This window comes from Tenacibaculum sp. TB-53, from assembly GCF_059716285.2.
This window is the reverse complement of record NZ_CM202790.1, coordinates 2,250,927-2,308,597: the sequence shown is the minus strand read 5'-3', so window position 1 is coordinate 2,308,597 and position 57,671 is coordinate 2,250,927. Positions and strand designations below refer to the sequence as shown.

The window sequence follows — 57,671 nt, the reverse complement described above, 5'->3', positions numbered from 1 at the left end:
GCTTAAAACCTTGGAAACTTTTTTTGTTTCTGAAGTTTCCTGTTGTACATTTGCATCCGATTATGAGAAATAAAATAATTAATAAAGCAGGAGAAATGTTTTTAACCTTAGGGTTTAAAAGCACAACGATGGATGATATAGCGAAAGAACTTGGCATGTCTAAAAAAACATTATACAAGTACTTTTCAAATAAAACAGCTTTGGTAGATGCTAGCACAGAATCGGTTCATAATACAATAAGTGAAACGATTGAGATGGTCAAAAGCCAAAATTACAATGCTGTAGAAGAGGAGTTTGCTGTGAAGGCAATTTTTAAAGAAATGTTTAAAAATGCAAAAACTTCCCCTATGTACCAACTAAAAAAATACTATCCAGAAACCTATACAAAACTAATAGAACGAGAAGTTTGTATGTTTAGAGATTGTAACGTAGATAATTTAAAAAAGGGAGTTGAACAAGGTTTGTACCGAACAAACATAAAAGGAGACCTTTTAGTAAATTTTTACTTTACATTAGTTTTTGGTGTGTTTGAAAGTGAATTGTACAGCAACGATATGCAAGAGGTTATGGAAATTGAATATGAAATTTTAGAATATCATATTAGAGCGATAGCGACTCCAAAAGGAGTAAAAGAATTAGAGAAACAATTAAAAAACATAAACAAAAACTAAAAATAATGAGGAAATACATATATAGTGTATTTGTGTTCTTTTTTACAGGGTATATAATTGCTCAAGAAAAAGAAATGAGTTTATCAATGCAAGAGGCAATTGATTATGCTATAAAGAACAGTTACGATAATAAAGTATCTTTAAACGATATTGAAGCAGCTAAGAAGAAAAAATGGGAAACTACTACTATTGGTTTACCACAAATAAACGGAAAAGTAGAATATCAAAATTGGCTAAAACAACAGGTGTCTTTATTACCAGTAGCAGCTTTTGATAATACTCAAAGCACAATAGATGTGGTAGAGGAATATTTTGATGGAGTAATTAGAAACGGAAAACAAGTTGTAACTCCAACAGGATTCGTTCCTTTAAGGTTTGGAACAAAACAAACAATGAATGCTTCAGTAACGTTAACACAGCTGTTATTTGACGGGTCATATTTAGTAGGGCTGCAATCAGCAAAAACATACTTGAAAATTTCAGAACAAGCAAAGGTAAAAACAGAGTTAGCAACACGCGAAGCTGTTATTAATGCTTATGGAAATGTATTAGTTACAGAAAAGTCAATTGAAATCTTAGAAAATAACAAAAAGATATTAGAGAAAAACTTGAATGAAACCCAAAAAACCTATGACAATGGGTTAACAGAATTAGAAAACGTAGAGCAATTACAAATTACTTTAGGTAATGTTGAGAGTAACTTAAGAAACGCTGAACGATTAAAAGAAATAGCATACCAAATGCTGAATGTTTCTTTAGGAAACTCGATTGAAACAAAATTAACACTAACTTCTTCCTTAGATAATCTGGTTATTGATAATACCGATTTAAGTTTATTAGCTACTCAATTTAATATTGATAATCATATAGATTTTAAAATTGCTCAAAATGATAGAGAAAGTAAGCGTTTGCTAATGAAGTTGGAGCAGAGTAAAGCTTTACCAAGCTTATCAGCGTTTATAAACTATGGAGCTAATGCCAATTCAGACGATTTTAATTTCTTAGAGAGTAATCAAAAGTGGTTTGACTATTCGTTATTTGGAGTAACCTTGAATGTGCCTATTTTTAGTAGTTTGGGAAGAAGTTCAAGAACAGCGCAAGCAAAAATAGCATTGGAAAATGCAGACATTCGATTAGAAGAAGCAAAGCAAAAGTTAAACTTACAAGTACAAAGAGCTAAAAGCGAGTATCAATTAGGAATTGAAAATTACGAAACAGCGAAGAAAAACTTAGCATTAGCTGAACGAATAGAAAAAAAGCAACAAGTAAAGTTTTTTGAAGGGATTTCTTCAAGCTTCGATTTACTGCAAGCACAAAATCAGTTATACACACAACAGAACAATTATGTACAATCAATGTTGAACGTAATTGCTAAGAAAGCACAATTAGAAAACGCATTAAACATACCACTAAAATAAAATCAACTATAATGAGAAAAATATATTCACTATTCGCAATTACATTGCTTTTAGCCTCATGTGGAGGTAAAAAAGAGCAATCTGTACAAGACGTAATAGCATCTAACGATTTAGCTAAAATTAGAGAGAAAAAAGCGTCGTTAGATACACAAATGCAAACACTATCTGATGAAATTAAGGTTTTAAATGATAAAATTTCAGAGTTAGACACGAATAAAAAAGTTCCATTAATTACAGTTCTTTCAGCAAAAGAAGAGGTTTTTGATCATTATTTAGAATTGCAAGGAGCTGTACAAACAAAACAAAATGTGTTAATTTATCCAGAAATGCCTGGACTTCTAGTACGCATTTATGTGAAAGAAGGACAGTATGTTAAAAAAGGACAAGCTTTAGCAAAAATTGACGATGGAGGTTTGGCTAATCAATTAGCGCAAGTTGAAGCACAAGCAGCATTAGCGGAAACAACATATAAACGCCAAAAGCGTTTGTGGGATCAAAAAATAGGATCTGAAATTCAGTTTTTACAGGCAAAAACTAATTATGAAGCACAAACCAATGCGGTTAGTCAATTAAGAAGACAATTAGCAAAATCGGTAATTACTGCACCTTTTTCAGGAGTAATTGATGATGTAATTAAAGAGCAAGGAACAGTAGTTGCTCCAGGAATGGGGTCAGAAGTCTTTAGAATTGTAAACTTAAAAAACATGTATATCGAAACAGATGTACCTGAAAGTTATATTACTTCTATTAAAAAAGGAAAAAATGTAGAGGTTGAATTCCCAGTATTAGGAGAAAAGTTAACATCTAAAATTCGTCAAGCAGGTAACTTTATTAATCCAGCAAATAGAACATTCAAGGTAGAAGTAGGTGTACCTAATCATGAGGGTAAGATTAAACCTAACTTAACAGCAAAGTTAAAAATCAACGATTACTCTAATGAGAAAGCAATTTTAATTCCTCAAAGTATTATTTCAGAAAATGCTAATGGAGAACAGTATGTGTATGTGGTAGAAAATATCAAAGATGAGGTAGGAACAGCTAAGCAAACAATTATAACTACAGGGAAAACGCAAGGAGATATTATTGAAGTTTTAAGCGGAATTGAAAGCGGAACAAAAATTATTGAAGAGGGAGCTCGTAGTGTAAAAAACGGACAAGAGGTTAAGATATTAACTCTTTCAGAAGAAGCAAAATAAGACACCAAAAATTATTCGTCTAATGACTGATAAAAAACAAAAAAAGCAAGTAGATAAAGAGTTTGGTTTATCTTCTTGGGCAATAAATAATAAAACAACTATCTATGTAATGATGGTTATGATACTTATAACAGGTATTTCTGCCTTTTTAAGTATGCCAAGAGAAAATTTCCCAGAAATTAGAGAAACCAAAATTTATATAAGTTCTCTCTATCCAGGAAATACAGCAGAAGACATTGAGAAGTTGATAACTGATCCGTTAGAAGATAGACTTAAAACGGTAAGTAATGTAGTAGAAATTACATCTACATCGCAGGAAGATTACTCAATGGTAATTGTTGAGTTTGATGAAAACATATCAGTAGATCAAGCTAAACAAAAGGTAAAAGATGAAATAGATCAAGAAACTTCAGGTGAAGATTGGCCTACATTTAACGGAGCTAAAGTAGAGCCAAATGTTTTTGAGCTAAGTATCTCTGAAGAAATGCCAATTTTAAACATTAATATATCGGGAGATTATCCAGTAGATAAATTAAAAGAATTTGGTGAGTATTTAGAAGATGAAATTGAAGATTTACAAGAGATTAAAAAAGTAGATATCCGTGGTGCAGAAGAAAAAGAAGTTGAGGTAGCTGTTGATATTTACAAAATGATGGCAGCACAAGTAAGTTTCCAAGATGTTATCAATTCGATAAACGGAGGTAACTTAACAATGTCGGCCGGTAATTTAATTGCTAGTGGACAGCGACGTACTGTTAGAATTTTAGGAGAGATTGAAGATCCACAAGAATTACAAGACTTTGTCGTAAAATCAGAAAAAGGAAACTCAATTTACCTTAAAGACATAGCAAAAGTTTCTTTTAAAGATAAAGATAAAACTACCTATGCACGTGAGTTTGGAGAAGCAGTAGTGATGCTGGATGTTAAAAAACGTTCAGGAAAAAACATGGTGGAGGCTGCTGAGAAAATTCAAAGAATAGTAGAAGATACCAAAGCCAATGTATTTCCGAGTAATTTAAAAGTAACTATCGCTAATGATCAATCTTCAAAAACTATTGGTCAGGTAGATGATTTGGTAAATAATATCATCTTTGGGGTTATCCTAGTAGTTTTAGTATTAATGTTCTTCTTAGGGTTCAAAAATGCCCTATTTGTTGGATTTGCAATACCAATGTCAATGTTTATGTCATTAATGATATTGAGTTGGCTGGGATATACCATGAATACCATGATTCTTTTTGGATTAATTATGGGACTTGGAATGTTAGTAGATAACGGAATTGTTGTTGTTGAAAACGTATACCGTTTAATGGATGAAGGCATGCCTAGAATTGAGGCAGCTAAGAAAGGTATTGGTGAAATTGCTTTTCCAATTATTATCTCAACCTTAACTACAGTGGCAGCCTTTGTTCCATTAGGAATGTGGCCAGGAACTATGGGGCAGTTTATGATTTATTTCCCTGTAACATTATCTGTAGTATTAGGTTCGTCATTATTTGTGGCAATATTTTTTAACTCAGTGTTAGTATCACAATTTATGAGTGTTGAAGATAAAAATATGCCATTAAGACGTATCATAATCTTGTCATCAGTAATGGCAGTGATAGGGCTATTGATAGCACTTTTAGGAGGAACGTATAGGGCGTTAGGAACGGTAATGATATTTACAGCCATTATGTTGTGGGTGTATCGATTAGCTCTACGCCCTTGGGCAAATCGTTTTCAAAATACGGTGTTACCGCGTTGGGAACGTTTTTATGAAAAAATGTTAAGAGGAGCTCTAAGAGGTTGGAGGCCTTACATTATTTCGTTAGGTACGTTAGTTTTATTATTTATTGCTTTTGGAGGTTTTGGAGCTTCAATAGGAAGTCAACGTACTAAAGTTGAGTTTTTCCCTGATAATACACCAAACCAGATTATTGTGTATATCGAGTACCCTCAAGGAACTGACATTGAAAAGACAAATCTGATTATGAAAGATTTGGAAGAGCGTGTATATAAAGTTTTAAACTCACCAGAATATGTTGATAATGGTTATAATTTCTTAGTAGAAAGTGCTGTTTCTCAGGTAGGAGCGGGATCGGGAAATCCACAAACTGATGGAGGTTCAACCGCAGAAATGCCTCATAGAGGAAAAATTACGGCTTCTATGCGTGAATATAAATTCCGTAGAGGAGCCGATAGTAAAGAATTACAAAGAAAAGTAACCGAAGCACTAAGAGGAATTTACCCTGGATTAGAAATTTCTGTAGAAAAAGAAGCAGTAGGTCCACCAGCAGGATATCCTATTAATATCGAATTGGAAGGAGAAGATTACGCAGAATTAATCAACACTGCTGAAAAAATGCGAGACTTTATCAACTCAAAAAGTATTGCAGGTATTGATGAGTTAAAGATTGATGTAAACAAATCTAAACCATCAATGTTAGTAAACGTTGATCGTAAAAAGGCAGGAGAATTAGGGGTAAGTTCATCGCAAGTAGGAAACCAATTGCGTAATGCTATTTTTGGTTCTAAAGCGGGAATTTATAAAGAAGATGGTGATGATTTTGATATCTACGTTCGTTTTAATAAAGAAAACAGGTATAATAAAAGTGCAATTTTTAACCAAAAAATTACTTTTAGAGACATGTCTTCAGGGATGATTAAAGAAATTCCTGTATCTGCAGTAGCAGAACAAACAAATACTTCTGGGTTTAGCGCTATTAAACATAAAGATGTAAAAAGAGTAGTAACAGTATATTCAGCTTTAGCTCCAGGATATACAGATGCAGCTGCAATTGTATCACAAATCCGAAATGAAATGAAGACGTTTACTGAACAACCTGATTCAGTAAAAGTAGATTATACTGGGCAAATAGAAGAACAAGAAAAACAAATGGCTTTTTTGTTGAAAGCTTTTTTTGGAGGGCTAGGATTAATTTTCTTGATTTTAATTTTCCAGTTTAACTCAGTTTCTAAGCCAGCAATCATCATGCTAGCAATCTTCTTAAGTTTAATAGGTGTATTTGGAGGATTAATTATAACAGCTAAGCCGTTTGTAATTATGATGACCATGATGGGAATTATATCTTTAGCGGGTATTGTTGTAAACAACGGGGTAGTACTGCTCGACTATACTCAATTACTAATAGATAGAAAAAAAGTAGAGCATGGTTTATCTTCTGATGAATTTGTAGATGTAGATACTTTAGGGGAAGCTGTTATTAGGGGAGGTAAAGCACGTTTACGCCCAGTATTATTAACAGCAATAACAACTATTTTAGGACTAATTCCATTAGCAACAGGGTTGAATATTAATTTCTTTACTTTAGCTAGTGAATTAAATCCGCATATATATGTTGGAGGAGATAATGTGATTTTCTGGGGTCCATTAGCGTGGACAGTTATTTATGGATTATTCATAGCAACCTTCTTAACATTAATTGTTGTACCGATATTATTCTACTTAATCACTAAGTTTAAAATGTGGTTACGTAGCGTTTTATAATTGATTTTTTGTTAACTGTAAAAAGGGTTAAAAGTGAGTTGCTTTTAACCCTTTTTTATATTTTCGTGCTATGAATAAATCCGTTTTTACAGTTGAAGAAATAAAAAGAAAGATTGAGCAGTATTGTGTGTATCAAGACCGATGTCATAAAGAAGTAGAACAGAAATTAAAAGAGTACAAGTTAATTCCAGAAGCAAGAGAACATATTTTATTACACTTGCTAGAGCATAATTTTTTAAATGAAGAACGCTTTGCAAAAAGCTTTGCAAGAGGGAAATTTAGAATAAAAAAATGGGGGAAAGATCGAATAGTTAGAGAATTGAAGTTTAGAGATATTTCTACTTATAATATTAAATCAGCTCTGAAAGAAATCGACGAAGAGGAATATATCAAAACCTTGTATAATTTGGTCGAAAAAAAGAATGTATCAGTTTCTGAAACAAATCATTTCAAAAGAAAAAAGAAAATTGTTGACTACCTTTTATACAGAGGGTTTGAAAGTAGTTTAATATACGAAGCCTTAAAAACTATTGATTCTTAAATAGACTATCAAGATTTATTTCACTATCAAACTTTTTCTTAGTGTAAACTGTATTAATCTTATCGTTAACACTGCTAAAAAGCATCATAATTTTTTCAACCTGACTGTTAACCTGATTGGCAGAAATTGATGGAATAAAGGTCATATCTGCTAAACGTAAAGTTTCATTTTCAAAAACATTAATACGAGCTTTAAAGGCAGGTGTTTTTAGAGTTTCTATATTTAAACTGTCCTTTAGTTGTTTTGTAAGTGTTTTTAACTCTAAAGCATTGTTTAAAGCTTCAGTGGGAGTTGTGTTTTTCAACTCTTGCAAAAAATCTTCAACAATAAAATATTCTTTCCAAGGCTTAATTTCGTCAACGTACTTTTCATTTATTTTAGAGTAATCAGTATGCTCAATCGAAATGTTCATTTCAGTTTTGGTAGGTAACTCTTCTTTTTGCTCATTCTTTTTTTTACAAGAAGTAACTGAAATTAATAATGAAGTAATAACAAATAAAAAACGACTCATTTTAATAAAATAATTAAGCGATAAAAGTACATATTTTACTTGGTATTCTTTACAGAATTAAATTAGAAGTTTGAAATCAGTAAATTAGCTATCCCTTTTGTAGATAGTTAAAAAAGAGTAAATGCTTTTTGCGAAATCTTAAATTTAATAACTTTGCAAACATCTATTTTTGAATAATTTAAAATGAGTGAAACGATATTAATTTTAGGAGCTTGCGGGCAAATAGGAACAGAATTAACCCAAAAATTACGTGCTATTTATGGAGCAGATAATGTAATAGCTTCCGATATTAGAGAAGGAAATGCAGAAATGATGAGCTCAGGGCCTTTTGAAATCATCGATGCTACTAATCAAGAGCAAATTTTAAGTGTTGTTCAAAAACATAAAGTAACTCAAGTATACTTAATGGCTGCAATGTTATCAGCAACTGCTGAAAAGTACCCATTAAAAGGTTGGGATTTAAACATGACTTCCTTATTAGCGGTGTTAGAGTTAGCAAGAGAAAAATATATTCAAAAAATATACTGGCCTAGTTCAATGGCTGCTTTTGGACCAACATCACCAAAAATGAATACGCCACAGCAAACCATTATGGAACCTTCTACGGTTTATGGAATAAGTAAAGTAGCAGGAGAGCATTGGTGTAATTATTACCATGATAAATATGGGGTAGATGTACGAAGCATTCGTTATCCAGGAATTATAAGCTGGAAAACGTTACCAGGTGGAGGAACGACTGATTATGCTGTTGATATTTACTTTGATGCATTGAAAAAAGGAACTTTTGAGTGCTTTTTGTCAGAAAATACACGTTTACCAATGATGTACATGGAGGATGCTATCAATGCAACTATCCAGTTAATGCAAGCAGATGAAGAAAATATTAAAACAAGAACTTCATACAACTTAGCAGCAATTAGTTTTACACCAGCTGAAATAGCTGCAGAAATTAAAAAATACATTCCAGAGTTTACCATCACCTATAATCCAGACTTTAGACAAGCCATTGCTGATAGTTGGCCTCAAGTAATTGATGATTCAGCAGCAAGAAAAGATTGGGGATGGAGACATCAGTTTGACTTAGCTTCTATGACTAAAGATATTATTACCAATTTACAAGCTAAGACTGAAGAATCAGCAAAAGTGTAAGGTTGTATTTATGTTTTCGTCTATGTTATTCAAGTTTTATAATGAATTGTAACTTAGGTTACCTAAGATTTATTATAGATAAAATACTTTTGTAATAACAATACATTTACGATGAAAAAAATTATTCAAAATAGCTTAGAAAAGGCATTCTCTTATAGTGAATATAGAGATTTAGTAAGTGACTTAATAGCACAAGGAAAATCTACAGGACCTAATCAATCAGATGATTTATTAAACTATAGTAAGTTAAATGATAAACGTATGAAGCGTTTAGACAAAACGGTAAAATTAACTGAAGAAACACTTGCTAAAATTAAAGATGTAAAAGAGCCGCAAACTTGGTTAGTGTTAACAGAAGGATGGTGTGGTGATGCAGCGCAAAACCTACCGGTAATAAATAAAATAGCAGAAGAAAATCCAAACATTAATTTAAAACTAGTTTTACGAGATGAAAACTTAGAATTGATGGACGAATTTTTAACAAATGGAGGAAGATCAATTCCTAAATTGATTGCTTTAAATAAAGAGAACGAAGTAATCAATACTTGGGGACCAAGACCTACCGAAGCAACAAAAATGGTTGTTGATTATAAAGAAAAACATGGTAGTTTAGATGCTGATTTTAAAACAGATTTACAAGTTTGGTACAATAAAAATAAAGGAGAAAATACACAAGAAGATCTTATATCAATGCTTCAGTAATAAAGTGTATAATCAAGCTAGAAATTCCCCTTTTTGTTTTTCATCAAAAAGGGGAATTGTTTTCTGTATCTTTGCGCTCATAATGAATAAATATGTTTGTAGAATTCAGTAGTTTATCAGAAGAGGCAAAAGTTTGGGTATACCCATCAAGTCGAAAATTTTACCCACAAGAAATTGACGGGCTAAAAGAAAAATTACACCATTTTGTAGAAGAGTGGAAGCCTGAAGATACTGATTTTAAAGCTTCTTTTGAGTTAAAATACAATCGTTTCATTATTTTTTCTGTTGAAGAAGGTTTAGTATTAACGAATGAAGATATTGATAAACAAGTGGCATTTATTTTACAACTACAAAAGGAACATGAAGTGGAGTTGTTAGATAAAATGAATGTGTGTTTTAAGCAAGGAGAATTTATTCAGTACAAAGACGTCAAAGAGTTTAAAAAGCTGCTTAAAAAGAAGTCTGTATCAGCTAAAACAATAGTTTTTGATAATTTAGTGCAAACTAAAATAGAATTAGAAAATTATTGGGAAGTACCTATTACAGAAAGCTGGTATAGTAGATTTTTATAGGCTATTGATAAACTCATCAACACTTTGTGCGTTATCAACAGAAAAATCTCCAATTTTGGTTCTTCGTAATACAGATAAATGTGCTCCAGAATTTAACGCTTCCCCATAATCGTTGGCAATAGAGCGAATATAAGTTCCTTTACTGCACACAATTCTAAATTCTACGTTAGGTAAATCAATTTTGGTGATTTCAAACTCGTTGATTTCCACTTCGCGAGCCTTAATTTCAGTAGTTTCACCCTTTCGAGCTAATTCATATAAACGCTTTCCATCTTTTTTAATAGCTGAAAAAATTGGTGGTTTTTGCTGAATTTTACCAATAAACTGCTCAGTAGTTTTGTGTAGTAACTCTTCTGTTATATGCTCTGTAGGGAATGTTTCGTTAATTTCAGTTTCTAAATCATAACTAGGAGTGGTAGCACCCACAACAAACGTACCTGTGTATTCTTTTACTTGCCCTTGATATTTGTTAATGTTTTTGGTTTGTTTTCCAGTACAAATAATTAACAAGCCAGTAGCTAAAGGATCAAGAGTTCCAGCATGTCCCACTTTAATTTTTTTGATATTAAAATGCTTACGAATATGCCAGCGAAGTTTATTCACTACCTGAAAGGAAGTCCATTCTAAAGGTTTATCAATTAGTAAAACCTGTCCGTTTTTGTAATCTTCTGCAGTCATCTAGAAAAATAAAGAATAGCCAATGGCAATTAAACCTACAATAGCACAGTATAATGAGAAATATGATAATTTACTCTTTTTAACTAAGGCTATCATCCAAGTACACGCTAATAATCCAGAGATAAAAGCAGCAACAAATCCAGCAGATAATGGAACGATCTCTGAGCTTTGAAAGTTAATATCTCCACTTAAAATATCTTTAGCAACTTTTCCTAAAATTAAAGGTACCACCATTAAAAAAGAAAAACGAGCAGCTTTAGTTCGGTCTACACCTAATAATACAGATGTTGAAATAGTAGCTCCTGAACGTGAAATTCCAGGTAACATGGCAATAGCTTGAGAGATTCCTATAATTACTGAGCTTTTAAAAGAAACACTTTTGTTTGTGTTTTTAGCTTTATCAGCCAATAAAAGTAATACAGCAGTTACCAAAAGCATAAAACCTACTAATAAAACTTTTCCTCCAAAAAAACTTTCCAATTCTTTTTCAAAGGCTAAACCAATTACCACAGCAGGAATCATAGACAGCACAATTTTTACAGAAAACTGCATTTCCTCATTCCATTGAAACTGAAATAAACCTCTAAAAATCTCAGCAATTTCTTTTCTAAACACTACGATAGTACTTAAAGCTGTTGCAGCATGTAAAACTACGGTGAAAGTTAAGCTCTCTTGAGGTACAGAAGTGTCTCCAAATAAAGCTTTTGCTAATTCTAAATGACCACTAGAGGATACAGGTAAAAATTCAGTAAGACCCTGGATAATTCCAAGGATAATTGCTTCTAATAAATCCATGCTTATTTTTTAGGATTGGCAAAAATAGCATAAATTTCTATACCTAATCCAATAATAACTAAGGTAGGAGCTAAACGAATTCTACGCCAACTATATATTTCTGGATTGAACACATTAGGATCATCACTACCGCCACCTGCCATTAAAATAAATCCTAAGGCAATTACAGCGATACCAATAAGCATAATGATATAATTTCGTTTACCGAATAGAAATTCTTGTTTTGGTGAATTGTCTTTTTTCATAAATATTTTAGTAATACAAATCGTTAGTTTGTAAATTTAAGAATCGTTGTGTAGCAAAGAAGGTACTAATCCATGTAATAAAAAATGCAACCAATATAACTCCACCAGCTACATAACCTAATGCAACGTAATCTGTTAGTAGCTCTAATGTAGGTATGTATTTATCTACATAATAAATTAGAATACCTAATCCACTTATTGCTATAAAAGCTCCTAGTAATCCTAGTTTTATACTTTGCCAAATAAAAGGTTTACGAATAAAGCTTTTTGTAGCACCTACCATTTGCATGGTTTTTATATTGAATCGTTTTGAATAAATCGATAATCGGATAGAACTGTTTATTAAAATAATAGCAACCAACCCGAAAAAACCACTTAATACTAAGAGCCAAAAACTAATACGTTGAATATTTTTGGTAAGTAATTGTACTAACGGTTTGTCGTAACTTACTTCGTCTACAAACTTGTTTTTATCAAAAGATTTTTCAAGCTCACTCATTTTTTCAGGAGTCACAAAATCTGCTTTTAGATAAATGTCTATTCCATTTTTTAAGGGATTATCTCCCAAAAATTGTAAAAAATCTTCACCTAAATCTTTTTTATACTCTTTGGCGGCATCTTCTTTAGAAATATAAACCACCTTATTAACAAATTCTTCTTTTTTAATAGATTCTTTAAGACTTTTAATATTTTTATCAGCAACTTCATCTTTTAAGAAAAGTGTCATAACTACTTTTTCCTTAAAATGATTTGCAACTTTTGTTGATTTTAAAAGAACTAAGCCTAAAACACCAATCATAAAAAGTACAAGTGCAATACTTACTACTACTGATATGTATGAAGATTGTAATCGGCGTTTTTGAAAAGAATCAAAAGAAGTTGTCATTAGTAAATACTGATTTTAAGGCGTTGCAAGATACAAATATTTAATTTTTAAATACTTCCTATTCTTCTATCTCTTGGCATAACTCTATAAGTACACCATTGGTAGTTTTAGGATGTAAAAAAGCTACTAGTTTATTATCGGCTCCTTTTTTAGGAACCTCATTCAAAACTGTAAAACCTTCACCTTGTAAACGCTTAATTTCTTCTTTTATGTTGTCAACTGCAAAAGCAATATGGTGGATTCCTTCTCCTTTTTTTTCTATAAACTTGGCTATAGGGCTATCAGGCTTTGTAGCTTCTAATAATTCAATTTTATTAGGACCAGATTTAAAAAATGAAGTTTTTACACCTTCGCTAGCAACTTCTTCAATTTTATAATGTGCTTCTCCAAAAAGAGAAGCAAATAATGAGTTAGATTTTTCTAAATCTTTAACGGCGATACCAATATGTTCAATTTTGTTCATAACGTAAAAGTAAAAAATATAGAGAACTATCTATAAACTTTCTATTGCTATTTTTTCAGCCATAATAATAAGTACATCTGATTGATTTATCATTGAAAGTATTTGTGAGCTAATTCCTTTAAGTTGTTCATGATTACAACAAAACCTCCAAACTTGTTCTAGGAATTGCGTAAAATCTTCATTTGTGTCGTATTTAAACTGCTTGGTTTGGTAAATTACTGCTAAAAGTTGCTCTATCAAGGTTGTTGAATTATCTAAAATGGTAGCATAGGGAGTGTATACTTCCCATAAGTCTTGTTGAGCTTCTGTTAATGTTGAAGCTCCTAATTGTAGAGTCTCTTTTTTCTTATTTCTACTATTTGGGATGAATGAACTTAACATGGCTCTTTTAACTGCAAATTTTGATGAATCTGGTAAATTAAGTGCTTTCAATACTTCTTCTGTAGCTAACAACCAATTGCGAATATTTTTAGCGCTTTGTGTATTTTTTTTCTCAATTTGATTCGCTAACTCATGTATTTCGTTCAATTGAGTTTTGAGTTGATTGGTTATTTTTGTAATTGATTTTCTCATAACTATTCTGGTAATAGTTTGGTTTCTCTTACACCATCTTCATTTTCTGAAGTATACCACTCCATGCCTTCTTCATTTAAAGTCATTTTAATCTGAACTATATTTTCAGGTTTGATTTCGTTTAGTTTATGAGCTTCTACAATAACTTTCGTGTTTTTTTGTGTTATTTGTCTACTTTTAATAGATGGTCTTAATTCTGAATTAAGCTTTTTAGCTAATACGTCGTAACTCACCTTTTCACTATAAATAGAGATAAACTCTTTAGATAATTGTTGTGAAAACCTTGATAACACAGGGTCAACTTCACCAGTTGCTTTTATGTTTTTTTCAAGTTCATCTGTTCTTTGTGCTATTATTGAGCGAAGCATAGTAGATGTCTTTCTATCAAAAGAAGTAATTTTTGAAGCATCTTTTAAAATTGTATAGGCTTGTGAATTGAAAGCAACATTATCAATAGGTTCGTAATCGGCTTCATAAGTCTCTTCTAATTCTCCAATGGCTACAGGAATGGTGAGTTCAATATTTTGTGCTTTAAAACGAGGAATAGAAAAGTGTTTTAAGAGCTCATGACGTGAAAACTTCTCAGCAATCTCTAAAGATTTCAAATCAGACATTAAACGTGCTTCTGCAATGCTGGTGGCAATTCCACCTAAATATTCATTTAAATTTACCATAATAAAAATTTTAAAAAAGAGGTTGTACGGTTTGGTACGGTACAACCCCGTTATAAATGTTAAGCTACAGCAGCAATACTATCCTCTAACATATTTAAGATTCTACTTAACCCTTCTGGTAACTCGTCGTTTACAGCACGAACTTTTACACCTAGGTTATATGTCTTATCTACCTTAACACCTTGAGATGTGTTTCTTTTGTAAGATGCTGAAGCTTTAAAGTTTACAATTTTGTAATTGATTCCTAATTCTGCACTAGCTGCAAACTCAGATGATACGTTGCTCGTTTCAGTAGAGCTTAAACGAGCATTAAAATCAATGTTTACTTCATCAATACGGATTGATGGAATGGTAAGCATTGTTAGAAATGGTACTTTGATTTCAATTTCACTTTTTATAAACTTTGGATTGTTAGCATCAACAGCCTTGTCAGGATCATAATCAGGATTAGGTACTGATTTTTCATACTGAAAATCAACGTAACGTAAAGAGTCTGGATTGGCAGGGTCATTGCTTTTTTCAAAACCTACTTCTTTAATAAAGTTTACAGTAGCCATCGAAGCTGCTGTTTGTGCTTGTATCGCAGCTTGTAAAGGACCTCCAACATATACATTGAAATCCAAACTGTTTAATTCTGGAACTAAATTTGGCATATTTTTTATTTTGTGTACCTACTCTGTTTATAATTAGGCTTTTCGGTTGTCGCCCAGTATTTCGAAATAACTGATGGCAAAATTGAATGAAATTTAGAGTTTAGTTTTGAGGAGTATCACGGTAAAAACATTGTAATAAACCTAGGTTTTTAAGAAGGTTTTTCTCCTTGTAGGCTTTGAGGAGTAAAAAATAAGATATATTTTAAAAAGAAAGAAAAAAAAACAAGAGTCTATGTCATGAAAAAGTAATAGTTAAAACATTTATAGGTATAAGGGGTTTTTCCTGTATTTATGTTGTTAACTGTCTGATTTGTTGTTTGTAGAAGTAAATATTTTAATCTAGTTAAAAAAATGTAAGTATTTTTGAAATATAATAAAATTAGCGAAATTTAAGAATTATGAGAAAAATTTTACAAAGTATTTTAGGGCTTATATGCCCAAAACCACAAGAGCCATCCAAACCAAAAACATTACTCACGTATAAAGAAATCGTATTGATGCTTTCAGAGTATGATGAAACACGTTTAAAAATTTTAACTAATGAGTTAGGTTTTGAAGATACTAGAGTTAATACATTTGGGTTTCAAGAGTTAAAGAACTACTTAGACTATGTAGAAAAGATAGCTAATAAAAAAGGAATTCAATTAAAGGGTATTAGCTTTATTAAAGGTGTTTATAATAAAGAAAACACACATATTGATAAATATGAAGGTTACGAAAACTTACTATATACTCCAACAGCAATTGTTGATGGTGTTGAAGTTGCTATAGATGTTTTAAAGTCAAAAAAAGGAAAAATAGTTACTTTAAAAGAAGTCTTAGAACATAACGGTTATGAGTGGCGTTATGACTCAAGAAAGAAAAAAGAGACACAGAAACATGAAACTAAAACTATGATGATGCGTACTGAAATAACTCTTGAAGATTCAGAAAGTGGAGTAGGGAATAAGACAAAAATAGCACCACCACACGATTAATTTTTAGAATATTTATGATTTCTTATTTCTCATTGGTTATCCAAGTAATTACTCTGATTGTCTCTTTAGTTATGTTAAAGAAGTATAACACGATTTTTTTAATGCTTTTGACTATCTTATGTTTTAGTACAGTGGTTGTAGAGGTGATTGGAGATTATCACGTTAAAAATGGAACATCAAATTTTATATATTATTACGTATTTACATTAGTCGAATGTAGCTTAATTACTTTGATGTACATAAATTTAGCAACAGATAACAAGACAATTAAGATTCATAAGTTATTTTTTCTGTTTTTTTTAATATCATGGCTTATTGTATGGATAAATCGTGATTTTTTCAGATATTGTTTGTTAGTAGAATCAATAGTAATTGGTGTTTATGTTTTACTTTTTTTAAGAAATTTACTGCTATCTGATAAAATTCTTAGTTATAAAAAATCCCTGTCTTTTTGGATTTCAATAGGTTTTATGGTTTTCTATCTTCCATCAATCCCTTTTTTTATAATTCTTGAGTATATGCAAAATAGAAAATTATTTTTTGTATTAGATGTTTTAACAATTTTAATGGGATTACTTATAATTTATGGATTATTATGCAGCAACAAGAAGGAGAGATATTAATTATTTCGACATTAATTATAATAATTGTTATTGTTTTTTTAATTGTACTGTTTACAATTTTTCAACGCCGTAAAAATAAACTGTTGCAAGAAAGAGATAAAAACAAAAAACGTTATGAACGAGAAATTGCTGAAACTCAGATAGAAATAAGAGAAGAGACTTTAAGAAATATTAGTTGGGAGTTGCATGATAATATAGGTCAACTCCTAACTTTAGCAAAAATACAATTACAACATGCCTCTCCTGACAATATGGGAGAAATCTCAGAAATTATAGCAAAAAGTTTAACAGAAGTAAGAGCCTTGTCAAAAATAATTAATCCTGATTTTATTAATAATATCAAATTAAGAAAAGCTTTAGAATTAGAGATTGAACGATTCAATAGATTGAATTATATCGAAGCAAGTTTAAGAGTAATAGGAGAAGAAATAGAAATAAATCAAAAGCATGGAATAGTAATTTTTAGAATCCTTCAAGAGTTTTTTTCTAATACTATAAAGCATTCTAAAGCATCTAAATTAGATGTGTTTTTGAGTTATAAAGAAGATTCAATAGAGGTAAAAGCTCAAGATAATGGAGTAGGCTTTGATATGGAAAGAGCTAGATTTAAAGGCTTAGGATTGCAGAATATAAAAGCAAGAGCAAAACTAATTAATGCGGAAACAAAGTTTATGTCAGAGCCCCAAAAAGGTACAGGTTTAATAATAAATTACTATATTTAAAGAACTTTAGTGTATTTCCCCAACAACTAATAACGAAATATAACCCACAAAAATTATGAAATACTCAGTTGTTGTTGTAGATGATCATACGTTATTATCACAAGCTATTGAAGGTATGGTAAATACTTTTGATAAATTCAAGGTGCTTTACACTTGCAAAAATGGTAAAGAAGTTGAAGAAAAGTTTTTGGCATCACCTAAAAATATACCAGATTTAGTTTTAGTAGATGTTAATATGCCTGTGATGAACGGTATTGAAACTACAGAGTGGATAGTGAATAACTACCCACAAGTACATGTTATGGCATTGTCTGTAGAGGACGCTGACGGCACTATTTTAAAAATGTTAAAAGCTGGTGCTGTAGGGTACCTGCTAAAAGATACTAAGAAAGAAATTTTAGAGAAAGCGTTGTTAGAAATGATGGACAACGGATTTTATCATACCAGAAATGTTACCACGTTATTGTTAGATTCCGTTTCAGGAAAGAACTCACGAAATAACCTAGCGTTTAAGGATAATGAAATAACTTTTATGAAGCTAGCATGCTCGGAATTAACATACAAAGAGATTGCTGAAAAAATGTTTTTAAGCCCAAAAACAATTGATGGTTATCGAGATAGTCTATTTACAAAGTTAAATGTAAGAAATAGAGTGGGCTTGGTTATGTATGCCATAAAAAATAAAATTTACACTCCGTAATTTTATGCTTAAATTTGCAGCATGGAAGAAACAAATAGACAGAGAAAAATAGCAGGAGTGTTGCAACAGGATTTGGTAGACGTTTTACAACGTGCTGCTCAAGATGGAATGAAGGGAGTGATTATATCGGTTTCTAAAGTTTCGGTTACTGCCGATTTGGGAGTAGCAAAAGTATACTTAAGTGTTTTCCCTTCAGAAAAAAGAGATGAAATTATTGAAGGAGTAAAATCTAATACACCCTTAATTCGTCATGAATTAGCACAACGAACAAAAAATCAATTACGAAGAATGCCAGAATTGTTGTTCTTTGGAGATGATAGTTTGGATTATATTGAGGATATTGATAAGTCTTTAAAAGGAGAAGATGTAGACCCAATAAAAAATCCAGATGTTCTGCCTCGTCGTCAAAAACGTTAATAATTTTTGTTACTTTGGCTAGCTAAATTTATGAATGCTTGAACTTTCCTTTATACATAGCTAAGAGATACTTATTTTCTAAAACAAGTACTAATGCAATAAATATAATCACAGCAATAGCTGTTTTTGGTGTTGTAGTTGGTACCTTGGCTTTGTTTGTTGTATTATCTGGTTTCTCAGGATTAAAAACGTTTAGTGATTCATTACTTAATGCTTCTGATCCCGATATAAAAATTACCGCATCTAAAGGAAAGACTTTCCTGTACTCTCAAAAAATAGATAGTATTTTACAGCAAAACAAAGAGATAGAAGCTGCATCAAAAGTAGTGGAAGAACGTGTTTTTTTAAAGTATAAAAACAAAGAGCACATAGCTCAAATTAAAGGAGTAGATTCTAATTATCCAAGAATTATTCCGACTGATTCTTTGCTGACAGTAGGTACTTGGATTGACGAAGAGTATAAAAATACGGCGGTAGTTGGGTATGGAATATCGTATAAACTATCACTGGGTATTTTTAATTTTGGGGAAGCACTTCAAATTTTAGTGCCTAAACCAGGAAAAGGATTTATCAATGCTAATAATGCTTTTCGATCTGTTTCTACACAAATAGTAGGAGTATATACAGGTGCGGAAGAATTTCAGAACAAATATGTGTTTACTGAAACTTCACTTGCTCAAGAATTGTTAGGATACGACGATAATCAAATTACGGGTGTTGAACTTCGCTTAAAAGAAGGGGTAAATCTTGATACATTCCAAAAGAACTTACAAAATGTTTTAGGAGATGAATTAAAAGTGCAAACCCGCGCACAGTTAAATACGTTGTATTATAAAGTGATTAATACTGAAAATTTCATTTCGTATTTAATTTTTACTTTAATTGTTGCAATAGCTTTGTTTAATGTGATAGGGTCAATTATCATGATGATTATCGATAAACGTCAAAACCTAAAAACGCTGTTTAATTTAGGAAGTAGTATAAACGATATAAAAAAGATATTCGTACTGCAAGGTTTCTTACTAACACTTGTAGGAATGACAATAGGAATTGCTTTAGGTGTTATCATTGTAATCATACAACAACGTTTTGAGTTACTAATGATTACACAAAATCTAGCATACCCAGTAGAGTTTAAGTGGATAAACTTATTGGTAGTGGTTGTTACAATTTCAGCTTTAGGATATTTAGCAGCAAAAATTGCAAGTTCAAGGATTTCAAAAAGTTTTATTGAACGATAAGTTTTTATTTACCCTATTTCAGGAATCGTTGCATTTCCAAACTTAGCTTGTACCTCGTCAAAAGCTGCAAAAACATCTTTAGGATCGTCAGAAGTAACCATTTTCATTCTGTGCTCTTTAAAATGTGGAATTCCCTTAAAATAGTTTGTATAATGTCTTCTTGTTTCTACAACGCCTAAATGCTCACCTTTCCAGTCAATAGCCATTTCTAAATGACGACGAGCCATATCAACACGTTCAGAAATTGTTGGTTTAGATAAATGTTTGCCAGTTTTAAAATAATGTTTTACCTCATTAAAAAACCAAGGGTATCCAATAGAAGCACGACCAATCATACAACCATCTAATCCGTATTTTTCACGCATTTCCATGGCTTTTTCAGGAGAATCAACATCCCCATTTCCAAACACAGGAATATGCATTCTTGGATTGTTCTTTACTTCAGCAATTGGAGCCCAGTCAGCACTACCTTTGTACATTTGAGCACGCGTACGCCCATGAATAGAGATTGCTTTACAGCCAACATCTTGCAAACGTTCGGCAACTTCAACAATTCGAATAGAATCATGGTCCCAACCCAAACGAGTTTTTACAGTAATAGGTAAGTTAGTGTGTTTAACCATGGCTTCGGTAAGTTTTACCATCAAATCGATATCCTTTAAAATTCCAGCCCCAGCACCTTTAGAAACTACTTTTTTTACAGGGCAACCAAAATTGATATCAATAATATCTGGATTCGTTTTTTCAACAATCTCAACCGAACGTAACATAGAATCTAAATTTGCGCCAAAAATTTGAATCCCCACGGGGCGCTCCTTTTCGTAAATATCTAGCTTCATTACACTCTTTGCTGCATCGCGAATCAATCCTTCCGAAGAAATAAATTCAGTATACACCACATCAGCACCGTTTTCTTTACATAAAGCTCTAAACGGTGGATCGCTCACATCTTCCATTGGCGCTAATAACAGCGGAAAATCAGGAAGTTCTATGTTACCAATTTTTACCATGCTGCAAAGTTACTTTTTTTTGAGTAATTACGTATATTTCGCCTTTTAACTCACAAACTTTTTTATTGAAACTTCCTTTTGAGCCTATTTTGTTCGGTTACACGATTAATATTCATCTTGTTTTAGAATATTTAGCATTTTTTTTAGCTTTTCGTTATTATGTTTTCTTGCGTAAGAAAATAGAAGACGATATTTCTTCTCAGAATAGGTTGTCAATTATTTTAGGAGCTGCAGCTGGAGCTTTAATTGGTTCTCGATTGGTGGGAGTGTTAGAAAATCCTTTAGTCACTTTTTCTACAGAAAACATAATTCAAATTTTGAATACAAAAACAATTATGGGAGGCTTGTTTGGTGGCTTGTTAGGTGTTGAAATTGCGAAAAAAATAATAGGAGAAACAAAATCGTCGGGTGATTTGTTTGTGCTCCCAATAATTGTAGGAATTTTTATAGGAAGGATAGGATGTTTTCTTTCTGGAATTAATGAATTTACTTATGGAAGAGAAACTGCTTCTTTCTTAGGTATGGATTTAGGGGATGGAGTATTAAGGCACCCAGTTGCATTATATGAGCTTGTGTTTTTAGTAGGGTTATTCATCAGTTTAAAATACCTAAAGAAAGAATACATTTTACAATCAGGAGAACTTTTTAAGTTTTTTATGTTAGCTTATTTTGGTTTTCGCTTTTGTATAGAGTTTTTAAAACCCAATACTTTTTTAATTTTTGGTTTAAGCACTATTCAAATACTATGTATAGTTTGTTATGTATATTACACAAAATTTATAATTCTAAAAATAAAAAATGCCAGAAAGAAAATATAACTACTACGATTTTACATTGAGTTTATGTCCTGAATGTTTAAAAAGAGTAGATGCCAAAATTGTATTTGAAGACGACAAGGTTTATATGCTTAAGCGTTGTAGAGAACATGGAAGTTCAAAAGTGTTAATAGCAGATGATGTTGAATATTATAAAAATATCAGAAACTATAACAAACCTAGTGAAATGCCCTATACGTTTAATACAAAAACAGATTATGGATGTCCTTATGATTGCGGATTATGTCCAGATCATGAACAACATACATGTTTAACCGTTGTTGAGGTTACCGATAGATGTAATTTAACTTGCCCTACTTGTTATGCAGGTTCATCACCTACGTATGGACGCCATCGAACACTAGAAGAAGTAAAAGCGATGTTAGATGCTGTGGTGAAAAATGAAAAAGAACCTGATGTAGTCCAAATCAGTGGAGGAGAGCCAACGATACACCCACAATTTTGGGAAATTTTAGACTATGCAAAATCACTTCCGATTAGACATTTAATGTTGAATACTAACGGGATTAAAATAGCGAAAGACGTTGCTTTTGCTGAACGATTGAAAACCTATACACCAGATTTTGAAATTTACTTACAGTTTGATTCTTTTGAAGATAGTGTGTTGAGAGAGTTGAGGGGAGCAGACTTGAATGAAATTCGTAAACAAGCAATTGAAAACTTGAATAAGTTAAATCTATCAACAACTTTAGTAGTTACGCTTCAAAAAGGATTAAATGATCACGAAATAGGTAAAGTAATTGATTATGCTTTGCAACAAAAGTGTGTGAGAGGAGTTACGTTTCAACCAACACAAATAGCTGGAAGGTTAGAAGGCTTTAATCCAGAAACGGATAGAATGACGCTTACTGAAGTTAGAAGAAAAATAATGGAACAAACAGATGTTTTCAACGCTGACGATTTAATTCCAGTACCTTGTAATCCTGATGCTTTGGTAATGGGATATGCTCTAAAATTGGGAGGAGAAGTGTTTCCGTTAACTAGGTATATTAATCCCAACGACTTGTTAGATAATAGTAAAAATACCATTATTTATGAGCAAGATAAAGCATTGCATGGAAAAATGATAGAGCTATTTAGTACAGGGAATTCTGTTGAGGTGGCTGAAGAAAATTTGAAATCAATAATGTGTTGTTTACCAAATATTGATGCGCCAGAGTTAGGGTACGATAATTTATTTAGAGTTATAATTATGCAGTTTATTGATGCTTATAATTTTGATGTACGAGCGGTAAAAAAATCATGCGTGCATATAGTAGACAAAGACAATAAAATTATTCCTTTTGAGACAATGAATCTCTTTTATAGAGATGATAAAAAAGAATATTTAGAAAAGTTAAGACAAGAAATATAAGAAAAAGGATATGGTATTTTTAGAAGTAGGCGATCTTTCAGGTTTATTCGTAATTATAGGTTTAATTATGTTTGGTCCACCCGTGTTACTAGCTGTTATTGGAGTATCTATTAGAAAAAAAAGTAAAACAGCCTCAAAAATATTTTATATACTAGCTGTTTTGTATCTGATAATTGGATTAGGTATATGTGGTAGTATGCTTACCTAAATAAGAGTATAATTTTCGCTATTTATTTTGTTTGTAGTAGCCTGCAAATAAAGTATCTTTGCAAATTACAAGTAGTTAGAATTACGACGAATGAATCCATTCTAGATATTGAGCTAATAAAAGTTTATGTTACATGTTTAGAAATGGCTTGAGAAACTTTACATTGAATGAAGAACATTAGAAATTTTTGCATAATTGCACATATTGATCATGGTAAAAGTACCCTTGCAGATAGATTATTAGACTATACAGGGTCGGTTACTGAGCGTGAAAAACAAAATCAGTTACTTGATAACATGGATTTAGAGCGTGAACGTGGAATTACCATTAAGTCACACGCTATTCAGATGGACTATGTTTATGAAGGTGAAGATTATATATTAAACCTAATTGACACTCCAGGTCACGTAGATTTTTCTTATGAAGTTTCTCGTTCTATTGCAGCATGTGAAGGAGCATTACTAATTGTAGATGCGGCACAAAGTATACAAGCACAAACTATTTCTAACTTATACCTAGCGCTAGAGAATGATTTGGAAATTATTCCAGTATTAAATAAAGTAGATTTACCTTCAGCTAACCCTGAAGAAGTAACAGATGATATTGTTGATTTATTAGGGTGTGAGCCAGAAGATGTAATTCACGCAAGTGGAAAAACTGGTTTTGGAGTAGATAATATTTTAAAGGCAATTATTGAAAAAATTCCTGCACCGAGTGGAAATCCCGATGCACCTTTAAAAGCATTGATTTTCGATTCAGTATACAATTCGTATCGTGGAATTGAAACCTACTTTAGAGTAATTGATGGTTCTATTAAAAAGAATCAACAAATAAAGTTCATGGCTACAGGTAGACAGTATGGAGCCGATGAGGTAGGAACTTTAAAACTAAGTCAAGTTGTAAAAAACGAAATTAAAACTGGAGATGTAGGTTATTTAATTACAGGAATTAAAGCAGCAAAGGAAGTAAAAGTAGGAGATACTATTACCGATTTTGCCAATCCAACTACAGATAGAATTGAAGGATTTGAAGATGTAAAACCAATGGTATTCGCAGGAATTTACCCTGTAGATACTGAAGATTACGAGGAACTACGTGCTTCAATGGAAAAGCTACAATTAAATGATGCTTCCTTAGTTTTTCAACCAGAAAGTTCAGCAGCACTTGGTTTTGGTTTCCGATGTGGATTCTTAGGAATGTTACACATGGAAATTATTCAAGAGCGTCTAGAACGTGAATTTAATATGACGGTAATTACTACAGTTCCTAACGTAAGTTACCATGCATTTACGAAGAAAAATCCTGATGAGGTTATTATAGTGAATAACCCATCAGATTTACCAGATCCATCAAAGTTAGATAGGGTAGAAGAACCATTTATCAAAGCTTCAATCATTACAAAGGCCGATTTTGTAGGACAAGTAATGTCGCTTTGTATTGAAAAACGCGGACAAATTGTAAATCAAACTTATTTAACTCCAGAGCGAGTGGAGTTAATTTTTGATATGCCGTTGGCAGAAATCGTTTTTGATTTTTACGATAGATTAAAAACAGTATCTAAAGGATATGCGTCGTTCGATTATCATCCAATAGGAATGCAAAAGTCAAAGTTAGTTCGTGTAGATATGTTACTTAATGGACAAATAGTTGATGCGCTTTCAGCTCTATTACACGATAGTAATGCGTATTCAATAGGAAAACGTATTTGTGAAAAGTTAAAAGAACTGATTCCAAGACAACAATTTGATATTCCTATTCAAGCAGCAATTGGAGCAAAAATTATTGCTCGTGAAACTGTAAAAGCTTTACGTAAAGATGTAACTGCAAAATGTTATGGAGGAGATATTTCTCGTAAACGTAAATTATTAGAGAAGCAGAAAAAAGGTAAAAAACGTATGCGTCAAGTAGGAAATGTAGAAATTCCACAGCAAGCGTTTATGGCAGTGTTGAAGTTGAATGACTAGTTTTTTTGAAATTAGAATAGATAAACAAGAACATATAAAAACCCCGTTTTGATGAAATCAAAACGGGGTTTTTATATTAGATTATCAAATTTCCAAATTGTTACATTAAATTTTAATCCCTATTTCCTAAGACTTGTAAAGCCCAATATAATAACATAGCTAAGGAACCTAGAGCAGCTACTAAATACGTTCTTGCAGCCCATTTTAAAGCGTCTTTAGACCCAGCTAGTTCTTCACGAGTAACCATGTTTTTATTTTCTAACCAAGCTAAGGCTCTATTACTTGCATCATATTCAACAGGCAAAGTTATAAAACTAAAAATGGTACCTAAAGCCATAAAAGCTAAACCAGCTAGAGCAATATAAAAACCAATACCAGTACTACCAGAAGCAGCACCAAAAGCAATACCACCAATCACCATCCATTGAGAAAAACGAGAAGTAATACTTACCATAGGTACTAGTTTAGATCGCATTTGTAAATATTGGTATGCTCTAGCATGTTGTACTGCGTGTCCAACCTCGTGAGCAGCAACAGCAGCTGCGGCAGCATTTCGTTGGTTGTAAACAGCTTCACTTAAGTTTACAGTTTTGTTTTGCGGGTTGTAATGATCGGTTAACATACCTGGTGTAGAAATTACCTGAACATCGTAAATACCGTGATCAGCTAGCATTTTTTGTGCAATTTCAGCACCACTCATCCCGTTTCGTAAATGAACTTGAGAGTATTTTTTAAACTTGCTTTTTAACGTATTACTCACTAACCAACTGAAAAGAGATATAATACCAATTAGAATATAAAATCCTATCATAATCTATATAGTTTTAAAATTTTGTATCATTTTTGTTGGTTAAATTTACAACATAAATTATTCCAAATTATTAACGGTATAAAAAAATGTCAAAATGGCAAATCAACCTAAAATTTTAATAGTTTACACAGGCGGAACTATTGGTATGGTTAAAGACTATAATACGGGAGCGTTAAAAGCATTTGATTTTAGTCAAATCTCAAGTAAAATTCCAGAATTACAGCAGCTTAATTGCGAAATTAATACGATATCGTTTGATGAACCAATTGATTCATCAAACATGAGTGTACATTATTATATACAAATAGCAGATATAATCTCCGATAATTATGACAAGTTTGACGGATTTGTAGTGCTGACGGGCTCAGACACCATGTCGTATACATCGTCTACAATAAGCTTTATGTTTGAAAATTTACAAAAGCCTGTGATTTTTACGGGATCACAATTGCCTATTGGAGATTTACGTACAGATGCTAAAGAAAATTTAATTACATCTATACAAGTAGCATCAGCCTATGAAAATGGCAAACCAGTAATTCAAGAAGTAGGATTATATTTTGAATATAAATTATATAGAGCAAACAGAACTACAAAAATAAATGCTGAACAATTCGAAGCATTTGCTTCTATGAACTATCCTCCCTTAGCAGAAAGTGGTGTGCATTTAAATTTTAATTACCCATTATTACTCAAACCTCGGGGAGATCAAAAAGAATTAATAGTAAGAAAGAATTTAGATAATCATGTAGCTATTTTAAAGTTATTCCCTGGTATAACAGAGTCTGTAGTGAGAAGTTTTATGAATATTCCAGATTTAAAAGGAATTATTTTAGAAACCTATGGATCAGGAAATGCACCAACTGAAAAATGGTTTGTTGATTTATTAGAAGAATCAGTAAATAAAGGGATTTACATTGTTAATGTAACGCAATGCAAAGGAGGAAGTGTAATTTTAGGGCACTACGAAACAAGTTCAGAATTAAAACGTATTGGCATCGTTGACGGTAAGGATATTACAACCGAAACAGCCATTGCTAAAATGATGTATTTGTTGGGAGAAAAGCTTTCAAAAGAAGAATTTACGCATTATTTTCAAATACCTCTTAGAGGAGAAATGGTTTAGTTTGTAAATAAATCGTTAATTTTGTGTATGTAACTGCTTGAAATACTATAGAAAAGAGTTAAAAAGGGGTAGATTAATAGAAATACTATAGTTTTTTTTTAATGTACCAACATTTTTTTGTTACTTGCCACTCTGTAAAATTAAAAGCGTAATAAGTACAAGTGAAGAATTACTTATTTTGTAAAAAAATAAGATATTCATAGTAAAATTTGTATTTTTAACCCGTTAACTATTTAAAATTAATTATAACAAAATGAAAAAAGTAGTAAATATCCTAACTGTTACAGGATTTATGTTTTTAGGAGCTATTCAATCAACTTATGCTCAAGAAGCTGAGAAAACTTTTCACCAAGAGTTAAAGCAACGTTTTATTGAAGGAGACCCTAAGTTTATGGGAATTGTATTGGTAGCCTTAATTTTAGGTTTAGCTATTGCAATTGAAAGAATTATTTATTTAAATATGGCTACAACAAATACTAAAAAATTAGTAGCAAGCGTTGACGAAGCATTAAGTTCAGGAGGTGTAGAAGCTGCTAAAGAAGTATGTAGAAATACAAAGGGTCCTGTTGCCTCTATCTTTTACCAAGGTTTAGAAAGAGCTGATGAAGGGTTAGAAGCTGCTGAAAAAGCTGTAGTAGGATACGGTGGAGTACAAATGGGATTATTAGAGAAAAATGTTTCTTGGTTATCTTTATTTATCGCATTAGCACCGATGTTAGGGTTTATGGGGACTGTAATTGGTATGATTGATGCATTTGATAGAATTGCTGTAGCAAACGATATCTCTCCAGCGGTAGTAGCAGGTGGTATTAAGATTGCATTATTAACAACAGTATTTGGTCTTATCGTAGCGATTATTTTACAAATTTTCTATAACTACATTATTTCGAAAATTGATAGTATCGTTAACAACATGGAAGATGCATCTATCTCTTTAATCGATTTATTAGCTAAGTATAAAAAATAATCAATCAATATGAATAGTAAAATATTAACATTACTAGTAGCTGCAATTTCACTTATCGGTGCTGCATTATTTTTAAATGTGGCAAGAATAGATAAAGAAGATTTAGAGGCAGTATCAAGTGCTGTTTCTCCTTTAGTAACTTATTCTTATTGGTTATTGATTGCAGTAGTAGTAACAGCAGTTGCAGCTTCAATGTGGGGGATGTTTAAAAATCCTGCAGCATTAAAAAAGGTATTATTAGGTGTTTTAGCATTAGCAGTTCTTTTTGCAGTGTCTTATTTCTTATCTTCAGATGCACAAGTAATTGGAGCAGATGGAGCAGAATTAGCAGCACAAGGAAGTACATCTAAATGGGTAGGAACAGGGATTACATACAGTATTATCTTAGGGGCAATAGCTGGTGCATTCTTTGTTTGGGATTTATTAAAAGGAATAGTTAAATCATAAGTTAATATGGCAAGAAGAGAAAACCCAGAAATTAATGCAGGTTCGATGGCAGATATTGCCTTCTTGCTACTTATCTTTTTCCTTGTAACAACTACTATGGATGTTGATTCAGGTATCCCTAAAAAGTTAGCTGAAAAGACTGATGTAAAGCCACCAATTATTAAAGAAAAAAATATTTTTCAAGTAAGCATTAACCGAAACAATCAACTTTTAGTTGAAGATCAGGCAATGGAGTTGAAAGACTTAAAAGATGCTGCTATTAAATTTATTGATAATGGTGGGGGTATTGGTAACCCAATGCCAGGAATGGAAGCAGGAACTACTTGTAATTACTGTAAAGGTGATAAAGACCCTGAGTCGTCAGATCATCCAACAAAAGCAGTAATCTCTGTTGAGAGTGATAGAGGTACTGAGTATGGTACGTATGTGGCTGTGCAAAATGAGTTGTTAAGAGCTTATACAGAGTTACGTAACAGGTTATGCCAAGAAAAATATGGTATGAGCTTTACAGAGTTAGAACAAGCTTTTAAAGACAGTGCAAGAAAAGATGAGTCATTAAGAAAGAAAGTTGAAGATATTAAGGCGAGTTATCCTCAAATTATTTCTGATACAGACCCAACAAATGTTCAATAATAGTAAAACAATAGAATATGTCTAAATTTAAAAAGAAGAAAAAAGGATTGCCAGCATTATCCACGGCGTCTTTACCAGATATTGTTTTCATGTTATTATTCTTCTTCATGGTAACTACTACCATGAGAGAAACAGATTTACAAATAGATTCACCTCGTTTACCAAGTGCCAGTGAGGTAAAGAAGCTTGAGCGTAAAAGTTTGGTGAGTACAATTTATGTTGGTAAAGCTAAAGACCCAAAGTATGGAACAGGGTACAATAGAATACAGTTAAATGATAAGATAGCGACTCCAGATGAAGTTCCTTCTTTTATCTATCTTGAAAGAGATAATGTTTCTGAAGCAGAAGTGCCTTTTATGACAACTTCTATAAAAGCAGATAGAGAATCGAGTGTAGGTACATTAGCTGACATTCGTGAGAAATTAAGAGATGTTAACGCTCTTAAATTAAGTTTATCTACTCACAAGGGAGATGTTATTAAGAAGTAATTACTTTTAAATAAAACAAAAAGAGCAATCTATTGATTGCTCTTTTTTTATACAAAAAAAGTATCTTTATCGTTAGTTAATTATCTATGAAGTATATAGTAAGTTTTTTCGTGTTTTTTCTGTCATTAACTACTTTTTGCCAGAAAGATTCTTTACAGTTAGGAGATAAGTATTGGGAAGATCAGTTATACATTGATATAACATATAACTTATTACAAGATCAACCAGATGGAATCGGGAAGACTGGTTTCTCTTATGGTCTAGGTGTCGGTTACATGAAGGATATACCCTTTAATATAAATGGTAGAACAGCAATCGCTATAGGTTTAGGGTATAATTATGACTCATTCAGTCATGGGTTAAAAGTGCTAGAAGGAAATGTAAAAGAGTATGAAACTGACCCTGACATTTCATCCAACAAAATAAAACTTCACAATTTAGAAATGCCTATTCAGTTTAGATGGCGATCTTCAGATGCAAATACGTATTCATTTTGGCGTTTTTATGCGGGTTTTAAAGTCTCTTATAACATAAGTAATAGTTTTCGATACGATTCACCAACAGGAAGAGTTAGTTTTTCAAATGTTGAAAAATACAATAAATGGCAAGCAGGATTAACTTTGTCTGCAGGTTATGGTACATTTAATTTCCATGTATATTACGGATTGTCACCTATGTTTAAAAATGTAACTCTGAATGGAAAATCAATAGATAGTAAAATAGTTAAATTAGGCCTAAGCTTTTATTTACTATAATACACAATAGGCAATAAAAGGACTTAATAAGCCAATAAAAAAACCTAAGTATACTTCTCTTACCTTATGAGCTTTTAAATGTAATCTTGAGCTTGCAAGAAGGCCAGCTAAAAAAATAAATGATATAATTATAGGGAGTACATAAACAGCTTGTATTTGTTGAAACAATAAGAAATATCCAACAGCAACTCCCATAGACAACAAATGGAGGCTTCCTTTAATTTTAAAAGGAAACAGCAAGTAAATAAAGCCTAAACCAAATACAGTTCCGTAAAAGAGGTAGCTAACGTCTTTTAAAATACTCATACTAGCAAACATTTTTCCTAGAATTAAAAATAAAGTCATCATAAAGAAAATTGGAAATTTTCGTTCATTTATACTATGTACGCGAAAAGATTTTATGTGACCAATAGACTTTAAGAAAACTAGCAGAAGCAGAGGTATAATGTATGTAGCTACAAATACTATTGCCAATATAGTATATTGTTGTTGTTTATTTAAGCTTATTGGAGAAAGTAGGAAATACAATATAACTCCTATAGTAGGCATTACAATAGGGTGAAGAATGGTTGATATGAATTTATGCCATCGCATTAAATTTCTTTGCGTAACCTCGCGACAGGAATGTCTAATTGTTCACGATATTTAGCAACTGTTCTTCTAGCAATAGGATATCCTTTTTCTTTTAAAATTTTAGACAATTTCTCATCGGTAAGGGGCTTTCGTTTGTCTTCCTCTGTAATTACAGTTTCTAAAATTTTCTTAATTTCTCTAGTTGAAACATCTTCTCCTTGGTCGTTTTTCATCGATTCAGAAAAGAATTCCTTAATCAATTTTGTACCGTAAGGTGTAGAAACATACTTACTACTAGCAACACGAGAAACAGTTGAGACGTCCATGCCAATTTCATCAGCAATATCTTTTAAAATCATAGGTTTTAACTTACGCTCATCACCTGTTAAAAAATATGCTGACTGACGATGCATAATCGCATTCATTGTTACTAAAAGGGTCTGCTGACGTTGTTTTATAGCATCAATAAACCACTTTGCAGCATCTAATTTTTGCTTTATAAAGAGTACAGCATCTTTTTGAGATTTAGTTTTCTCTTTAGCGTCCTGATACCCTTTTAACATATTGTTATATTCTCTAGAAACATGTAATTCTGGAGCGTTACGAGAGTTCAAAGTTAAATCTAAGTTCCCGTCAATAATTTTAATTGAAAAATCGGGAACTATTTGCTCTGCTATTTTATTATTTCCAGCGTAAGAACTTCCAGGTTTTGGGTTTAGTTTGCTTATTTCGCTAATAATCTCCTTTAATTGTTCTTCAGAAATATTGAATTTTTCTAAAAGCTTCTTGTAGTGCTTTTTAACAAAATGATCAAAAGCTTCTTCTAAAATTCTTATCGCTAATGCTCTGCTTTCATTTTCAGATTTAGCTTTTAATTGAATGATTAAACATTCTTTTAAATTTAAAGCACCTACACCAGTAGGGTCTAATTTTTGAACAACATTTACCAAAACATTATGTACTTTTTCCTCAGTAGTAAAAACATTTTGGGTAAAAGCTAAGTCGTCAACTAGATCTATAATATCTCTACGGATATAACCACTATCATCAATACTACCTACCAAAAACTCAGCAATAGCACGTTCTTCTTCGTTAATTCTAAAAGTATTTAATTGATTTTTTAAAGATTGATGAAAGCTAGTACCTGCTGCATAAGGAATTTGCTTGTCTTCATCATCTGAAGAATAGTTGTTAGTTTGCGTTTTATAACTAGGGTATTCATCATCACTTAAATACTCATCAATGTTTATATCTTCAGCATCTATTTTTTCATTACCCGAATCGTCATAATCAACATCATTGGCTAAGCTATCCTCAAAATTTTCAGGCTCGTCTTTACCAGTATCTAATGCGGGATTTTCTTCAATTTCTTGTTTCAAACGTTCTTCAAAAGCTTGCGTAGGCAATTGAATTAACTTCATCAACTGTATTTGTTGTGGAGATAATTTTTGAAGTAATTTTTGATGTAAACTTTGTTTTAGCATATATACAAAGATATGAAATAGGACAAAAAAAATCGCCATTCGTAAAGGAATGACGATTGATATTTATAAGTTTTATGATTTTTTTAAAACTCAGCGTTTTGAGGTGTTCTTGGAAAAGGAATAACGTCACGAATATTGCTCATTCCAGTTGCAAATAAAACTAAACGTTCAAAACCTAAACCAAATCCAGAGTGTACAGCTGTACCAAATTTACGAGTATCTAAGTACCACCATAATTCTTCTTCAGGAATATTAAGTTCTGCCATTTTTTCTTTTAAAACGTCTAAGCGTTCTTCTCTTTCAGAACCCCCTACCATTTCTCCAATTCCAGGGAATAAAACATCCATAGCACGTACCGTTTTACCATCTTCATTTAAACGCATGTAAAATGCTTTTATATTTGCTGGATAATCGAATAAAATCACAGGACATTTAAAGTGCTTTTCAACTAAATAACGCTCATGTTCTGATTGTAAATCAACACCCCACTCGTTAACAGGAAATTGAAATTTCTTCTTCTTGTTAGGCTTAGAATTTCTTAAAATATCTATTGCTTCTGTATAGCTTACACGCTTAAAGTTATTATCTACAACAAATTTTAATTTTTCTATTAAGCCCATTTCACTACGTTGCGCTTGAGGTTTCGTTTTTTCCTCTTGCGCTAAGCGATTGTCTAAGAAAGCCAAATCATCTTTACAGTTGTCTAATACATATTGTAATACATATTTAATAAAGTCTTCAGAAAGATCCATGTTAGCATCTAAATCGTTAAAAGCCACCTCTGGTTCAATCATCCAAAATTCTGCTAAATGACGTGTAGTATTAGAATTCTCAGCTCTAAAAGTAGGCCCGAAAGTATATATTTTACCTAATGCCATCGCATAGGTTTCACCTTCTAATTGACCAGAAACTGTTAGGTTAGTTTCTTTTCCAAAGAAATCTTTAGAATAATCAATTTTACCTTCTTCGTTTACAGGAGCTTTGTTTGCTTCAAACTGAGTTACTTTAAACATTTCTCCAGCGCCTTCAGCATCAGAACCTGTAATAATTGGAGTATTTACATAGTAAAACCCGTTTTGTTGGAAGTACTGATGTACTGCAAATGATAATGCAGAACGTAAACGCATTACAGCACTAAAAGTGTTAGTTCTTACGCGTAAATGAGCATTTTCACGTAAAAACTCTAAACTGTGTTTTTTGGGTTGAATTGGATATTCATCAGGATTTGAATCTCCTAAGACTTCCAAATTGTTTACCTGAATTTCTACTGTTTGTCCTTTACCTTGACTTTCAACCAAAGTACCTTGAATGCTTACAGCTGCTCCAGTATTTATTCTTTTTAATAAAGTTTCGTCGGTATTTTCAAAATCTACAACACACTGAATATTATTAATAGTAGAACCATCATTTAAAGCAATAAAACGATTGCTTCTAAAAGTTCTTACCCACCCTTTTACGTGTACTTCTTGTAAAAATTTGTCAGATTGTAATAAATCTTTAACGCTACTTCTTTTCATGTCTTTATATCTTCAATAAAATCAAGCAAAGATACTTTTTTGCTGTTAATTAGCAACAAAGAGACCCAAGAATAAAGAGTTAACTTTTATAAGTTAGCTTTAATAAAAAAACAACCATATTTATTTAAAATGGTTGTTTTTGAATATTTACTTGTCTTCTTTTGGAGGTAGTATTTTAAATTTAGTTTCTTTTAAAACTTTCTTATTAGCTATTCTTTTCTCAAAAGAAAGTAGAAGAGAAGGTAATAATAGTAAGTTTGAAACCATAGCTAATAATAATGTAATTGAAACTAGACCTCCTAATGCAATAGTACCTCCAAAACTTGAAACAGTAAATACTAAAAAACCGAAGAAAAGGACTATTGAAGTATAGAACATACTTACTCCAGTTTCTCTTAATGCTGAATAAACAGCAGGTTTTATTTTCCAGTTATTGGCCAGCAACTCTTGTCTATATTTAGCTAAGAAGTGAATAGTATCATCTACTGAAATACCGAAAGCAATACTAAAAACTAAAATAGTTGAAGGTTTAATAGGTATATCAAAGAATCCCATCAATCCACCAGTAATTAATAAAGGAAGCATGTTAGGAATTAATGATATTAATATCATTTGAGGTGAACGGAACATCCACGCCATAAAAATAGATATTAATATAATAGCTAATGATAGTGAAATAACTAAGTTTTTAATTAAATAGTTGGTTCCTTTTAAAAATACTAATGCTTTCCCTGTTAATGAAACATCAAATTTTTCATCAGGAAATTGCTTATTGATTACAGCTTGTAGTCGTTCTTGGATAATATCCATTTTATCAGTACCAATATCTTTCATAAAAGTGGTAATACGTGCATAACGACCAGTACTATCCACAAAATTTTTTAGCATTTCAGAGTTACTATCTGAGTTTTTAGTGTACGAAAAAATGTAGCTTTTTTCTTGACTTGTTGGAAGTTGATAGTATTTAGGATTTCCGTTATAGTAGGCTTGCTTAGAGTATTTTACAAGATTGGTTATAGATATAGGTTTGGATAATTCAGGGAAAGTTTCAATAGTTTCATTGAGTTTTTCCATCTTTTTTAAAGTAGAAAGCTTCATAACACCTTTTTCTTTCTTGGTGTCAATTAAAATTTCAAGAGGCATAATTCCCCCAAACTCATATTCAAAAAACTTAATATCTTTATAAAACTGTTTTCCTTTAGGCATATCTTCAATCAAACTACCTGATACACGAATCATGTAAAGGCCAATCATACTTAAAATTATTATGGAAACAGTAGTGATATAAATGGCAATTCGTTGTTTTTTTACCATACGTTCCATCCAAGAAACAACATTTCCCATCCATTTTTTTTCTAAATGGTTCAAATGTTTCTGCTCTGGAAGAGGCATAAAACTATATATAATTGGAATGATTAATAATGCTAGAATAAAAATACTGATGATGTTTACAGAGGCTAAAACACCAAACTCTCGCATTAGTCTACTTTTAACAAATATAAAAGTGGCAAAACCAGAAGCGGTAGTAATATTGGTCATTAATGTAGCATTTCCAACTTTTGAAATTACACGTTGTAAAGATTTAGCCTGATTTCCGTGTTTTTTTACTTCTTGTTGATATTTATTAATTAGAAAAACTGCATTGGGTACACCAATTACAATAATTAATGGTGGAATTAGAGCAGATAATACTGTAATCTCATAGCGGAATAATCCCATAAACCCAAAAGCCCATGTTACTCCAATGCTAACTACAAGTAATGTAATAAAAGTGGCTCTAAATGAACGAAAAAAGAAGAAAAAGATAATGGCCGTTATTAATAATGCACCAATTACAAAAATTCCCATTTCGTCAGTTATATTCTGAGAGTTTAAGGTTCTAATGTAGGGCATACCAGAAACACGAACATCAATATTATGATCTTTTTCAAAAGAGTTTATAGTTGGAATTAGAATGTCGAACACAAAATCTCTACGAATAGGGGTATTTACAATATCTTTGTTTAAATAAATTGCTGTTTGTAAAGTGCCTTTATCGTTGTATAATAGGTTGTTATAAAAAGGTAGCTTCTCAAAAAGTTGTTTTTTTATATTTTTTATTTCTTCATCAGTCGAAGGAGCTTGTTCAAAAAGTGGTTCAACAACAAATTTTCTTTGTTTTCTATCTGCTTTTAACTGCTGAACATCAGCAATAGAAACAGTAAAATCCACTTGTGTTAAACTATCTAAATCTTTAACAAGTTTATTCCAAGCATTGAATTTTTGAGGAGTAAATATTGTAGAATCTTTTACTCCTAATATAATGAGGTTGCCTTCTTCTCCAAAAATTTCTAAAAACTTATTGTATTCTATATTAACCTCATGGTCTGTAGGAAGTAAATTGGCTTCTGTATAGGAGAAGCGCATATGTTTCATTTGAGTGACTAAAAGCCCTGTAATTATAGCAATAGTAATTAAAACTAAGTAACGATTTCGCAATAAGAAGCCTGCGATTTTAGTCCAAAAAGTCATCCAAAAAAAATTTCAGCAAAGTTATGCTAAATGAATTAATAAAACGAAAAAAAGAGCATCATATGATGCTCTTTTTTAACTATTTCTTAAAAGAAATTATACAGTCATAATTTCTTTTTCTTTAACAGTATACTTTTCGTCGATTATTTTTACGTAATCGTCAGTTAATTTCTGGACATCAGCTTCAGCATTTTTCTTCATATCGTCAGAAATATCAACTTTTTTAATTTCATTGTTTGCGTCTTTACGAGCATTACGAACACCTACTTTAGCGTGTTCAGCCTCTGCTTTTGCTTGTTTAGCTAATCCTTTACGACGCTCTTCTGTTAATGGTGGAACATTAATTATAATATTTTCTCCATTATTCATTGGGTTAAAACCGATGTTAGCAAGCATTATTGCTTTTTCGATTTCTTGTAACATGTTTTTTTCCCATGGTTGAACTGATATGGTTCTAGCATCAGGAGTGTTTACGTTTGCCACTTGTGATAATGGTGTTTGAGAACCGTAGTAATCTACCATAATCGTACTTAACATAGCAGGAGTAGCTCTACCTGCTCTAATACCTGCTAATTCTTTTTCTAAGTGGCTAATAGCTTTATCCATTGCCTCTTTAGTCGAATCTAAAATAAAATCAATCTCTTCGTTCATTTTGTTCGTATTTAAAACCTCAAATAGGTTGAGGATAATTTTTCGGTTTATTCGTTGTCAACTATTGTTCCAATATTTTCTCCAGAAACAAGTTTTAGAAGGTTTCCTTGTGTGTTCATGTCAAAAACAATAATTGGTAATTTGTTTTCTTCGCTCAAGGTAAAGGCTGTCATATCCATTACTTTTAAGCCTTTTTCAATAACATCTTTAAATGTAATGTTTTCATACTTAACAGCATCTTTATCTTTTTCTGGATCTGCTGTATAAATACCATCAACACGTGTACCTTTTAAAATGGCGTCTGCATTTATTTCAATAGCCCTTAAAACAGCTGCAGTGTCGGTTGTAAAATACGGATTTCCTGTTCCTCCACCAAAAATTACTACGCGTCCTTTCTCTAAGTGACGATTAGCTCGACGCTTAATATATGGTTCTGCAATTTCTTTAATTTCAATAGCAGTTTGTAAACGAGTGTGAATTCCTTGGTCTTCTAAGGCACTTTGTAAAGCTAAGCCATTAATACAAGTAGCTAACATTCCCATATGGTCACCTTGTACACGGTCCATACCTTGGCTAGCACCAGCAACTCCTCTAAAAATATTTCCACCACCAATTACAATGGCTACTTCTACACCCTTATCTATAACTTGTTTTATCTCTTGGGCATACTCTTTAAGTCTGTTTGGGTCAATTCCATATTGACGCTCACCCATTAGTGCCTCACCACTTAATTTTAAAAGAATTCTTTTGTATTGCATTTGTTTTGTTGAAAGTTGTGCAAAGCTACATATTTTTTTTATTCTAATTTTAACACATAAAAAAAAACCATCCAAAAATGGATGGTTTCATATAAAATTGTCGTTGAGAATTATCCTAAAGTAACCCTTACGAAGTTTTTAACTTCAACATCACCGTAAGAAGAAACGTATTCTGCAACAGTTTTCTTTTCGTCTTTAATAAACTTTTGATCTAATAAACATTGTTCTTGATCTAAAGTAGTATTGTCAGAGATAAATCTTTCCATTTTACCTGGTAAGATTTTGTCCCAGATTTGTTCTGGTTTACCTTCAGCTTTTAATTGCTCTTTAGCTTCTCCTTCAGCTTTCGCTAAAGCTTCATCAGTTAATTGTAAACGAGAAACAAATTGAGGAACGTTCTTTAAAGTTTTACCTAAACGTACTAATTCTTCGTTGTCTTTTTTAATCGCAGCAATTCTAGCTTCAGTTTCAGAAGCTACATAAGCAGGATCAAAATCTTTGTAAGATAAAGAAGTTGCACCCATTGAAGCAGCTTGCATAGCTAAGTCTTTAGTTAACTCAGCAGCATTATCTACAGCAGCAGTTAAACCTACCATTGCAGCAATTTTACCAACGTGAGTGTAAGCTCCTACGTATGGTGCTTCAATTCTTTCGAAAGCAGTGATATCGATTTTTTCACCGATAACTCCTGTTTGCTCGATTAATTTTTCAGCAACAGTTACACCACCAAAATCAGCAGCTAAGAACTCTTCTTTTGTTTTGTGGTTAAAAGCGATGTCAACAAATTCTTGCGCTAATGCTTTGAATGAATCGTTTTTAGCTACGAAATCTGTTTCACATGCTAATACGATAGCAACACCGTATGTGTTGTCATCGCTAATTTTAGTGATTGCCACACCTTCAGTAGACTCACGATCTGCTCTTTTAGCAGCAATCTTTTGTCCTTTTTTACGTAAAATTTCAATAGCTTTATCAAAATCACCTTCAGCTTCTACTAATGCTTTTTTACAATCCATCATACCAGCTCCGGTAGTTTCTCTTAATTTCTTTACGTCTGCAGCGCTAATTTTTACTGACATTTCTATCGTTATTTTTTAGTTGTAAATATATTGTTGTACAAAGTTGTAAAAATTTAAAGGTTCCAATGTAATGAAACCTTTTAAATTAAAAAATTATTTTGCTTCTTCTTTTGCTGGAGCGTCAGCTGTTTTTTCAGCTTTAGCTTTTTCCTTATCAGCTTTTCTTTCTGTTAAGCCTTCAGCAATTGCATCAGTTACATACGATAATACTTTATCGATAGATTTAGAAGCATCATCATTTGCAGGGATTACAAAGTCGATTGGTCTTGGATCCGAGTTTGTATCAACCATTGCAAAGATTGGAATGTTTAATTTTTGTGCTTCAGCAACAGCAATGTGTTCTTTCTTTACATCAATTACAAATAAAGCTCCCGGTAAACGAGTCATATCAGAAATTGAACCTAAGTTCTTTTCTAATTTTTCACGTTGACGAGTAATTTGTAATTTTTCTCTTTTAGATAATGCATCAAAAGAACCATCAGTCTTCATTCTATCAATAGAAGTCATTTTCTTAACGGCTTTACGGATAGTAACGAAGTTTGTTAACATACCACCTGGCCAACGCTCAGTAATGTAAGGCATGTTTACAGCTTTAGCTTTTTCAGCAACGATATCTTTAGCTTGCTTTTTAGTAGCAACGAATAAGATTTTACGTCCTGAGTTAGCTATTTTTTGTAACGCAGCAGAAGCCTCGTCAATTTTAGCTGAAGTTTTGTACAAATCGATGATGTGAACACCATTACGCTCTGTATAAATGTATGGAGCCATGTTAGGGTTCCACTTTCTAGTTAAGTGTCCAAAGTGAACACCACTTTCTAATAATTCTTGAATGTTTGCCATTTTAATAAATGTGTTTACGTTCTGTTTTCGCAATATTTCAGTAGTTATTAAGTCTGAAATATTTAGATACTAAACTGTTAAAAATTGATTTATAAATAACAGTCTCGAAACATTTAAATACTGAAACAAGTTCAGTAAAATATTAACGTTTAGAGAACTGGAATTTCTTACGTGCTTTCTTCTGACCGAATTTTTTACGTTCAACCATTCTTGGATCACGAGTTAATAATCCTTCTGGCTTTAATACAGCTTTGTTTTCTTCGTTAATAGCTACTAATGCTCTAGTAATTGCTAAACGAATAGCTTCAGCTTGACCAGTAACACCACCACCGTATACGTTTACTTTTACATCGTAAGCCTCTAAGTTTTCAGTTAACATTAAAGGTTGTTGAACTTTGTATTGTAAAGTTGGTGTAGTGAAATAGTTTTTAAACTCTCTTTTGTTGATAGTGATGTTTCCACTTCCTTGAGAAACATAAACACGAGCAACAGCTGTTTTTCTTCTACCTATTTTGTGTACAGTTTCCATAATTATTTAAGATCGTTAAGGTTAATAGTTTTAGGTTTTTGAGCTTCTTGACCATGCTCTGTACCTGCGTAAACATATAAATTTTTGAATAACGCGCTACCTAAACGATTTTTAGGTAACATACCTTTTACTGCTTTTTCGATTAATCTTGTAGGATCTTTTTCGAACATCTCTGTAGCAGTTAATGATCTTTGACCTCCTGGATAACCTGTGTGACGAATGTAAGACTTGTCTGTCCACTTTTTACCAGTTAGGTTAATTTTTTCAGCGTTGATAATAACAACGTTGTCTCCACAATCTACGTGAGGAGTATAATTTGGCTTGTACTTACCTCTAATAAGTTTTGCAACTTTAGAAGCTAGACGACCCAATGTTTGCCCGTCCGCATCAACTAAAACCCACTCTTTGTTTACGGTAGCCTTATTAGCTGATACTGTTTTGTAACTTAATGTGTTCATAATTACACGATTAGTTTTTGTTTATTAATAATTAAATTTTATCCTTTAAAAAGGTCTGCAAATGTACGATTAATTATTTGATTGACAAATAGCGTGTTAGTTTAATTTACAACTAGCTTGTTTTACCAAGAAAAATACCCTTAAACTGTGTTTAACAGTTTAAGGGTATTTTTATAATGAGGTTGTTTTTTATCGGTTAAATTAATAGGGTTAAAAACCTTCACTACCTCCATCAAAGTCACCATTTTGTTCTGGACGATCTCTTTTTTTCTTTTGGTTAAAACGATAGGTAAAGCTTAATGTTATTTGACGCTCACGCCATTGGAAAGAACCGTCGTTAATAGTGTTAAGTAATCCCTCATCATCATATAGAAAAGTAGTGCTTTCTCGCTTACGAGTGTTAAATAAATCGCTCACATTTAATACCAATGAAGCTTTTTCTTTAAACAAGTCTTTACTCAGGGCAAGGTTAGCAGAAAACATTCCTTTTCTATTATCTTGAGCTGTTGCTTGTGCTCCACGATACATTAAGCGTGTTTGCCATTGTAGTTTCCAAGGTAAGGTAATCCTTGAGTTAAAACGTGCAAACCAGCTACTTTCATTTACCTCGTCTAAAGGGGTTGTTACTTGGTCTCCATTAGCAGCGGTATATACGTATGTAAAAGCATCTGTATTAAATTTAAAGTAATTAAATGAAGCTGATAATCGTACCTTTTTAGTAGGATTATAGTTAGTTGTAAATTCAAATCCATAACGACTTTCATTGTTAAGGTTCACTGGTTGTCTAACTGTTACGTTAGTTGTTTCTCCTTCTATAACTCTTTGTTCTAAAATAGATACACCTTGCATAATATCGGTAGAGTATTGATAATATAAAGAAGCTCCTAAGTTTAGCTTACTTATACGTGTGTTATAGCCAAAGTCTACAGAGTTAGTAAAGGTAGGATCTAAGTCAGGGTTTCCTCTAAATACATTGGTTGCAGAACTTCTGGTTTCAAATGGGTTTAGAAACCAATGACGTGGTCTACGTAACCTTCTACTATACCCTAATGAAATGTTATCACTATCATTGATTTCATACCCTAGGTTTACTGTTGGAAACCACTCTGTATAATTCTTTTCTTTAAACTGGTCGGTTGTAAACACTGTTAAATCAATATCAGTAACTTCTGCTCTTAAACCTAACAGGTATGAAAACTTATCAACTTTACTTCCAAACTGAGTATAGAATGCATAAATATTTTGTTTGAATTCAATTGCATTTGAAGGATCGTTAGGCAATGGGTTTCCGAGGGCATCACGTACTCTAAAGTCTGAATTTAAATCTTGTAAGGTGACTTTGTGTCCAGCTTCAAACTGACTTTTTTCTCCAATAGGCAATACATAATCTATTTGAAAAAGGCGATCTTTAGAGGTTGTTGTTTGTCTATTTCGCTCAGAAAGGTTTCTGTCAACAAAAATATCGGCAGGCTCAAATTCATCACTTTCTCCGTATTGTAAATCTATAATTAGTTTTTGTCCTTTATCATCAATATTATTTGTATAGTTTAAAGAGTATTGTATATCTGTATTTTCTTCTTTCTCGTTTTCTATTCTTACCTGTTCTTTCGTTATAACTCTATTATTATCAAAAAAAGTAGTATTGTTGGTAGCTACATCATCATCTTTAGAATCTCTATAAAAGAAAGTTCCGGTAATAGAACTTTTATCATTAATGTAGTATTCTAGCCCTAAGGATCCGTTATAGTTATTACTCTTTCTATCAAAAACTCTGTCTTCATCTCTATAACTAGTAATATCACCATCTTTGTTGAAGTTTGTGAAAAAACTATTAGAGTTACCAGGTCCGTTTCTGTAGGAATAAGCTAGGTTTGAAAAGAGATTAAACTTTTTTGTTCTATAATTGAGATTTGGAGAAATACTTACCATATCAGGATTTCCTAAAGTTAGGTTTACAGAGCCATTAAAACCTGTGATTTTTCCTTTCCTAAGAATAATATTTAAAATACCAGCTGTACCTTCAGCGTCGTAACGAGCAGAAGGAGAAGTGATAACTTCTACTTTTTCAATAGCGTCTGCGGGTAAATTTCTAAGAGCGTCTGTTCCTGTTAAGCCTACTAAAGCAGAAGGTTTACCGTCTATTAAAATACGAACATTTTCGTTACCGCGTAGACTAATAGCTCCTTCTGCGTCTACATTAACAGAAGGGACGTTATCTAAAACATCAGATGCATTTCCTCCTTTTACAGTCATATCTTTACCAACGTTGTATATTTTTTTATCTAAACGTATTTCTACTGTCGATTTTTCTGCTATTATTTCAATTTCATCTAATGTCTCTGCGTCTTCGGATAGTAATATATTTCCTAAGTTTTTATTTTGACTTAAATCATGATTTCCTAAACTTTTAGTTTTGAACCCTATAAATTCAACTTTTATATTGTACGTGCCAGATGAAGCATCGATAGAGAAGTTTCCGTTAACGTCTGTAACACCTCCAATAACTTGGTTTGTGTTGGTGTTTGTTAGTACTAAAGTTGCATATTCCAAAGGTTGCTTAGAGTTTGTTTCTAAGACCTTACCCGTTAAAGTAATTTTAGAAGCGATACCTTTTGTAGTACGTTGAGCAACAGCTGTAAAACTAATAAGTAAAATAAAAAGTAGTGTAAGTTTTTTCATCATGTTAATTTATAAAGCTTGTTTGACAACAAATCTGCCTAAAAGTTTAATGGAGGTTAGTTAAAAGAATGTTAAACAAGAAAAGTGCTTATATTTAGATTATCCAACAAAAGTTGTTTTTATAGTATGAGTTTAGGTTTTTATTAGCTTATTTTTCTTGATGCTGAAGAAATTTAATAGAAGAACATTCTTCTATGTGTTTTTGAATACACTTATATCTAAATTCAAATGTGTGTTGTTTTTTAGGTATAAAAATACCCTCAAAATTGTGTTTAACTTTTGAGGGTATTTAATAAAAGTATCTATATAGAATACTATTCTACTTTTTGATCTAATAAATCAAAGAACTGATTTAATCTTGGTAAAATGATGATTTTTGTACGTCTATTTTTGGCTTTGTTAGCAGGACTGTTGTTTTCTACTAAAGGAACATAACTACTTCTACCAGCTGCGATTAATCTTTCAGGAGCAACATTATACTTTCCCTGTAACTCACGAACGATAGCAGTAGAACGTAAAACACTTAATCCCCAGTTATCCTTTAAGGCTGATCCAGCTGAAACAGGAGTGTTGTCTGTATGTCCTTCAACCATTACATCCATTTGAGGCTGTCCGTTAACTACAGTAGCAACTTTTTCTAACACTTTAGAAGCTTTGTCGTTAATAGTGTAACTTCCACTTTTAAATAATAACTTGTCGGAAATTGAAATGAATACAACTGTTTTTTCAACATTTACTTCAATATCTTCGTCATCAATACCGTCTTGTAATTCTCTTTTTAAGTGAAAAGCAACTACTAAGTTTAAAGAATCTTTTTTAGAAGCAGCTTCTCTAATTTTGTTGATGTACTTATCTTTCTTGCTTAATTGAGATAATGTCTCTTTAATGTTATCATTAGCGCCTTTAGTTAAAACTGTTAAGTTTTCAACTTGTTGTAAAGTATTTTCTTTATCTCTCTTTAGTTCTGTTACTCTTGACTCTAAAGAAAATGCTTTGTCTTCACAGTTTTCTTTTTCAACTAAACATTTTGTTAAGTTAGCTTTTACGGCTAGTAACTCTTCTTTTGTTTGTTCGTGTTTAGCTTTTATTGCTTCTAATTCTTTTGTTGAAGCACAAGATGCTAGTAAAATTGAAGCAGTAAGGAATAAAAATATTTTTCTCATTTTATTCTGATTTTTTTAGATGTATTTATTAAAAGTTAAGCAAATTTATAAAAATGAAGACACAAAAAAGAGAATTAACAATCTTTTATGAAGTGTGAATACGTTATTTTTGTGACTAATTTTTTTAAAGATGATTAAAAGGATAACGCTTTTAGTAGTTTCATTATTGTTAGTAATAGCTTGTAAGGAAGAAAAAAAAGAAAAGATAACTAAATTACAAGGAGCTGTTTTTGGGACTACATATCATATAACCTATTTGAATAAGGTTGATTATCAAAAACCTATTGATAGTTTGTTTAATTTGGTAAACAAATCATTGTCTACATACATGCCTACTTCTGATATTTCAAAAATTAACCAAGGAGACACCACTGTAATAGTTGATGATATGTTTGTAGAAGTTTTTGAAAAGGCTAAAAGAATTTACAAGGAAACTGATGGTTATTTTGATCCGACGATTGGTAGATTGATAGATGCTTACGGCTTTGGCTCAGGAAAAGAAAAGAAAGATTTGACCTCTGAAGAAATAGCGGCTTTGATGGAGAATGTAGGATTTGATAAAGTTGTGTTAAAAAACAGAAAAGTTCATAGAGATAGTGAAAATATAGAGTTTAATGTTAATGCTTTTGCTAAAGGTTATGGAGTAGATGTTGTTGGGAGGTTTTTAGAGTCGAAAAACATTGATGATTACATAGTAGAAATAGGAGGAGAGATTAGAGCTAGAGGAACAAAAGACGGAAAGCTTTGGAAAGTAGCGATTGAAAAGCCAAATGCTGATGGAACACGTTCTGTTCAAAAAATAATTGAGCTGGATAATGAATCTATGGCAACTTCAGGGAATTATAGAAAGTACAAGTTAAATACTGAAGGAAAAAAGATAGTACACACGGTAAATGCCAAAACAGGACTAGCAGAAGAGAGTAATTTGTTAAGTGTGTCAGTTCGATTAAAAGGTGACTGCGCCGATGTAGATGCCTATGCAACGGCTTTTTTAGCAATGGGTTTAGAAAAAACAAAAGAGTTTCTCAAAGAACATCCAGAGCTTAAAGTGGTGTTGTTATATCATAATGAAGCAGGAGAACTAGCAGAATTCGTAAACTAGTTTTTGTAACATACAGGCAAAATTTCGCCTTTCATTAAAGCAAATCGTTCTAGTTTTTCTGGAGCGATTTTTTTTGTGTAGTCTATTTCATCAACTTTAAATCCTACAGAACGTAGTTTATTAAAATAATCACGACCGTACACACGTACATGGTCGTACTGACCAAATATTTTTGCGCGTTCTTTAGGGTCGGTAATAGAATTATCTTCAAAAGTAACTTCTCTTGATAAATCCTGCGGAATTTGAAAAATACCAAATCCACCAACTTTCATTACTCGATACAATTCTTGCATCGCCTTTGTGTCGTCAGGGATATGTTCCAGCACATGATTACAAAACACTACATCAAAAGAGTTGTCTTCAAAAGGAAGGTCGCAAATATCTGCTTTTACATCTGCTATAGGTGATTCTAAATCAGAAGTAGTATACTCTAGGTTCGCTTGTTTTCTAAAAAGATCTAAAAAACATTGCTCAGGAGCGATATGTAATACTTTTAACTCTTTATCGGAAGTAAAGAAGTTACTTTCCTGTTGTAAAAAAAGCCACATTAAACGATGTCTTTCCAATGACAAAGTAGAAGGAGAAAGTGCATTTTTACGTTGAACTCCATATCCGTAAGGTAAAAACTTTTTGAATGATTTTCCGTCAATCGGATCTGTAAAGTTATCTCCTTTTAACCAGCAAGTAATAATGGGACGAGCCCAATAACTGGCTTTGATTAATATAGGTCTAGGAATAGTATTAAGTATCGTTTTAAATAAAGACACAAATTATATAACTAATGGTTGTTGTCTAAATTCGTCTTCTTCATTACTTTCGATACCCAAAGCATCGTAAATATACTTAAAGGTAGATAGTAACTCTGGTTTACCATCAACTATGGCTACATCATGTTCAAAGTGTGCTGATGGTTTACCATCTAAAGTGGTAATTGTCCATCCATCACTATGTTGACGGATTTTATGAGTTCCCATATTGGTCATAGGTTCAATAGCAACTACCATTCCTTCTATAAATTTTTTACCACGACCTCTGCGTCCATAGTTAGGCATTTCTGGGTCTTCGTGCATCTTACGACCTAAACCGTGCCCTACTAGTTCACGAACAACACCATAACCATGTTTTTCAGTAAAGTTTTGAATAGCAAAACCTACATCACCAACACGATTTCCTACTTTAAGTTCACGAATACCTACATATAAACTTTCTTTAGTGATATCAAGTAGTTTTTGAGTTTCAGGAGCAATTTCACCTACAGCAAACGTGTAAGCGTGATCTCCGTAAAAATCATTTTTTATAGCACCACAATCAATAGAGATGATGTCACCTTCTTGTAAAGGTGTGTTATTTGGAATTCCATGAACCACTTGTGAGTTTGGGCTCATACAAAGTGTATTAGGGAAATCATATAGACCTAAAAAACCAGGAATAGCTCCTTGCTCACGAATAAAATCTTCAGCAAGTTTATCAAGTTGTAATGTAGTAACACCAGGTTTTACTTCTTTGGCAAGCATACCTAAGGTTTTTGATACTACTAAAGCACTTTCGCGCATTAATTCAATTTCTTCTCTAGTTTTTGGTTTAATCATGGTAAAAATATTGAGGCGCAAATTTACAGTTATTTTTGATATGGATGTTTGTATTCTTGACCAGATAGTATTTTTAAGAAATCTTCTTCAACTGAGCTACCTTCAATAGCGTGTTCTACAAAACGACCAACTTCTTTTCCGTCTTTATAAAAAATGAAGGTTGGAACTCGAATTACATTGAAACCTTCTTCTAAACCATTAGCTTTTTTCTGACGGTTCACTGTAACTAATTCAAGGTTTTTATAATCGAATTCGGCTTCGTCTAAGATTTTATAAAAATTAGGAATCTCTCTTTTACTATCTCCACACCAAGTTCCCATAAAGCTTTTTATTTTTATGTCTTTTAAATATGGTTTTAGTTTTTCTACGGTAGCTTTATCTGTTTCGTAATATGAATAAAAATCGTTGAACCACTCACTTCCGTATGGTTCTTGTTGAAAGTCTTTTTTAGTAGCAATACCAACTAAATTTCCATTTTCATTTTTTGTTGCTAGGTTCTTTGGTGTCGATGCACAAGAAATAATAATTAAGGCTATAAAAAGGTATACGATTTTTTTCATCTGTTTAATTTTTATTGTTTTTAATACATCAGATGTAATTTGCCAATAATCTTTTCGGTTGGTGTCAACTTCTTGTTATGGCTCATTTCATAAGATATATTTTTAAATAAGCGAATGTTGTGTCATTTCTTTAGGTTGCTCAATACCCATTAATTTTAAAATGGTTGGAGCAACGTCGCCTAAAATACCACTTTTTATTGATTTTAACTCCTTGTCAATTAAAATCATAGGAACAGGGTTTGTGGTGTGTGCTGTATGTGGTGTTCCATCTGGGTTAATCATTGTTTCACAGTTTCCATGATCAGCAATTAAAATAGTGGTATAGTCATTATTTAACGCAGTTGTTACTACGTCTTCAACACAATTGTCAACTGCTTCACAAGCTTTAACAGCAGCTTCAAAAACACCTGTGTGTCCTACCATATCACCATTAGCAAAGTTTAAACATACAAAATCAACATTACCGCTTTGTAGTTCAGGAACAATAGCGTCGCGAATTTCATAAGCACTCATTTCAGGTTTTAAATCATAGGTAGCTACTTTAGGAGATGGACAAAGCAAACGTTTTTCTCCTGTAAATTCATCTTCTCTTCCACCAGAGAAAAAGAAAGTAACGTGTGGATATTTTTCTGTCTCAGCAATCCTAATTTGACTTTTTCCAGCTGACTCTAATACTTCACCCAAAGTGTTTTCAATGTTCTTTCCATCGTAAATAACATGGATGTTTTTAAAAGTATCGTCATAGCTTGTCATGGTAACAAAATATAACGGTAGTTTTTTTATGTTGAATTCAGGAAAATCTTTTTGGCTCAAAGCTTCTGTTAATTGACGACCCCTATCTGTTCTAAAATTGAAGAAAATAACAACGTCATCTTCCTTAATTACAGTTTTTGGTTGTTGACTTTCATCAACCATTACTATTGGTTTGATAAACTCATCAGTAATATCTGCATCATAACTTTGTTGAATACTAGCTGGAGCATCCGAAGAAAAAGTTCCTTTTCCGTTTACTAAAGCTTCGTAAGCAAGTTGCACACGTTCCCAACGATTATCACGATCCATTGCATAGTAACGACCAGTAATTGTTGCCAATTCACCCGTAGTTTCTTGCATGTGTTCTTGAATATCGTTGATGAAATACTTTCCTGATTTAGGATCACAATCACGACCGTCAGTAAAAGCGTGTAGGTATACATTATCTAAACCAAAATTGTTAGCTGCAGATAGCAAACCTTTTAGGTGATCAATATGAGAATGAATTCCTCCATTAGAAACCAATCCTAAAAAATGGATATTTTTATTGTTTGTTTTAGCGTATTCAAAAGCGTTTAGAAGTTCCTTTTCTTGTGCTAAAGTTCCTTCTTTTACAGCTTTGTTAATTTTGGCTAAATTCTGATATACAATTCTACCAGCACCTAAATTCATATGTCCGACTTCAGAATTTCCCATTTGTCCTACTGGTAAACCAACATGTTCTCCATCGGTTCTTAATTGTGCATGTGGAAATTTATTGTATAACGAATTTATAAATGGAGTTTTTGCGTTGTATATAGCCGATACTTTTGGGTCTTGGGTAATCCCCCATCCATCCAAAATCATTAAAATTACTTTCTTGTTCATGTTACAAATTTACTTCTTTGTATTAAAAGTAAAATCTTTTGGGTTAATAATTATGTCAAAAGAGGTAAAATTGAAAAAGTTATTGAGGTAGTTTTGCTACGTAACTAAAAAAACAATAATATGAATAAAATAATTTTATTAGTAATAGCGATAACGAGTTTTTCAGTTGCGAATGCTCAAGTGGGAGAAGGTACAAATTGGTTGAAATTAGGAATCCATGGAGGTGCTCCTGTTGGTGATGCTTCTGATGTTTCTTCTTTTGTTTTGGGGGTTGATTTGAAATATCAGTTTTTAAATGCAGAAAGTTTTGCTATAGGAGCTTCGACAGGGTATACTCATTATTTTGGGAAAGAAGAAGGTATTATTGAATTCTCTGATTCAGGACTAATCCCTGTAGCAGGATTGTTTAGGTTTTACCCAACAAAAAACTTCTTTTTAGGAACGGATTTAGGGTATGCTTTTTTTACTGAAGGAAGTGAAACTGGTGGATTTTATTACAGGCCAGAAATAGGGTATCACAACGACGAGTGGAATATTTTCGGGTATTACCAAGGGGTTTCGTCTGATGGTATTTCTCCTTCTTCTGTAGGTGTTGGAATAAATTACAATATTATTCAAGGTAAGTAACAAGAAGATAGGGGATCTGTTATTAACACAAGGTTGGATTTTTTATAAAATTCAACCTTTTTATATTGATTAAACTAATGAGATAATATAAAGTAATGTTAAAAAGGTGGCTATCAAAGCCAGAATGTTTTTTATAAAATTAACTTGTTGTTGTCTTTTTATCTTTAAACGAATGTTTTTAAGCTGCTTTTCATTAGCAGTTTTTTTAAAAAATAATTTGTCGTTTTTTTCTTTTTGAAAACGTTCTAACTTTTCAAAAGCGCTAGTTCTTTTTCTTTTATTGTTTTTTAAACTCGTAATCATTGATGATACTGACCCACTGAAACTCATAGCAACTAATTTAAATATATAATTATTAGTGTACTCGATTAATTAAATGTTACAGTAACAACATTACTTTTTATATTTACGTATAGCTTCTTTAATTTTTTCAATTCTATTTTCAGGGTCAGGGTGGGTGCTTTGAAATTCAGGAACTCTATTTGGACCAGCTGCAGCCTTTAAAATTTCCATTACGCCAATCAAGTTTTCAGGGTTATAACCTGCATCAATCATTAATTTAACACCTAACTCATCACTTTCTAATTCATCACCACGACCGTTTTTTAATAAAGTTTGTTGTCCAATACTATTCGCCAGTTCTCCTAAATCAGCGCCGACAGAAGCTCCCATGGTTAAAAGTTTCCAAAAATTAGCATCGGTAATTCGTTCGTTAGAATGTTTTCCTAAGACATGTCCTATTTCATGACCTAGTACACCTGCTAGTTGATCTTCGTTTTTTAATTGAGTGAATAAAGCATGAGTTATAAAAATTTGCCCTCCAGGTAAGGCAAAAGCATTGATTGTTTTTTCATCTCTTAATAAATGAAAATCGAATTGGTAACCTGATTTTTTAGCTACCGTGTTGTTTACGAGCTTTGCACCTACTTTATCTACAAGTACTTGAGCATTTTCATTAGGATACAAGCCTCCGTGTTGCTGAGTCATCATAGGAGCTTGTTGTAGTCCAATAGCAATTTCTTGTTCTGGAGATAAACTAACTGCTTGTGTTTTCCCTGTATAAGGGTTTACCTCTTGTTGACTGCATTTGCGTAGATAAGCAAAAGCAACAATAGCTATACCTACAAGCAAACGAGTTTTTAAACCTCCTTTAATTTTCATCAATAAGTTGTTTTATTAGTCCCGAAAGTAAAAGTACAAAATATATAATTTAACGGATATCAATTTTTTGTGAACTATAAAAAACTTAAATTTACACAGCAAAACAAACAACATTATGGAGCCTCACTTTGAGTTAAACGAAGTTACTAAGAAGTTACCCAAGCATTTACATAAGTTCGTGGTAAAACAACCGTATGATGAATATACGGCTCAAAACCAAGCTGTATGGCGTTATGTAATGCGTATGAATGTAGATTATTTAGGGAAAGTAGCGCATGCTTCGTACTTAGATGGATTGAAAAAGACAGGCATTTCCGTTGAGAAAATTCCTCACATGCAAGGAATGAATCGTATTTTAAAAGAAATAGGTTGGGCGGCAGTATCTGTTGATGGATTTATACCACCGAATGCTTTTATGGAATTTCAAGCGTACAATGTGTTAGTGATTGCGTCTGACATGCGTACGATAGATCATATTGAATACACGCCAGCTCCTGATATTATTCATGAAGCCGCAGGACATGCACCAATTATAGCAAATCCAGAGTATGCTGAATATTTACGCCGTTTTGGTGAAATTGGCGCAAAAGCGATTTCTTCAGCAAAAGATTACGAAATGTATGAAGCTATTCGCTTGTTGTCTATTTTAAAAGAAGATCCTAATTCTACTCAAAAAGATATTGATGAAGCACAAGAACAAGTTGAGTGGTTGCAAAATAACATGGGAGAGCTTTCAGAAATGGCTCAAATTAGAAATTTACACTGGTGGACAGTGGAGTATGGATTGATAGGGACCCTAGAAAATCCAAAAATTTATGGAGCAGGGTTATTGTCTTCTATTGGAGAGAGTAAATGGTGTATGAAAGATGAGGTCGAAAAAGTTTCATATACATTAGATGCTGCGAATGTAAGTTTTGATATTACAAAACCTCAACCTCAGTTGTTTGTTACTCCAGATTTTGCTCATTTAAGTTTAGTGTTGGAGCAGTTTGCTAATAAAATGGCAATACGAACTGGTGGATTAAAAGGAATAGAAAAATTGATAGATTCTAAAAATTTAGGAACTATCGAGTTGAGTACAGGTATTCAAGTGTCAGGGATTTTTACCAATGTAATAACTGATGAGAATAATAAAGCCATTTATGTACAAACAACTGGTCCTACTGCGTTAGCAAATAGAGATAAAGAATTAATAGGTCACGGAACAAATTATCATGCAGAAGGTTTTGGAAGTCCAATAGGTAAGTTAAAAGGGATTAATATTCCAATAGAGAATATGAGTCCGCGAGATTTGAAAGCTTATGGTATTTATGAAGGAGAGCAGGTTACCTTAGAGTTTGAAGGTGGAGTAAAAGTAGTAGGAGAAGTAATTACAGGAACAAGGGATTTAAGAGGTAGGATTTTACTAATTTCTTTTAAAGGCTGTACAGTAACTCATGGAGACACGTTGTTATTTCACTCAGATTGGGGAGTATACGATATGGCTGTGGGTGTAGAGGTGGTATCTGCTTTTGCAGGTCCTGCAGATGTGGCTTCATTTGGGGATGTAGGAAAAGTATCGGAAACCAAAACGCACAAAATTCAATATTCTGATTCAGATAGAAAGTTATATAGTTTATATGACAGAGTAAGAGAACTAAGGGAAGGTGGCACGGTTTCTGAGGAAGACATTGAGGAAATTTTTACAGAAGTAAAATCAAATTATAAAAATGATTGGTTGTTGTCGTTAGAGCTGTTAGAATTGGCAACACTAAACAATTTTTCAATAAAAGGAGCGTTACGTGAATATCTTGAAGAAATGAAAAGTAACAAGAGTTACACTACGTTAATAGAAAACGGTTTACTTTTGTTGGAAAATTACCAAGAAGTATAAAATGGGATTATTTAATTTATTTAGAAAGAAGAATATGAGTAACGAAATACAGGAATATTTAGCTAAAGGAGCAGTTGTTTTAGATGTAAGGACTTTAGCGGAATGGAATGAAGGGCATAGTGAAGGAGCTAAGCATATTGTTTTAGCTACGATTCCTACAAATGTAGAGGAAATTAAATCGTGGGATAAGCCAGTAATTGCAGTATGTAGAAGTGGTGGTAGAAGCGGGCAAGCAGCAGAGTTTTTACAAAACCATGGGATTGATGTAATTAACGGAGGGCCTTGGCAAAATGTTGATCAATATTTAGTGAAATAAAATAAGAAGATTAAAAATTCATAAAAGGAAATGCTTGTAAAAGTGTTTCCTTTTTTTGTTGTAGTTTTTTCAAAAATAACTGATGAGCTTCAGATTCTGAGTTAAAAGGTTTGTGGTTTATTCCTCTTTGAATGGTTTCGACTTGCTGCATCGTTTTGCATGAATCTTCTGTAATCCAAACCTGTTTAAATTTTTCCCATATGTAATTCACAGCAGTTTTATTTGGGTGAATCATATCCTCATTATAAAAACGATAATCACGTAATTCATCCATCATAATTTCATATGAAGGAAAATAGTAAATAGCATTTCTCGGTTCCACTACTTCATGAATAGCTGAAAGTAAGTGTGCTTTACTACGTTGGTTTTCTGTAAAACCATCTTTTAAATGTCGTACAGGAGATAACGTATAAATAACTGAAATGTTTTTATTTACTGACTTAACAAGAGAGTTAATAGCTTCTAAGCTTTCAGAAATTTCATGAACGCTTAATAATTCCTTTAAAAATTTTTTCTGAGGAACTTTGTGGCAATTGGCTACAAAATTATCCGAGGCAATTTCTCTATATACCCATGCTGTACCTAGTGTAATGATAAGATGTGTGGTGTTTTGTAGTTGCTCAAAAGTTTGTTGTATGGATAAATTTAAGCTGTTTAATAATCCATTTTTATTTATAGCGCTTAAACTTGAATGTGCTTCAAAAGAGTGCCATCGTTCATTGTGAAAAAAAACATCTTTGTCGGTATATTCTTCTTTGTTTGATGCTTTTGTAATTAAGTTTTCAATAGCCTTAGGGTGGAATAAAATACCAAAAGGGTTTTGTTTTGATTGAAACTTGTAGTAGTTAAGTTTGTCGCCAATATTTTCAGAAAAACAAGAACCAAGTAAAAGTAGTTTTGACTGATAATTAATTTGATTATGCTTTTGCTTCGTAAGTGGTATTCGCGTTTGAAGATTCATAAATTTAAAGAAAAATAACAATCAAAAATAAGTATAAAATCTTCATAAGAAGTGGTGTAGGTTTGTAATTCGTTAAAATTCGTATCTTTGTTCAAAAGAATTAAGAATACATTGAACAATATAAAATCAGTTTTTACAATTAAAGATCTTGAAAATATTTCAGGAATAAAAGCTCATACAATTAGAATTTGGGAAAAACGCTACAATCTGTTATCGCCAGAGAGAACCGATACCAATATTCGTTATTACTCTTCAGAAAATTTACAGAAATTACTAAATGTTGTCTTGTTGAATAAAAATAGTATAAAGATTTCTAAAATAGCAGAAATGTCTGATGATACTATTGTTTTAAAAGCAAGAGAGTTAGCTTTTAAAATGGCAGTAAACGATGAAGCTGTTAATTCTTTTAAGTTAGCAATGTTTCAATTCGATAAAATATTATTTAACAATGCTTACAATAGATTGTTGAAAACAAAGACTTTTAGAGAGGTTTTTAAAGATGTTTTTATTCCTTTTTTAAATCATGTAGGGTTATTATGGCAAACAGATACCTTATTGCCAGCACATGAACACTTCATATCTAATTTAATCATACAAAAAATTCAGATTAACATAGAGAAGTTAGAGTACGTTAGTAATAACTCAGATACAAGTTATGTGTTGTTTCTTCCAGAAAATGAAATTCATGAATTAGGGCTTATGTATTTAAATTATGAGCTTATATTAAGGGGGTATAATACTATTTATCTAGGGCAAAGTTTACCCTTAGATAACTTAAACTACTTTTTTAAAAATGAAACAAAAATTTGTTTTATTACTTCCATGACTGTTCAGCCATATGAAGATAAAGTAGAAGAATATTTTTTTGAAATAGACAAAATGTTAGAAAATACTAATCATGAGCTAATAGCAATAGGAAATAAAGCGATGACGGTTAGTCATATTGATTTTAAAGCGAAAATAACCATGTATCCTTCTTTGGTGGCGTTATTAGAACGGTTTTAATATTGTGTTTAACTTTTTTTTGTTTTTGTTAAACAAAATAAGTAACTTTGAAGTGTGTTTTGAAATTAAAGCACATTTTTTTGGCAAAAACTTATTTTGTTTAATGTTTTTAGTTTAAAAATAAACAAAGTCTATCGAGGCTGAAAAATAGACTATAAAAATAAAAAGAGTAAGCATTAATTTTAAAGTGTAGAATTATGAAAGTAAAGAATTTAACCTCTGTGTTTTTTTTGGGGCTGTTTTTAAGTTTTGGTTTGTTAACATCGTGTAGCGATGATAATGATCCAGTGATAGAAAAGCCCAAAACTATAGTTGATGTAGCAGTTGCAGATTCCAATTTAAGTATTCTTGTGTCTGCTTTACAAAAAGCTGATTTAGTATCGGCGTTACAAGCCGAAGGATCTTTTACGGTTTTTGCGCCTACAAACGCGGCATTTCAAGCGTTGTTAGATAGTAATGACTCATGGAACTCATTAGATGATATTCCGGTAGAAACATTAAAATCAGTGTTGTTGTTTCATGTGATAAGTGGAGAAGTAAAGGCAGCTAATTTATCCAATACCTACGTAAATACATTGTCAACAGGTCCAAACGATGAAATGTTGTCATTGCAAGTGGAAGTTGATGGAGCAGTAGAGTTTAATGGAGATTCAAAGCCAATTGCTACAGACATTATGGCTTCAAATGGAGTTATACACACAATTGATAAGGTAATGTTGCCAGCTAATGTAGTAACCTTAGCGTTGAATAATAGTAGTTTTACCTCTTTGGTTGCAGCTTTAACAGATAGCCGTCATACTACTGATTTTGTTTCTTTGTTAAGTCAAGAAGGACCTTATACAATATTCGCTCCAACAAATGATGCATTTCAAGCGTTATTAGATAGTAACGATTCTTGGAATTCGTTAGCAGATATTCCAATCGCAACATTAGAGGCAGTGTTAAAATATCATGTATTTGCTGGAGGAAATGTGCAATCAGATGAATTAAGTGATAATCAAGAAATCACAATGTTTGATGGAAGTATAGTGACTGTTGATTTATCAAATGGAGCAAAATTAGAAACAAGTTCAGGACAATCTGTTGTAATTTCATTGACAGATGTACAAGGAACAAATGGTGTAGTTCATGTAGTAGATAGTGTTCTTTTACCATAAACTTAATTTAATGTATTGATTGCGAGCGATTTTTTTGTTCGCAATTAATTTTAATTATCTTTATAAGAAATAATTTGAAAAAAAAGGTATATATAATAGGCTCAGGTTTCTCTTCTTTATCAGCTTCTTGCTATTTAGCAAAAGCTGGATATAAAGTGGTAATCTTGGAAAAAAATGCCACAATTGGTGGTAGAGCAAGGCAGTTATTAAGAGAAGGTTTTACTTTTGATATAGGGCCTACATGGTATTGGATGCCAGATGTTTTTAAAAAGTTTTTTGCAGACTTTGAAAAGAAACCTTCAGATTACTATGAGTTAGAAAGATTAAACCCTGCTTATGAAGTATACTTTGGAGAAAAAGATTCAATAGTAATTCCAGGAACATTAGAGGAGATTTATGAGGTTTTTGAAAAAGAAGAAAAAGGAAGTTCAAAACACCTGAAGTCTTTTTTAAAATCAGCAAAATATAATTATGATGTTTCTATAAATGATTTAGTTTATAAGCCAGGAGTTTCTCCCTTAGAGTTGGTAACTCCAGTTACTATGGGAAAGATATTTCAGTTTTTTTCTACTATCAGACATGAGGTAAGAAAGAAAATTAAAAGTAAAAAACTAATTCAAATTTTAGAATTTCCAGTGTTGTTTCTGGGGGCAAAACCAAGTAATACCCCAGCGTTTTATAATTTTATGAATTATGCCGATTTTGGCTTAGGTACATGGCACCCAAAAGGAGGAATGTATAAAGTAATTGAGGCTATGACTACACTAGCATCGAGCTTAGGTGTGAAATTTCAAACCAATGTAAATGTTGAAGAAATTGTAGTAAACGATAAAGGTGAAGCAGTTGGGGTTGCGGTAGATGGAAAATTAATGAAATCTGATGTAGTGTTAAGTGGAGCAGATTATCATCATACTGAAACTTTACTGCCTAAATATTTAAGGCAATATTCAGAAAGTTATTGG

Annotated in this window: 58 protein-coding genes (1 of these 58 only partly in view); 29 read left to right on the top strand and 29 right to left on the bottom strand. The window is 32.1% G+C overall.

Annotation, left to right across the window (positions count from 1 at the left end; all coding sequences use genetic code 11):
- Positions 1-62 precede the first annotated feature (62 nt).
- The 5 genes from AC3VJB_RS10600 to AC3VJB_RS10580 all read left to right on the top strand — a co-directional run bounded on the left by AC3VJB_RS10600 (position 63) and on the right by AC3VJB_RS10580 (position 7,316).
- On the top strand, positions 63-671 hold the full coding sequence (locus tag AC3VJB_RS10600) for a TetR/AcrR family transcriptional regulator (protein WP_047789959.1): 609 nt from the start codon (positions 63-65) through the stop codon (positions 669-671).
- Positions 672-676: 5 nt separating this feature from the next.
- A complete protein-coding gene (locus AC3VJB_RS10595) occupies positions 677-2,089 on the top strand; it encodes a TolC family protein (protein WP_159493496.1) in 1,413 nt (470 codons plus the stop codon).
- Between the two features lie 11 nt (positions 2,090-2,100).
- Complete coding sequence (locus tag AC3VJB_RS10590; RefSeq protein WP_497667124.1) at positions 2,101-3,285, top strand: efflux RND transporter periplasmic adaptor subunit; 1,185 nt, start codon at positions 2,101-2,103, stop codon at positions 3,283-3,285.
- 22 nt (positions 3,286-3,307) lie between these two features.
- Complete coding sequence (locus AC3VJB_RS10585) at positions 3,308-6,775, top strand: efflux RND transporter permease subunit (RefSeq protein WP_047789962.1); 3,468 nt, start codon at positions 3,308-3,310, stop codon at positions 6,773-6,775.
- Between the two features lie 70 nt (positions 6,776-6,845).
- The gene (locus AC3VJB_RS10580) at positions 6,846-7,316 is read left to right on the top strand and encodes a regulatory protein RecX (RefSeq protein WP_047789963.1); all 471 of its coding nucleotides are present in this window, start codon (positions 6,846-6,848) and stop codon (positions 7,314-7,316) included.
- Here AC3VJB_RS10580 and AC3VJB_RS10575 read toward each other — a convergent pair.
- Positions 7,303-7,827 (bottom strand): hypothetical protein, encoded by a 525-nt coding sequence (locus AC3VJB_RS10575; RefSeq protein ID WP_497667123.1) that lies wholly within the window; start codon positions 7,825-7,827, stop codon positions 7,303-7,305. The two genes, AC3VJB_RS10580 and AC3VJB_RS10575, sit on opposite strands and share 14 nt — an antisense overlap.
- Positions 7,828-8,010: 183 nt before the next feature.
- On the opposite strand from AC3VJB_RS10575, the gene AC3VJB_RS10570 reads away from it, so the two are divergent.
- From AC3VJB_RS10570 to AC3VJB_RS10560, 3 genes are all read left to right on the top strand, one after another.
- Complete coding sequence (locus AC3VJB_RS10570; RefSeq protein ID WP_497667122.1) at positions 8,011-8,976, top strand: NAD-dependent epimerase/dehydratase family protein; 966 nt, start codon at positions 8,011-8,013, stop codon at positions 8,974-8,976.
- Positions 8,977-9,087: 111 nt separating this feature from the next.
- Positions 9,088-9,678 carry a thioredoxin family protein gene (locus tag AC3VJB_RS10565; RefSeq protein WP_047789965.1) on the top strand — a complete coding sequence of 197 codons (591 nt, stop codon included), beginning with the start codon at positions 9,088-9,090 and terminating at the stop codon, positions 9,676-9,678.
- Positions 9,679-9,770: 92 nt separating this feature from the next.
- The gene (locus tag AC3VJB_RS10560) at positions 9,771-10,250 is read left to right on the top strand and encodes an ABC transporter ATPase (protein WP_073182110.1); all 480 of its coding nucleotides are present in this window, start codon (positions 9,771-9,773) and stop codon (positions 10,248-10,250) included.
- Here the strand turns inward: AC3VJB_RS10560 and truB are convergent.
- From truB to AC3VJB_RS10520, 8 genes are read right to left on the bottom strand one after another with little or no spacing between them, the layout of a single operon-like run.
- Positions 10,245-10,928 (bottom strand): tRNA pseudouridine(55) synthase TruB, encoded by a 684-nt coding sequence (gene truB, locus AC3VJB_RS10555; protein WP_073182108.1) that lies wholly within the window; start codon positions 10,926-10,928, stop codon positions 10,245-10,247. The genes AC3VJB_RS10560 and truB overlap by 6 nt on opposite strands.
- The gene (locus tag AC3VJB_RS10550) at positions 10,929-11,723 is read right to left on the bottom strand and encodes an undecaprenyl-diphosphate phosphatase (RefSeq protein ID WP_073182106.1); all 795 of its coding nucleotides are present in this window, start codon (positions 11,721-11,723) and stop codon (positions 10,929-10,931) included. It lies immediately after the preceding gene.
- Positions 11,724-11,725: 2 nt separating this feature from the next.
- The gene (locus tag AC3VJB_RS10545; protein ID WP_047789969.1) at positions 11,726-11,968 is read right to left on the bottom strand and encodes a DUF3098 domain-containing protein; all 243 of its coding nucleotides are present in this window, start codon (positions 11,966-11,968) and stop codon (positions 11,726-11,728) included.
- A 7-nt stretch (positions 11,969-11,975) separates the two neighbouring features.
- A complete protein-coding gene (locus AC3VJB_RS10540) occupies positions 11,976-12,854 on the bottom strand; it encodes a cell division protein FtsX (protein ID WP_073182105.1) in 879 nt (292 codons plus the stop codon).
- A 58-nt stretch (positions 12,855-12,912) separates the two neighbouring features.
- Positions 12,913-13,317 carry a methylmalonyl-CoA epimerase gene (gene mce, locus AC3VJB_RS10535; RefSeq protein ID WP_073182103.1) on the bottom strand — a complete coding sequence of 135 codons (405 nt, stop codon included), beginning with the start codon at positions 13,315-13,317 and terminating at the stop codon, positions 12,913-12,915.
- A 30-nt stretch (positions 13,318-13,347) separates the two neighbouring features.
- Positions 13,348-13,890 (bottom strand): hypothetical protein, encoded by a 543-nt coding sequence (locus AC3VJB_RS10530; protein ID WP_073182101.1) that lies wholly within the window; start codon positions 13,888-13,890, stop codon positions 13,348-13,350.
- Positions 13,891-13,892: 2 nt separating this feature from the next.
- Entirely contained in the window at positions 13,893-14,564 is a 672-nt protein-coding gene (locus AC3VJB_RS10525; protein WP_281980025.1) for a hypothetical protein, read from the bottom strand.
- A gap of 59 nt (positions 14,565-14,623) precedes the next feature.
- On the bottom strand, positions 14,624-15,217 hold the full coding sequence (locus AC3VJB_RS10520; protein WP_047789974.1) for a DUF2589 domain-containing protein: 594 nt from the start codon (positions 15,215-15,217) through the stop codon (positions 14,624-14,626).
- A 398-nt stretch (positions 15,218-15,615) separates the two neighbouring features.
- Between AC3VJB_RS10520 and AC3VJB_RS10515 the strand changes: the two genes are divergently transcribed.
- The 5 genes from AC3VJB_RS10515 to AC3VJB_RS10495 all read left to right on the top strand — a co-directional run bounded on the left by AC3VJB_RS10515 (position 15,616) and on the right by AC3VJB_RS10495 (position 19,897).
- Positions 15,616-16,194, top strand: a complete 579-nt coding sequence (locus tag AC3VJB_RS10515) for a hypothetical protein (protein WP_047789975.1) — start codon at positions 15,616-15,618, stop codon at positions 16,192-16,194.
- 595 nt (positions 16,195-16,789) lie between these two features.
- Complete coding sequence (locus AC3VJB_RS10510; RefSeq protein ID WP_159509440.1) at positions 16,790-17,539, top strand: sensor histidine kinase; 750 nt, start codon at positions 16,790-16,792, stop codon at positions 17,537-17,539.
- 52 nt (positions 17,540-17,591) lie between these two features.
- Positions 17,592-18,239: a response regulator transcription factor gene (locus AC3VJB_RS10505; RefSeq protein ID WP_082118668.1), complete on the top strand. Its 648-nt coding sequence runs from the start codon at positions 17,592-17,594 to the stop codon at positions 18,237-18,239.
- 21 nt (positions 18,240-18,260) lie between these two features.
- Positions 18,261-18,656: a 30S ribosome-binding factor RbfA gene (gene rbfA, locus AC3VJB_RS10500; protein WP_047789979.1), complete on the top strand. Its 396-nt coding sequence runs from the start codon at positions 18,261-18,263 to the stop codon at positions 18,654-18,656.
- Positions 18,657-18,694: 38 nt separating this feature from the next.
- Positions 18,695-19,897: an ABC transporter permease gene (locus AC3VJB_RS10495; RefSeq protein ID WP_497667121.1), complete on the top strand. Its 1,203-nt coding sequence runs from the start codon at positions 18,695-18,697 to the stop codon at positions 19,895-19,897.
- Positions 19,898-19,905: 8 nt separating this feature from the next.
- On the opposite strand, the gene dusB is transcribed toward AC3VJB_RS10495, so the two are convergent.
- Positions 19,906-20,907 carry a tRNA dihydrouridine synthase DusB gene (gene dusB, locus AC3VJB_RS10490; protein WP_497667120.1) on the bottom strand — a complete coding sequence of 334 codons (1,002 nt, stop codon included), beginning with the start codon at positions 20,905-20,907 and terminating at the stop codon, positions 19,906-19,908.
- A 65-nt stretch (positions 20,908-20,972) separates the two neighbouring features.
- Between dusB and AC3VJB_RS10485 the strand changes: the two genes are divergently transcribed.
- The 3 genes from AC3VJB_RS10485 (at position 20,973) to lepA (ending at position 25,269) form a co-directional block, all read left to right on the top strand.
- Positions 20,973-21,725, top strand: coding sequence for a prolipoprotein diacylglyceryl transferase (locus AC3VJB_RS10485; protein WP_497667119.1), 753 nt, complete (start codon positions 20,973-20,975; stop codon positions 21,723-21,725).
- Positions 21,706-23,097: a radical SAM protein gene (locus tag AC3VJB_RS10480; protein WP_497667118.1), complete on the top strand. Its 1,392-nt coding sequence runs from the start codon at positions 21,706-21,708 to the stop codon at positions 23,095-23,097. Before AC3VJB_RS10485 ends, AC3VJB_RS10480 begins: the two co-directional genes overlap by 20 nt.
- 375 nt (positions 23,098-23,472) lie before the next feature.
- Entirely contained in the window at positions 23,473-25,269 is a 1,797-nt protein-coding gene (gene lepA, locus AC3VJB_RS10475) for a translation elongation factor 4 (protein ID WP_047789984.1), read from the top strand.
- Positions 25,270-25,381: 112 nt separating this feature from the next.
- Here the strand turns inward: lepA and AC3VJB_RS10470 are convergent, their stop codons facing one another.
- On the bottom strand, positions 25,382-26,080 hold the full coding sequence (locus tag AC3VJB_RS10470; protein ID WP_497667117.1) for a zinc metallopeptidase: 699 nt from the start codon (positions 26,078-26,080) through the stop codon (positions 25,382-25,384).
- Between the two features lie 94 nt (positions 26,081-26,174).
- Here AC3VJB_RS10470 and AC3VJB_RS10465 point away from each other — a divergent pair, with 94 nt between their 5' ends.
- The 6 genes from AC3VJB_RS10465 to AC3VJB_RS10440 all read left to right on the top strand — a co-directional run bounded on the left by AC3VJB_RS10465 (position 26,175) and on the right by AC3VJB_RS10440 (position 30,496).
- The gene (locus tag AC3VJB_RS10465; protein ID WP_173358864.1) at positions 26,175-27,206 is read left to right on the top strand and encodes an asparaginase; all 1,032 of its coding nucleotides are present in this window, start codon (positions 26,175-26,177) and stop codon (positions 27,204-27,206) included.
- A 253-nt stretch (positions 27,207-27,459) separates the two neighbouring features.
- Complete coding sequence (locus AC3VJB_RS10460; RefSeq protein ID WP_047789987.1) at positions 27,460-28,173, top strand: MotA/TolQ/ExbB proton channel family protein; 714 nt, start codon at positions 27,460-27,462, stop codon at positions 28,171-28,173.
- A 9-nt stretch (positions 28,174-28,182) separates the two neighbouring features.
- Entirely contained in the window at positions 28,183-28,620 is a 438-nt protein-coding gene (locus tag AC3VJB_RS10455) for a hypothetical protein (RefSeq protein ID WP_047789988.1), read from the top strand.
- 6 nt (positions 28,621-28,626) lie between these two features.
- Positions 28,627-29,253 (top strand): ExbD/TolR family protein, encoded by a 627-nt coding sequence (locus AC3VJB_RS10450; RefSeq protein WP_047789989.1) that lies wholly within the window; start codon positions 28,627-28,629, stop codon positions 29,251-29,253.
- Positions 29,254-29,270: 17 nt separating this feature from the next.
- Positions 29,271-29,741 (top strand): ExbD/TolR family protein, encoded by a 471-nt coding sequence (locus AC3VJB_RS10445; RefSeq protein ID WP_047789990.1) that lies wholly within the window; start codon positions 29,271-29,273, stop codon positions 29,739-29,741.
- A gap of 86 nt (positions 29,742-29,827) precedes the next feature.
- The gene (locus AC3VJB_RS10440; protein WP_253679520.1) at positions 29,828-30,496 is read left to right on the top strand and encodes a porin family protein; all 669 of its coding nucleotides are present in this window, start codon (positions 29,828-29,830) and stop codon (positions 30,494-30,496) included.
- On the opposite strand, the gene AC3VJB_RS10435 is transcribed toward AC3VJB_RS10440, so the two are convergent.
- From AC3VJB_RS10435 to AC3VJB_RS10380, 12 genes are all read right to left on the bottom strand, one after another.
- On the bottom strand, positions 30,491-31,090 hold the full coding sequence (locus tag AC3VJB_RS10435; protein ID WP_437823329.1) for a hypothetical protein: 600 nt from the start codon (positions 31,088-31,090) through the stop codon (positions 30,491-30,493). The genes AC3VJB_RS10440 and AC3VJB_RS10435 overlap by 6 nt on opposite strands.
- Complete coding sequence (gene rpoN / locus AC3VJB_RS10430; protein WP_253055740.1) at positions 31,090-32,553, bottom strand: RNA polymerase factor sigma-54; 1,464 nt, start codon at positions 32,551-32,553, stop codon at positions 31,090-31,092. The genes AC3VJB_RS10435 and rpoN overlap by 1 nt, the downstream gene beginning before the upstream one ends.
- 83 nt (positions 32,554-32,636) lie before the next feature.
- Complete coding sequence (asnS, locus tag AC3VJB_RS10425; RefSeq protein WP_047789994.1) at positions 32,637-34,070, bottom strand: asparagine--tRNA ligase; 1,434 nt, start codon at positions 34,068-34,070, stop codon at positions 32,637-32,639.
- Positions 34,071-34,217: 147 nt separating this feature from the next.
- Entirely contained in the window at positions 34,218-36,581 is a 2,364-nt protein-coding gene (locus AC3VJB_RS10420) for an efflux RND transporter permease subunit (RefSeq protein ID WP_497667116.1), read from the bottom strand.
- A 96-nt stretch (positions 36,582-36,677) separates the two neighbouring features.
- The gene (gene frr / locus AC3VJB_RS10415; RefSeq protein ID WP_047789996.1) at positions 36,678-37,232 is read right to left on the bottom strand and encodes a ribosome recycling factor; all 555 of its coding nucleotides are present in this window, start codon (positions 37,230-37,232) and stop codon (positions 36,678-36,680) included.
- A gap of 47 nt (positions 37,233-37,279) precedes the next feature.
- Entirely contained in the window at positions 37,280-37,990 is a 711-nt protein-coding gene (gene pyrH, locus AC3VJB_RS10410) for a UMP kinase (RefSeq protein ID WP_047789997.1), read from the bottom strand.
- Between the two features lie 110 nt (positions 37,991-38,100).
- Positions 38,101-39,069, bottom strand: coding sequence for a translation elongation factor Ts (tsf, locus tag AC3VJB_RS10405; RefSeq protein WP_047789998.1), 969 nt, complete (start codon positions 39,067-39,069; stop codon positions 38,101-38,103).
- Between the two features lie 93 nt (positions 39,070-39,162).
- On the bottom strand, positions 39,163-39,909 hold the full coding sequence (gene rpsB, locus AC3VJB_RS10400) for a 30S ribosomal protein S2 (RefSeq protein ID WP_125065928.1): 747 nt from the start codon (positions 39,907-39,909) through the stop codon (positions 39,163-39,165).
- Between the two features lie 142 nt (positions 39,910-40,051).
- Complete coding sequence (rpsI, locus tag AC3VJB_RS10395) at positions 40,052-40,438, bottom strand: 30S ribosomal protein S9 (RefSeq protein ID WP_047790000.1); 387 nt, start codon at positions 40,436-40,438, stop codon at positions 40,052-40,054.
- Between the two features lie 2 nt (positions 40,439-40,440).
- A complete protein-coding gene (gene rplM, locus AC3VJB_RS10390) occupies positions 40,441-40,896 on the bottom strand; it encodes a 50S ribosomal protein L13 (RefSeq protein ID WP_274640796.1) in 456 nt (151 codons plus the stop codon).
- A 210-nt stretch (positions 40,897-41,106) separates the two neighbouring features.
- Complete coding sequence (locus AC3VJB_RS10385; RefSeq protein WP_053056729.1) at positions 41,107-43,578, bottom strand: TonB-dependent receptor; 2,472 nt, start codon at positions 43,576-43,578, stop codon at positions 41,107-41,109.
- 311 nt (positions 43,579-43,889) lie between these two features.
- A complete protein-coding gene (locus AC3VJB_RS10380; RefSeq protein ID WP_047790002.1) occupies positions 43,890-44,738 on the bottom strand; it encodes an OmpA/MotB family protein in 849 nt (282 codons plus the stop codon).
- A gap of 130 nt (positions 44,739-44,868) precedes the next feature.
- On the opposite strand from AC3VJB_RS10380, the gene AC3VJB_RS10375 reads away from it, so the two are divergent.
- A complete protein-coding gene (locus AC3VJB_RS10375; protein ID WP_047790003.1) occupies positions 44,869-45,840 on the top strand; it encodes an FAD:protein FMN transferase in 972 nt (323 codons plus the stop codon).
- Here the strand turns inward: AC3VJB_RS10375 and AC3VJB_RS10370 are convergent.
- The 4 genes from AC3VJB_RS10370 to gpmI form a co-directional block, all read right to left on the bottom strand.
- Positions 45,837-46,607: a class I SAM-dependent methyltransferase gene (locus tag AC3VJB_RS10370; protein ID WP_497667115.1), complete on the bottom strand. Its 771-nt coding sequence runs from the start codon at positions 46,605-46,607 to the stop codon at positions 45,837-45,839. The genes AC3VJB_RS10375 and AC3VJB_RS10370 overlap by 4 nt on opposite strands.
- 3 nt (positions 46,608-46,610) lie before the next feature.
- Positions 46,611-47,429 (bottom strand): type I methionyl aminopeptidase, encoded by an 819-nt coding sequence (gene map / locus AC3VJB_RS10365; protein WP_047790005.1) that lies wholly within the window; start codon positions 47,427-47,429, stop codon positions 46,611-46,613.
- Positions 47,430-47,458: 29 nt separating this feature from the next.
- Positions 47,459-47,989: a thioredoxin family protein gene (locus AC3VJB_RS10360; RefSeq protein ID WP_053056730.1), complete on the bottom strand. Its 531-nt coding sequence runs from the start codon at positions 47,987-47,989 to the stop codon at positions 47,459-47,461.
- 102 nt (positions 47,990-48,091) lie between these two features.
- Positions 48,092-49,609 carry a 2,3-bisphosphoglycerate-independent phosphoglycerate mutase gene (gene gpmI / locus AC3VJB_RS10355; RefSeq protein WP_497667114.1) on the bottom strand — a complete coding sequence of 506 codons (1,518 nt, stop codon included), beginning with the start codon at positions 49,607-49,609 and terminating at the stop codon, positions 48,092-48,094.
- A gap of 120 nt (positions 49,610-49,729) precedes the next feature.
- Between gpmI and AC3VJB_RS10350 the strand changes: the two genes are divergently transcribed.
- Positions 49,730-50,236, top strand: coding sequence for a hypothetical protein (locus AC3VJB_RS10350; protein ID WP_047790008.1), 507 nt, complete (start codon positions 49,730-49,732; stop codon positions 50,234-50,236).
- 393 nt (positions 50,237-50,629) lie between these two features.
- Here AC3VJB_RS10350 and AC3VJB_RS10345 read toward each other — a convergent pair whose 3' ends face one another.
- Positions 50,630-51,397, bottom strand: coding sequence for a M48 family metalloprotease (locus AC3VJB_RS10345; protein WP_047790010.1), 768 nt, complete (start codon positions 51,395-51,397; stop codon positions 50,630-50,632).
- A 115-nt stretch (positions 51,398-51,512) separates the two neighbouring features.
- Between AC3VJB_RS10345 and AC3VJB_RS10340 the strand changes: the two genes are divergently transcribed.
- On the top strand, positions 51,513-53,270 hold the full coding sequence (locus AC3VJB_RS10340; protein ID WP_497667113.1) for an aromatic amino acid hydroxylase: 1,758 nt from the start codon (positions 51,513-51,515) through the stop codon (positions 53,268-53,270).
- 34 nt (positions 53,271-53,304) lie between these two features.
- Complete coding sequence (locus tag AC3VJB_RS10335) at positions 53,305-53,586, top strand: rhodanese-like domain-containing protein (RefSeq protein WP_073182694.1); 282 nt, start codon at positions 53,305-53,307, stop codon at positions 53,584-53,586.
- 10 nt (positions 53,587-53,596) lie between these two features.
- On the opposite strand, the gene AC3VJB_RS10330 is transcribed toward AC3VJB_RS10335, so the two are convergent.
- Positions 53,597-54,547: a GSCFA domain-containing protein gene (locus tag AC3VJB_RS10330; RefSeq protein ID WP_497667112.1), complete on the bottom strand. Its 951-nt coding sequence runs from the start codon at positions 54,545-54,547 to the stop codon at positions 53,597-53,599.
- A gap of 87 nt (positions 54,548-54,634) precedes the next feature.
- On the opposite strand from AC3VJB_RS10330, the gene AC3VJB_RS10325 reads away from it, so the two are divergent.
- From AC3VJB_RS10325 to crtID, 3 genes are all read left to right on the top strand, one after another.
- Positions 54,635-55,552: a MerR family transcriptional regulator gene (locus tag AC3VJB_RS10325; protein ID WP_073182055.1), complete on the top strand. Its 918-nt coding sequence runs from the start codon at positions 54,635-54,637 to the stop codon at positions 55,550-55,552.
- A gap of 197 nt (positions 55,553-55,749) precedes the next feature.
- Entirely contained in the window at positions 55,750-56,709 is a 960-nt protein-coding gene (locus AC3VJB_RS10320) for a fasciclin domain-containing protein (protein WP_349264616.1), read from the top strand.
- A 74-nt stretch (positions 56,710-56,783) separates the two neighbouring features.
- Positions 56,784-57,671, top strand: the 5' portion of a protein-coding gene (gene crtID, locus AC3VJB_RS10315) for a bifunctional phytoene desaturase/3,4-desaturase (RefSeq protein ID WP_159614254.1). The gene runs 594 nt beyond the window's last position; the window shows 888 of its 1,482 coding nt (coding positions 1-888); it begins with the start codon at positions 56,784-56,786; its stop codon lies beyond the right edge, outside the window.

Bases quoted from the DNA above. Each gene is read 5' to 3' on its own strand.
- AC3VJB_RS10600 (WP_047789959.1), top strand. From the start codon at position 63: ATGAGAAATAAAATAATTAATAAAGCAGGAGAAATGTTTTTAACCTTA.
- AC3VJB_RS10595 (WP_159493496.1), top strand. From the start codon at position 677: ATGAGGAAATACATATATAGTGTATTTGTGTTCTTTTTTACAGGGTAT.
- AC3VJB_RS10590 (WP_497667124.1), top strand. From the start codon at position 2,101: ATGAGAAAAATATATTCACTATTCGCAATTACATTGCTTTTAGCCTCA.
- AC3VJB_RS10585 (WP_047789962.1), top strand. From the start codon at position 3,308: ATGACTGATAAAAAACAAAAAAAGCAAGTAGATAAAGAGTTTGGTTTA.
- AC3VJB_RS10580 (WP_047789963.1), top strand. From the start codon at position 6,846: ATGAATAAATCCGTTTTTACAGTTGAAGAAATAAAAAGAAAGATTGAG.
- AC3VJB_RS10575 (WP_497667123.1), bottom strand. From the start codon at position 7,827: ATGAGTCGTTTTTTATTTGTTATTACTTCATTATTAATTTCAGTTACT.
- AC3VJB_RS10570 (WP_497667122.1), top strand. From the start codon at position 8,011: ATGAGTGAAACGATATTAATTTTAGGAGCTTGCGGGCAAATAGGAACA.
- AC3VJB_RS10565 (WP_047789965.1), top strand. From the start codon at position 9,088: ATGAAAAAAATTATTCAAAATAGCTTAGAAAAGGCATTCTCTTATAGT.
- AC3VJB_RS10560 (WP_073182110.1), top strand. From the start codon at position 9,771: ATGTTTGTAGAATTCAGTAGTTTATCAGAAGAGGCAAAAGTTTGGGTA.
- truB (WP_073182108.1), bottom strand. From the start codon at position 10,928: ATGACTGCAGAAGATTACAAAAACGGACAGGTTTTACTAATTGATAAA.
- AC3VJB_RS10550 (WP_073182106.1), bottom strand. From the start codon at position 11,723: ATGGATTTATTAGAAGCAATTATCCTTGGAATTATCCAGGGTCTTACT.
- AC3VJB_RS10545 (WP_047789969.1), bottom strand. From the start codon at position 11,968: ATGAAAAAAGACAATTCACCAAAACAAGAATTTCTATTCGGTAAACGA.
- AC3VJB_RS10540 (WP_073182105.1), bottom strand. From the start codon at position 12,854: ATGACAACTTCTTTTGATTCTTTTCAAAAACGCCGATTACAATCTTCA.
- mce (WP_073182103.1), bottom strand. From the start codon at position 13,317: ATGAACAAAATTGAACATATTGGTATCGCCGTTAAAGATTTAGAAAAA.
- AC3VJB_RS10530 (WP_073182101.1), bottom strand. From the start codon at position 13,890: ATGAGAAAATCAATTACAAAAATAACCAATCAACTCAAAACTCAATTG.
- AC3VJB_RS10525 (WP_281980025.1), bottom strand. From the start codon at position 14,564: ATGGTAAATTTAAATGAATATTTAGGTGGAATTGCCACCAGCATTGCA.
- AC3VJB_RS10520 (WP_047789974.1), bottom strand. From the start codon at position 15,217: ATGCCAAATTTAGTTCCAGAATTAAACAGTTTGGATTTCAATGTATAT.
- AC3VJB_RS10515 (WP_047789975.1), top strand. From the start codon at position 15,616: ATGAGAAAAATTTTACAAAGTATTTTAGGGCTTATATGCCCAAAACCA.
- AC3VJB_RS10510 (WP_159509440.1), top strand. From the start codon at position 16,790: ATGCAGCAACAAGAAGGAGAGATATTAATTATTTCGACATTAATTATA.
- rbfA (WP_047789979.1), top strand. From the start codon at position 18,261: ATGGAAGAAACAAATAGACAGAGAAAAATAGCAGGAGTGTTGCAACAG.
- dusB (WP_497667120.1), bottom strand. From the start codon at position 20,907: ATGGTAAAAATTGGTAACATAGAACTTCCTGATTTTCCGCTGTTATTA.
- AC3VJB_RS10480 (WP_497667118.1), top strand. From the start codon at position 21,706: ATGCCAGAAAGAAAATATAACTACTACGATTTTACATTGAGTTTATGT.
- lepA (WP_047789984.1), top strand. From the start codon at position 23,473: ATGAAGAACATTAGAAATTTTTGCATAATTGCACATATTGATCATGGT.
- AC3VJB_RS10470 (WP_497667117.1), bottom strand. From the start codon at position 26,080: ATGATAGGATTTTATATTCTAATTGGTATTATATCTCTTTTCAGTTGG.
- AC3VJB_RS10465 (WP_173358864.1), top strand. From the start codon at position 26,175: ATGGCAAATCAACCTAAAATTTTAATAGTTTACACAGGCGGAACTATT.
- AC3VJB_RS10460 (WP_047789987.1), top strand. From the start codon at position 27,460: ATGAAAAAAGTAGTAAATATCCTAACTGTTACAGGATTTATGTTTTTA.
- AC3VJB_RS10455 (WP_047789988.1), top strand. From the start codon at position 28,183: ATGAATAGTAAAATATTAACATTACTAGTAGCTGCAATTTCACTTATC.
- AC3VJB_RS10450 (WP_047789989.1), top strand. From the start codon at position 28,627: ATGGCAAGAAGAGAAAACCCAGAAATTAATGCAGGTTCGATGGCAGAT.
- AC3VJB_RS10445 (WP_047789990.1), top strand. From the start codon at position 29,271: ATGTCTAAATTTAAAAAGAAGAAAAAAGGATTGCCAGCATTATCCACG.
- AC3VJB_RS10440 (WP_253679520.1), top strand. From the start codon at position 29,828: ATGAAGTATATAGTAAGTTTTTTCGTGTTTTTTCTGTCATTAACTACT.
- AC3VJB_RS10435 (WP_437823329.1), bottom strand. From the start codon at position 31,090: ATGCGATGGCATAAATTCATATCAACCATTCTTCACCCTATTGTAATG.
- rpoN (WP_253055740.1), bottom strand. From the start codon at position 32,553: ATGCTAAAACAAAGTTTACATCAAAAATTACTTCAAAAATTATCTCCA.
- asnS (WP_047789994.1), bottom strand. From the start codon at position 34,070: ATGAAAAGAAGTAGCGTTAAAGATTTATTACAATCTGACAAATTTTTA.
- AC3VJB_RS10420 (WP_497667116.1), bottom strand. From the start codon at position 36,581: ATGACTTTTTGGACTAAAATCGCAGGCTTCTTATTGCGAAATCGTTAC.
- frr (WP_047789996.1), bottom strand. From the start codon at position 37,232: ATGAACGAAGAGATTGATTTTATTTTAGATTCGACTAAAGAGGCAATG.
- pyrH (WP_047789997.1), bottom strand. From the start codon at position 37,990: ATGCAATACAAAAGAATTCTTTTAAAATTAAGTGGTGAGGCACTAATG.
- tsf (WP_047789998.1), bottom strand. From the start codon at position 39,069: ATGTCAGTAAAAATTAGCGCTGCAGACGTAAAGAAATTAAGAGAAACT.
- rpsB (WP_125065928.1), bottom strand. From the start codon at position 39,909: ATGGCAAACATTCAAGAATTATTAGAAAGTGGTGTTCACTTTGGACAC.
- rpsI (WP_047790000.1), bottom strand. From the start codon at position 40,438: ATGGAAACTGTACACAAAATAGGTAGAAGAAAAACAGCTGTTGCTCGT.
- rplM (WP_274640796.1), bottom strand. From the start codon at position 40,896: ATGAACACATTAAGTTACAAAACAGTATCAGCTAATAAGGCTACCGTA.
- AC3VJB_RS10385 (WP_053056729.1), bottom strand. From the start codon at position 43,578: ATGATGAAAAAACTTACACTACTTTTTATTTTACTTATTAGTTTTACA.
- AC3VJB_RS10380 (WP_047790002.1), bottom strand. From the start codon at position 44,738: ATGAGAAAAATATTTTTATTCCTTACTGCTTCAATTTTACTAGCATCT.
- AC3VJB_RS10375 (WP_047790003.1), top strand. From the start codon at position 44,869: ATGATTAAAAGGATAACGCTTTTAGTAGTTTCATTATTGTTAGTAATA.
- map (WP_047790005.1), bottom strand. From the start codon at position 47,429: ATGATTAAACCAAAAACTAGAGAAGAAATTGAATTAATGCGCGAAAGT.
- AC3VJB_RS10360 (WP_053056730.1), bottom strand. From the start codon at position 47,989: ATGAAAAAAATCGTATACCTTTTTATAGCCTTAATTATTATTTCTTGT.
- gpmI (WP_497667114.1), bottom strand. From the start codon at position 49,609: ATGAACAAGAAAGTAATTTTAATGATTTTGGATGGATGGGGGATTACC.
- AC3VJB_RS10350 (WP_047790008.1), top strand. From the start codon at position 49,730: ATGAATAAAATAATTTTATTAGTAATAGCGATAACGAGTTTTTCAGTT.
- AC3VJB_RS10345 (WP_047790010.1), bottom strand. From the start codon at position 51,397: ATGAAAATTAAAGGAGGTTTAAAAACTCGTTTGCTTGTAGGTATAGCT.
- AC3VJB_RS10340 (WP_497667113.1), top strand. From the start codon at position 51,513: ATGGAGCCTCACTTTGAGTTAAACGAAGTTACTAAGAAGTTACCCAAG.
- AC3VJB_RS10335 (WP_073182694.1), top strand. From the start codon at position 53,305: ATGAGTAACGAAATACAGGAATATTTAGCTAAAGGAGCAGTTGTTTTA.
- AC3VJB_RS10330 (WP_497667112.1), bottom strand. From the start codon at position 54,547: ATGAATCTTCAAACGCGAATACCACTTACGAAGCAAAAGCATAATCAA.
- AC3VJB_RS10320 (WP_349264616.1), top strand. From the start codon at position 55,750: ATGAAAGTAAAGAATTTAACCTCTGTGTTTTTTTTGGGGCTGTTTTTA.